Annotated in this window: 54 protein-coding genes, 2 tRNA genes and 1 pseudogene (2 of these 57 running past the window's edge); 21 read left to right on the top strand and 36 right to left on the bottom strand. The window is 61.3% G+C overall.

Going from position 1 to position 55,753, the window contains the following annotated elements; genetic code table 11:
• The 7 genes in view from AC3WOY_RS14500 to AC3WOY_RS14470 are tightly spaced (at most 56 nt apart) and all read left to right on the top strand, a layout consistent with a single transcriptional unit that may run on beyond the window.
• A protein-coding gene (locus AC3WOY_RS14500) for a DegT/DnrJ/EryC1/StrS family aminotransferase (protein WP_492424935.1) crosses the window boundary here: on the top strand, positions 1-103 show its end. The gene continues 1,109 nt to the left of window position 1, outside the view; 103 of the gene's 1,212 nt are visible here — the last part of the coding sequence; its start codon lies beyond the left edge, outside the window; the stop codon is at positions 101-103.
• Positions 100-1,128: a GNAT family N-acetyltransferase gene (locus AC3WOY_RS14495; protein ID WP_492424933.1), complete on the top strand. Its 1,029-nt coding sequence runs from the start codon at positions 100-102 to the stop codon at positions 1,126-1,128. The genes AC3WOY_RS14500 and AC3WOY_RS14495 overlap by 4 nt, the downstream gene beginning before the upstream one ends.
• Positions 1,129-1,184: 56 nt before the next feature.
• Complete coding sequence (locus tag AC3WOY_RS14490; protein ID WP_492424931.1) at positions 1,185-1,436, top strand: acyl carrier protein; 252 nt, start codon at positions 1,185-1,187, stop codon at positions 1,434-1,436.
• Positions 1,437-1,460: 24 nt separating this feature from the next.
• Positions 1,461-2,288, top strand: coding sequence for a hydrolase 2, exosortase A system-associated (locus tag AC3WOY_RS14485; RefSeq protein WP_492424929.1), 828 nt, complete (start codon positions 1,461-1,463; stop codon positions 2,286-2,288).
• Positions 2,285-3,160, top strand: a complete 876-nt coding sequence (locus tag AC3WOY_RS14480) for a hydrolase 1, exosortase A system-associated (protein WP_492424927.1) — start codon at positions 2,285-2,287, stop codon at positions 3,158-3,160. The genes AC3WOY_RS14485 and AC3WOY_RS14480 overlap by 4 nt, the downstream gene beginning before the upstream one ends.
• Positions 3,154-4,443, top strand: a complete 1,290-nt coding sequence (locus AC3WOY_RS14475) for a glycosyltransferase (RefSeq protein WP_492424925.1) — start codon at positions 3,154-3,156, stop codon at positions 4,441-4,443. Before AC3WOY_RS14480 ends, AC3WOY_RS14475 begins: the two co-directional genes overlap by 7 nt.
• 11 nt (positions 4,444-4,454) lie before the next feature.
• A complete protein-coding gene (locus tag AC3WOY_RS14470; protein ID WP_492429315.1) occupies positions 4,455-5,081 on the top strand; it encodes a tetratricopeptide repeat protein in 627 nt (208 codons plus the stop codon).
• Positions 5,082-5,108: 27 nt separating this feature from the next.
• On the opposite strand, the gene AC3WOY_RS14465 is transcribed toward AC3WOY_RS14470, so the two are convergent.
• The 10 genes and pseudogenes from AC3WOY_RS14465 to AC3WOY_RS14420 form a co-directional block, all read right to left on the bottom strand.
• Complete coding sequence (locus tag AC3WOY_RS14465) at positions 5,109-6,563, bottom strand: right-handed parallel beta-helix repeat-containing protein (RefSeq protein ID WP_492424923.1); 1,455 nt, start codon at positions 6,561-6,563, stop codon at positions 5,109-5,111.
• 42 nt (positions 6,564-6,605) lie between these two features.
• Positions 6,606-7,637 carry an SDR family oxidoreductase gene (locus AC3WOY_RS14460; RefSeq protein ID WP_492424921.1) on the bottom strand — a complete coding sequence of 344 codons (1,032 nt, stop codon included), beginning with the start codon at positions 7,635-7,637 and terminating at the stop codon, positions 6,606-6,608.
• A gap of 28 nt (positions 7,638-7,665) precedes the next feature.
• Positions 7,666-8,946 (bottom strand): nucleotide sugar dehydrogenase, encoded by a 1,281-nt coding sequence (locus AC3WOY_RS14455; protein WP_492424918.1) that lies wholly within the window; start codon positions 8,944-8,946, stop codon positions 7,666-7,668.
• Positions 8,947-9,308: 362 nt separating this feature from the next.
• Complete coding sequence (locus AC3WOY_RS14450; RefSeq protein ID WP_492424916.1) at positions 9,309-10,052, bottom strand: PEP-CTERM sorting domain-containing protein; 744 nt, start codon at positions 10,050-10,052, stop codon at positions 9,309-9,311.
• A gap of 191 nt (positions 10,053-10,243) precedes the next feature.
• The gene (locus tag AC3WOY_RS14445) at positions 10,244-11,839 is read right to left on the bottom strand and encodes an FAD-binding oxidoreductase (protein ID WP_492424914.1); all 1,596 of its coding nucleotides are present in this window, start codon (positions 11,837-11,839) and stop codon (positions 10,244-10,246) included.
• A gap of 67 nt (positions 11,840-11,906) precedes the next feature.
• Positions 11,907-12,596 carry an N-acyl amino acid synthase FeeM domain-containing protein gene (locus AC3WOY_RS14440; protein WP_492424912.1) on the bottom strand — a complete coding sequence of 230 codons (690 nt, stop codon included), beginning with the start codon at positions 12,594-12,596 and terminating at the stop codon, positions 11,907-11,909.
• A gap of 165 nt (positions 12,597-12,761) precedes the next feature.
• Positions 12,762-15,536 carry an XrtA/PEP-CTERM system TPR-repeat protein PrsT gene (gene prsT, locus AC3WOY_RS14435; RefSeq protein ID WP_492424910.1) on the bottom strand — a complete coding sequence of 925 codons (2,775 nt, stop codon included), beginning with the start codon at positions 15,534-15,536 and terminating at the stop codon, positions 12,762-12,764.
• A gap of 298 nt (positions 15,537-15,834) precedes the next feature.
• Entirely contained in the window at positions 15,835-16,236 is a 402-nt protein-coding gene (locus AC3WOY_RS14430) for a hypothetical protein (RefSeq protein ID WP_492424908.1), read from the bottom strand.
• A 272-nt stretch (positions 16,237-16,508) separates the two neighbouring features.
• Positions 16,509-17,198, bottom strand: coding sequence for a lytic transglycosylase domain-containing protein (locus AC3WOY_RS14425; RefSeq protein ID WP_492429313.1), 690 nt, complete (start codon positions 17,196-17,198; stop codon positions 16,509-16,511).
• A 3-nt stretch (positions 17,199-17,201) separates the two neighbouring features.
• Positions 17,202-17,279 (bottom strand): annotated as a pseudogene (locus tag AC3WOY_RS14420) (hypothetical protein); the annotation flags it as partial.
• Positions 17,280-17,716: 437 nt separating this feature from the next.
• Here AC3WOY_RS14420 and AC3WOY_RS14415 point away from each other — a divergent pair.
• Genes AC3WOY_RS14415 through prsR form a run of 3 tightly spaced genes read left to right on the top strand, consistent with a single transcriptional unit; the run spans position 17,717 to position 22,586 of the window.
• Positions 17,717-19,120, top strand: a complete 1,404-nt coding sequence (locus tag AC3WOY_RS14415) for a TIGR03013 family XrtA/PEP-CTERM system glycosyltransferase (protein WP_492424906.1) — start codon at positions 17,717-17,719, stop codon at positions 19,118-19,120.
• Positions 19,121-19,136: 16 nt separating this feature from the next.
• On the top strand, positions 19,137-21,218 hold the full coding sequence (gene prsK / locus AC3WOY_RS14410) for an XrtA/PEP-CTERM system histidine kinase PrsK (protein ID WP_492424904.1): 2,082 nt from the start codon (positions 19,137-19,139) through the stop codon (positions 21,216-21,218).
• A gap of 15 nt (positions 21,219-21,233) precedes the next feature.
• Entirely contained in the window at positions 21,234-22,586 is a 1,353-nt protein-coding gene (gene prsR, locus AC3WOY_RS14405) for a PEP-CTERM-box response regulator transcription factor (protein ID WP_492424902.1), read from the top strand.
• On the opposite strand, the gene AC3WOY_RS14400 is transcribed toward prsR, so the two are convergent.
• Complete coding sequence (locus tag AC3WOY_RS14400; protein ID WP_492424900.1) at positions 22,579-23,382, bottom strand: YdcF family protein; 804 nt, start codon at positions 23,380-23,382, stop codon at positions 22,579-22,581. The two genes, prsR and AC3WOY_RS14400, sit on opposite strands and share 8 nt — an antisense overlap.
• A gap of 202 nt (positions 23,383-23,584) precedes the next feature.
• Between AC3WOY_RS14400 and AC3WOY_RS14395 the strand changes: the two genes are divergently transcribed.
• Entirely contained in the window at positions 23,585-23,842 is a 258-nt protein-coding gene (locus AC3WOY_RS14395) for a hypothetical protein (RefSeq protein WP_492424898.1), read from the top strand.
• A 41-nt stretch (positions 23,843-23,883) separates the two neighbouring features.
• Here AC3WOY_RS14395 and AC3WOY_RS14390 read toward each other — a convergent pair whose 3' ends face one another.
• The 3 genes from AC3WOY_RS14390 to AC3WOY_RS14380 all read right to left on the bottom strand — a co-directional run bounded on the left by AC3WOY_RS14390 (position 23,884) and on the right by AC3WOY_RS14380 (position 29,955).
• Positions 23,884-25,809 carry a CHASE2 domain-containing protein gene (locus AC3WOY_RS14390; RefSeq protein ID WP_492424896.1) on the bottom strand — a complete coding sequence of 642 codons (1,926 nt, stop codon included), beginning with the start codon at positions 25,807-25,809 and terminating at the stop codon, positions 23,884-23,886.
• A gap of 4 nt (positions 25,810-25,813) precedes the next feature.
• A complete protein-coding gene (locus tag AC3WOY_RS14385) occupies positions 25,814-29,608 on the bottom strand; it encodes a tetratricopeptide repeat protein (RefSeq protein WP_492424894.1) in 3,795 nt (1,264 codons plus the stop codon).
• A 270-nt stretch (positions 29,609-29,878) separates the two neighbouring features.
• Positions 29,879-29,955 (bottom strand) — tRNA-Arg (locus AC3WOY_RS14380).
• Positions 29,956-30,292: 337 nt separating this feature from the next.
• Here AC3WOY_RS14380 and AC3WOY_RS14375 point away from each other — a divergent pair.
• Positions 30,293-31,144, top strand: a complete 852-nt coding sequence (locus AC3WOY_RS14375) for a c-type cytochrome (RefSeq protein WP_492424892.1) — start codon at positions 30,293-30,295, stop codon at positions 31,142-31,144.
• Between the two features lie 57 nt (positions 31,145-31,201).
• Here the strand turns inward: AC3WOY_RS14375 and AC3WOY_RS14370 are convergent, their stop codons facing one another.
• The 5 genes from AC3WOY_RS14370 to AC3WOY_RS14350 form a co-directional block, all read right to left on the bottom strand.
• Positions 31,202-31,933: a YiaD family glycine zipper/OmpA-like lipoprotein gene (locus tag AC3WOY_RS14370; protein WP_492424890.1), complete on the bottom strand. Its 732-nt coding sequence runs from the start codon at positions 31,931-31,933 to the stop codon at positions 31,202-31,204.
• A gap of 74 nt (positions 31,934-32,007) precedes the next feature.
• Positions 32,008-32,382 (bottom strand): hypothetical protein, encoded by a 375-nt coding sequence (locus AC3WOY_RS14365; RefSeq protein ID WP_492424888.1) that lies wholly within the window; start codon positions 32,380-32,382, stop codon positions 32,008-32,010.
• Between the two features lie 8 nt (positions 32,383-32,390).
• Positions 32,391-32,792, bottom strand: coding sequence for a phage holin family protein (locus tag AC3WOY_RS14360; protein ID WP_492424886.1), 402 nt, complete (start codon positions 32,790-32,792; stop codon positions 32,391-32,393).
• Entirely contained in the window at positions 32,792-33,094 is a 303-nt protein-coding gene (locus AC3WOY_RS14355) for an ElaB/YgaM/YqjD family protein (RefSeq protein ID WP_492424884.1), read from the bottom strand. Before AC3WOY_RS14355 ends, AC3WOY_RS14360 begins: the two co-directional genes overlap by 1 nt.
• Before the next feature lie 214 nt (positions 33,095-33,308).
• Entirely contained in the window at positions 33,309-33,851 is a 543-nt protein-coding gene (locus tag AC3WOY_RS14350; RefSeq protein WP_492424882.1) for a hypothetical protein, read from the bottom strand.
• Positions 33,852-33,988: 137 nt separating this feature from the next.
• On the opposite strand from AC3WOY_RS14350, the gene AC3WOY_RS14345 reads away from it, so the two are divergent.
• Positions 33,989-34,345: a hypothetical protein gene (locus tag AC3WOY_RS14345; protein ID WP_492424880.1), complete on the top strand. Its 357-nt coding sequence runs from the start codon at positions 33,989-33,991 to the stop codon at positions 34,343-34,345.
• A gap of 65 nt (positions 34,346-34,410) precedes the next feature.
• Here AC3WOY_RS14345 and AC3WOY_RS14340 read toward each other — a convergent pair whose 3' ends face one another.
• Positions 34,411-35,043 carry a hypothetical protein gene (locus AC3WOY_RS14340; protein WP_492424878.1) on the bottom strand — a complete coding sequence of 211 codons (633 nt, stop codon included), beginning with the start codon at positions 35,041-35,043 and terminating at the stop codon, positions 34,411-34,413.
• A 254-nt stretch (positions 35,044-35,297) separates the two neighbouring features.
• The gene (locus AC3WOY_RS14335; protein WP_492424876.1) at positions 35,298-35,792 is read right to left on the bottom strand and encodes an energy transducer TonB; all 495 of its coding nucleotides are present in this window, start codon (positions 35,790-35,792) and stop codon (positions 35,298-35,300) included.
• A gap of 132 nt (positions 35,793-35,924) precedes the next feature.
• On the opposite strand from AC3WOY_RS14335, the gene AC3WOY_RS14330 reads away from it, so the two are divergent.
• On the top strand, positions 35,925-36,500 hold the full coding sequence (locus AC3WOY_RS14330; protein WP_492424874.1) for an SRPBCC family protein: 576 nt from the start codon (positions 35,925-35,927) through the stop codon (positions 36,498-36,500).
• Here the strand turns inward: AC3WOY_RS14330 and pip are convergent.
• Positions 36,497-37,456 (bottom strand): prolyl aminopeptidase, encoded by a 960-nt coding sequence (pip, locus tag AC3WOY_RS14325; protein ID WP_492424872.1) that lies wholly within the window; start codon positions 37,454-37,456, stop codon positions 36,497-36,499. The two genes, AC3WOY_RS14330 and pip, sit on opposite strands and share 4 nt — an antisense overlap.
• Positions 37,457-37,574: 118 nt before the next feature.
• Between pip and AC3WOY_RS14320 the strand changes: the two genes are divergently transcribed.
• Positions 37,575-37,651, top strand: a tRNA-Asp gene (locus AC3WOY_RS14320).
• A 71-nt stretch (positions 37,652-37,722) separates the two neighbouring features.
• On the opposite strand, the gene AC3WOY_RS14315 is transcribed toward AC3WOY_RS14320, so the two are convergent.
• The 3 genes from AC3WOY_RS14315 to AC3WOY_RS14305 all read right to left on the bottom strand — a co-directional run bounded on the left by AC3WOY_RS14315 (position 37,723) and on the right by AC3WOY_RS14305 (position 40,374).
• A complete protein-coding gene (locus AC3WOY_RS14315) occupies positions 37,723-38,634 on the bottom strand; it encodes a recombination-associated protein RdgC (RefSeq protein WP_492424870.1) in 912 nt (303 codons plus the stop codon).
• Between the two features lie 67 nt (positions 38,635-38,701).
• Positions 38,702-39,724, bottom strand: coding sequence for a DNA polymerase IV (gene dinB / locus AC3WOY_RS14310; RefSeq protein WP_492429311.1), 1,023 nt, complete (start codon positions 39,722-39,724; stop codon positions 38,702-38,704).
• Positions 39,725-39,903: 179 nt separating this feature from the next.
• Positions 39,904-40,374 (bottom strand): hypothetical protein, encoded by a 471-nt coding sequence (locus AC3WOY_RS14305; protein WP_492424868.1) that lies wholly within the window; start codon positions 40,372-40,374, stop codon positions 39,904-39,906.
• Between the two features lie 315 nt (positions 40,375-40,689).
• Here AC3WOY_RS14305 and AC3WOY_RS14300 point away from each other — a divergent pair, with 315 nt between their 5' ends.
• Together AC3WOY_RS14300 and AC3WOY_RS14295 are read left to right on the top strand one after the other, a co-directional pair.
• Entirely contained in the window at positions 40,690-41,097 is a 408-nt protein-coding gene (locus tag AC3WOY_RS14300; protein WP_492424866.1) for a hypothetical protein, read from the top strand.
• A gap of 13 nt (positions 41,098-41,110) precedes the next feature.
• Positions 41,111-42,007: an NAD(P)/FAD-dependent oxidoreductase gene (locus AC3WOY_RS14295; RefSeq protein WP_492424864.1), complete on the top strand. Its 897-nt coding sequence runs from the start codon at positions 41,111-41,113 to the stop codon at positions 42,005-42,007.
• A 4-nt stretch (positions 42,008-42,011) separates the two neighbouring features.
• Here AC3WOY_RS14295 and AC3WOY_RS14290 read toward each other — a convergent pair whose 3' ends face one another.
• On the bottom strand, positions 42,012-42,434 hold the full coding sequence (locus AC3WOY_RS14290; RefSeq protein WP_492424862.1) for a hypothetical protein: 423 nt from the start codon (positions 42,432-42,434) through the stop codon (positions 42,012-42,014).
• Between the two features lie 197 nt (positions 42,435-42,631).
• Between AC3WOY_RS14290 and AC3WOY_RS14285 the strand changes: the two genes are divergently transcribed.
• On the top strand, positions 42,632-42,838 hold the full coding sequence (locus AC3WOY_RS14285) for a hypothetical protein (RefSeq protein ID WP_492424860.1): 207 nt from the start codon (positions 42,632-42,634) through the stop codon (positions 42,836-42,838).
• Here the strand turns inward: AC3WOY_RS14285 and AC3WOY_RS14280 are convergent.
• The 4 genes from AC3WOY_RS14280 to AC3WOY_RS14265 are packed head-to-tail and all read right to left on the bottom strand — an operon-like array spanning position 42,835 to position 44,491.
• Positions 42,835-43,146, bottom strand: a complete 312-nt coding sequence (locus AC3WOY_RS14280) for a DUF2288 domain-containing protein (protein WP_492424858.1) — start codon at positions 43,144-43,146, stop codon at positions 42,835-42,837. The genes AC3WOY_RS14285 and AC3WOY_RS14280 overlap by 4 nt on opposite strands.
• Before the next feature lie 7 nt (positions 43,147-43,153).
• The gene (locus tag AC3WOY_RS14275) at positions 43,154-43,363 is read right to left on the bottom strand and encodes a SlyX family protein (protein WP_492424856.1); all 210 of its coding nucleotides are present in this window, start codon (positions 43,361-43,363) and stop codon (positions 43,154-43,156) included.
• A gap of 10 nt (positions 43,364-43,373) precedes the next feature.
• Entirely contained in the window at positions 43,374-44,057 is a 684-nt protein-coding gene (locus AC3WOY_RS14270; protein ID WP_492424854.1) for an SDR family oxidoreductase, read from the bottom strand.
• Positions 44,058-44,116: 59 nt separating this feature from the next.
• Complete coding sequence (locus tag AC3WOY_RS14265) at positions 44,117-44,491, bottom strand: hypothetical protein (RefSeq protein ID WP_492424852.1); 375 nt, start codon at positions 44,489-44,491, stop codon at positions 44,117-44,119.
• Positions 44,492-44,690: 199 nt separating this feature from the next.
• Between AC3WOY_RS14265 and AC3WOY_RS14260 the strand changes: the two genes are divergently transcribed.
• Positions 44,691-44,948: a hypothetical protein gene (locus AC3WOY_RS14260; RefSeq protein WP_492424850.1), complete on the top strand. Its 258-nt coding sequence runs from the start codon at positions 44,691-44,693 to the stop codon at positions 44,946-44,948.
• On the opposite strand, the gene AC3WOY_RS14255 is transcribed toward AC3WOY_RS14260, so the two are convergent.
• From AC3WOY_RS14255 to AC3WOY_RS14230, 6 genes are all read right to left on the bottom strand, one after another.
• Complete coding sequence (locus tag AC3WOY_RS14255) at positions 44,945-46,357, bottom strand: malonyl-CoA decarboxylase (protein WP_492424848.1); 1,413 nt, start codon at positions 46,355-46,357, stop codon at positions 44,945-44,947. The genes AC3WOY_RS14260 and AC3WOY_RS14255 overlap by 4 nt on opposite strands.
• 219 nt (positions 46,358-46,576) lie before the next feature.
• Complete coding sequence (gene ltrA / locus AC3WOY_RS14250; protein ID WP_492429309.1) at positions 46,577-47,938, bottom strand: group II intron reverse transcriptase/maturase; 1,362 nt, start codon at positions 47,936-47,938, stop codon at positions 46,577-46,579.
• Between the two features lie 431 nt (positions 47,939-48,369).
• The gene (locus tag AC3WOY_RS14245) at positions 48,370-49,380 is read right to left on the bottom strand and encodes a porin (protein ID WP_492424846.1); all 1,011 of its coding nucleotides are present in this window, start codon (positions 49,378-49,380) and stop codon (positions 48,370-48,372) included.
• 393 nt (positions 49,381-49,773) lie between these two features.
• On the bottom strand, positions 49,774-51,831 hold the full coding sequence (locus tag AC3WOY_RS14240; RefSeq protein ID WP_492424844.1) for a UvrD-helicase domain-containing protein: 2,058 nt from the start codon (positions 51,829-51,831) through the stop codon (positions 49,774-49,776).
• A gap of 84 nt (positions 51,832-51,915) precedes the next feature.
• The gene (locus AC3WOY_RS14235; protein ID WP_492424842.1) at positions 51,916-52,929 is read right to left on the bottom strand and encodes an AraC family transcriptional regulator; all 1,014 of its coding nucleotides are present in this window, start codon (positions 52,927-52,929) and stop codon (positions 51,916-51,918) included.
• 111 nt (positions 52,930-53,040) lie between these two features.
• A complete protein-coding gene (locus AC3WOY_RS14230) occupies positions 53,041-54,720 on the bottom strand; it encodes a long-chain-fatty-acid--CoA ligase (protein ID WP_492424840.1) in 1,680 nt (559 codons plus the stop codon).
• A 241-nt stretch (positions 54,721-54,961) separates the two neighbouring features.
• Between AC3WOY_RS14230 and AC3WOY_RS14225 the strand changes: the two genes are divergently transcribed.
• Both AC3WOY_RS14225 and AC3WOY_RS14220 read left to right on the top strand, forming a co-directional pair.
• On the top strand, positions 54,962-55,600 hold the full coding sequence (locus AC3WOY_RS14225; protein ID WP_492424838.1) for a TetR/AcrR family transcriptional regulator: 639 nt from the start codon (positions 54,962-54,964) through the stop codon (positions 55,598-55,600).
• Positions 55,597-55,753: the 5' portion of an HlyD family secretion protein gene (locus AC3WOY_RS14220; protein ID WP_492424836.1), read on the top strand. The gene runs 797 nt beyond the window's last position; 157 of the gene's 954 nt are visible here — the first part of the coding sequence; it begins with the start codon at positions 55,597-55,599; its stop codon lies beyond the right edge, outside the window. The genes AC3WOY_RS14225 and AC3WOY_RS14220 overlap by 4 nt, the downstream gene beginning before the upstream one ends.

Raw genomic sequence — 55,753 nt, 5'->3', positions numbered from 1 at the left:
GGTTTTCCAGTTTCCTTGCCATCAGGAACTGACGACATCGGAGCTTGACTGGATGATCGAAGAAATCAGAAGTGCATTCTTGCAAATGGATGGAATCGAATGAGCTGGCATATCTATCCCATCACCAGGTTCGCTGATTATCGCGAACGCTGGCAGGCGCTGCATACAGGCCGCGCGACCCCACCCCTGCACGACTTGGCCTTTATCACGCCGTTGCTCAGGATTTTCGGCAGCGGCAATGAGTCACTGGCATGCTACGTCGTGGATGACAAGGTCCAGGCCATGGCGATCCTGCACTCCAAGGGCATGGGCCGGTGGGAAACCTTCCAGCCTTCCCAGTCGCCTCTCGGTCTCTGGATACAAGGACAGGGCACGATCGAAGCCCCGCTCATTTCGGAATTGCGCCGCACCCTCCCCGGATTTCCGCTGGCGCTCGCCATCACGCAGCAAGACCCGGATCTGGTCTCCCGCCCTACCGACGAAGGCGGGATCAAGACGCTCGACTACATCCAGACAGCGCGTGTCCTTGTCCAGGGAAGCTTTGACGACTACTGGCAAGCGCGAAGCAAGAAACTGCGCCAGAACCTGAAACGGCAAAGGAGCAATCTGTCCAAGGCAGGGGTGACGACACGCCTGGAAAAAATCACGGCGCCCGAAGACGTCGCCGCTGCAATTGCCGACTTTGGCCGGCTGGAGAGCCTGGGCTGGAAGGGCAAGAGCGGGACGGCGGTCCACGCCGACAACCAGCAAGGCGCGTTCTACCGCGAAGTGCTTGAGGGCTTCTGCCAAAAGGGCGCGGGACACATATATCGATACTGGTACAATGACAACATTGCGGCCATGAACCTGTGCATCGAGGGAAACGGCACCCTGGTTTCGCTGAAGATTGCATATGACGAGAGCATCGCAAACCATACCTCGCCTGCCCTGCTGATGCGGCAGGAAGTGTTCGAGCGAATCTTCAACGAGGGCAAGCTCAAGAAAATCGAATTCTACGGCAAGGGACAGACCATCTGGACCGACCATGTCCGGACGCTCTACCATGTGAACAGCTATCGCTGGCCATCTGCATGGAACTGGTACCGCAGCCTGATCAAGCCCGCAGCCCTGCAGACCTATCCCGAATAATGCACTTACAAGGAAGCGTAGCGCTGGAAAAGGTTCGAAGAAACTAGGGAGTAACAATGCAACACATCGACGATGTAAGAATGGTTCTGGCCGATGTCCTCGCCTTGGGAGACCGCGCCGGAGACCTGAACGAGAACTCCGCGCTGCTAGGCAGCATTCCGGAACTCGATTCCATGGCCGTCATCAACGTCCTCACTGCGCTCGAAGAGCATTTCGGCATCACGGTGGAGGACGATGAAATCAGCGCCGCAACATTCGAGACGCTGGGAAGCCTCGTTCAGTTCGTCGAGCGCAAGCTCGCCGAGTAATCGACGCAAAATACACGCGCAAAAATGGCAGAGCCGTTTTTCCTTAAAGCCGGGGCAGGCGAGCGTTTTTGTCTTTACCACGCCCCAAAGCATGGGAGCACGACGCGCGGCGCGTTCGTATACATCCACCCGTTTGCCGAAGAAATGAACAAATCCCGCCGCATGGCTGCCATGCAGGCGCGCGCCTTTGCCGACGCCGGCTTCGCGGTATTGCAGGTTGACCTGTTCGGATGCGGCGACAGCAGTGGCGATTTCGCCGACGCACGGTGGGAGATATGGAGGGACGATGTGCTGTGTGCGGCGGAATGGCTCGAACGCCGGAGCGGCACAACTGTCGGACTGTGGGGATTACGGCTTGGCGCCCTGCTCGCCCTGGATGTCGCTGCCGGCTCCGATCGTCCGTTTGATGCACTGCTGCTGTGGCAGCCTGTGGTCAACGGCGAAGCCTTCATGACGCAATTCCTCCGCATGCGGCTGGCAGGCGAAATGCTCGGCAACGGTACGGAAAAGTCCGGAGGAACGCAGGAACTGCGTGCAAAAATGGCTGCGGGCGAAAGTCTGGAGATTGGCGGTTATGAACTCGCTCCAGCACTGGCTTCAAGCATCGACAACCTGAATGCATCGAAGCTGGCCGTCACGACCGCCCCCGTCCACTGGTTCGAACTGGTTGCAGACAGTGACCGTCCCATGCCGCCCGCCGCCGCGCGGGTTGCAACCTCATGGGAAGAACGCGGTGTCCAGTTGCATCGCCATGTCGTCCCCGGCACGTCTTTCTGGGCCTCCCAGGAAATCACCGAATGCCCTGCGCTTCTCCAGGCGACGACCAGCGTCTTCGATGAGGTGCCCGCTTGAACATCGAACAGCGCGCCCTCAGCTTTACATGCGAAGGCAGAAGCCTCTACGGCATCCTCACCATGCCGGAAAAACCTGCAACGCGGGGTGTGCTCGTCATCGTCGGCGGCCCGCAATATCGGGCGGGAAGCCATCGTCAATTCACGCTCCTCGCCAACGACCTGGCCAGCCATGGCACACCCGTAATGCGCTTCGACTATCGCGGAATGGGTGACAGTGAGGGGGACGCGAAGACGTTCGAAGAGGTACAGGACGATATCCGCCATGCGCTGGACCGCTTCTTTTCCGACGTCCCCGCAATGAAAGAAGTTGTGCTCTGGGGATTGTGCGACGCCGCGTCTGCTTCCCTGTTCTATGCGCACGGCGACCCTCGCGTGCGTGGCCTCGTACTCCTGAATCCCTGGGTGAGAACGACGGAAGGCATGGCCAAGGCATACTTGCGTCATTACTATCTTGCTCGCCTGCTCGACCGGGATTTATGGAAAAAGGTGCTTGCGGGGCAGTTCGATGTTGGCGCTGCGATTCGCTCCCTGCTTGGCATGGTCGGAAAGGCGATGGCCGGAAAACCGGCACCTGCGCCGGCCGGAAACCATGCCACTGAACAGCCCAAGCCGGCCTTGGCGCCGCTTCCCGATCGCATGTATGACGGCCTTGCCCGCTTCAAGGGAAAAGTTCTGCTTATCATCAGCGGCAATGACCTGACCGCAAAGGAATTCCTGGATCTCGTGAGTGGTTCGCGCAAGTGGAAGAAGGCGCTCGGATCTTCGCAGGTCCAGCGCCATGACTTGGCGGAAGCAAATCACACATTTTCGCGGCGCGACTGGCGGGACCAGGTCGCCACTTGGACGAGAGACTGGATCAGAACATGGTAAAGCGCGTTCTCATGATTGCATACCACTACCCGCCCCTGCGCGGAAGCAGTGGCATCCAGCGCACGCTGAAATTTTCGCGTTACCTCCCCGAACATGACTGGCATCCGGTGGTGTTATCGGCCCACCCTCGCGCCTATGCCAGTACAAGCGACGATCAGGTGAGAGAAATTCCCGCCGACGTTCCAGTCCACCGCGCATTTGCGCTCGACGCATCACGGCATCTTGCGCTGAAAGGCCGGTATCTCGGAATCCTGGCCTTGCCTGACCGTTGGATTTCCTGGTTGCTTGGAGCCGTGCCGGCCGGGCTGCATCTGATTCGGAAGTACCAGCCTGAAGTCATTTGGTCGACCTACCCGATCGCAACCGCGCATCTCATTGGGCTGGCCCTGCATCGCCTCACGGGCATCCCCTGGGTGGCAGATATGCGGGACCCTATGACCGATACGAGTTACCCCACCAATCCGCTCACCCGGAAGGTGTATCGCTGGATCGAGAAACAGACGGTGACGCATTGCACGAAGGTAGTCTGCACCACGCCGGGGACGCTCAAGATGTATCAGGATCGTTTCCCCGACATTCCAGGCTCGCGTTTCTGCGTCATCGAGAATGGGTACGATGAAGAGAATTTCCAGTCGGCGGAGGCGATCACGCCTGCGCCCTCCGGCGCAGAACGTCCGTTTGTACTGATCCACAGTGGTGTGATCTATCCCCATGAGCGCAATCCTGGCCCTTTTTTCGAAGCCTTGTCGGAACTCCTCCGCAGCGGGGAGATTTCGCCCGCCTCGTTTCGTGTAGTCCTTCGCGCAACCGGGCACGACGAATATCTCGGCAAGCTAATTGCCCAGCACAGGATCGAATCCATCGTTACCCTTGCTCCGCCAGTCCCCTACCGTGAGGCCTTATCGGAAATGCTGGGGGCAGACGGGCTGCTCATCTTGCAAGCGGCGAGCTGCAATCACCAGATACCTGCGAAGCTGTATGAGTACATGCGTGCGCGGCGGCCGGTCATGGCGTTGACGGATCCCGACGGGGACACTGCCGGCAAACTGAAAAGTGCCGGTGTACACACAATCGCCCGGCTCGATTCCAAAAATGACATCATGCGCGGCATATCACGCTTCCTCCAACTGGCCACGAGCGAACAGGCACAAATCCCGTCGGAGGAAGCGGCACGAAACAATTCCCGACGTGCGCGGAGCAACGAACTCGCAGCTGTGCTGAATGGAGTCGCGCAAACCGAAGCATACCTGTCATCACAAACCAGACCTCTCCCAAAGGATTAGTCGTGAAACTCATGCTGAAGGCATCCTTTTGCGGAATTCTTTTCGCCGTCTCCGGCTCTTGTGCCGCCAGTTATTGCGGAGAGCTGTCAAATGCCTATGGGCCGTTTGATTATAGGGATAGGGCGACCCTCGCAGCGAATCTGAAGATTGTGGAAGATGCCCATTTCACACCGGAAGTAGAAAAGCTGATTGCCGGCCACCGGGGCACGCTCGGTGGAGATCTTGATTACACGCTCCGAGCATTCCCAAACCATCCCAGGGCCCTGACGAGCATGGCCCGTCTTGCATTGCGCAGCAAGTCAAACAAATTATCGGGTATGAAGTACTCGTTCGAGTGCTATTTCAACCGTGCCGTGCGGTTCAGGCCTGATGATCCGGCAGTCCATGCAATTTATGGCGGCTATTTGTCGAAGGTCGGTCGCATCGACGAAGCCATTGAACAACTGAATGAAGCTGTCAGGTTGCAACCGGACAATGCCACCAGTCTTTACAATCTTGCGCTCGCGTACTTTGACAAGAAAGATTATGAGCAGGCCAGGTTATACGCGAAGAAGGCATACGATTTGGAGTTCCCGTTGCCTGGCCTGAAAAACAAGCTCATCCAGTTGGGCAAGTGGGATGACGCGTCAGCCAAATAGACGATAAGGCACCGCCATGAAGGATCGTTATCGGAACAGGCAAGACGAAAAGCGCTCGAATGCCCCGTAAGTCGCCTCGATTGGCCGCGTCTCTCCGCATAAATCAAGCGGAGCACGACTGGTCGCCTTGCGGCGTGGCGGCTCCCCCTGCCAGTCAAAGTATTGGCCATTCCTCGATGTATACAGGTCTCGGATGGGATGCATGCCGAAATAGGTACTCGTAAGGGAAGTCTCGGCATTATCGAGCTTGCGCACAATGCCTTCGTCCCGGCTCCGGATATTTCCATCCACGAGGTTCCCCTCGATATCGGCGCTGCTTTCCGGAAAACGGACAACGATGCCGCCGGTATCGACCAGGGTATTGTGGAATATCCTGCTGCCCGCACTACGGTTCACATAGATGCCATCGTCGGAACAGGATGCAATGAGGTTCGATTCGATCACCCCGCGCTCCTGCTCCAGGATGCACCTGTGGTCCCGGCAATAGTTGCGCCCGGTACCGCCGCCCCCCAGTGATAATCCCACACGGTAACCCGGTGCGCCCTTCAGCAGGTTTTCACAAATGACGATGTTCTGCTCGAAACGGTTGTCGGCCCCTGCCCCCTTTGCGAAGGCACCGAAACTGATCCTGTTGGCCTGCCCCTTGATGAAATCGGTAATCAGATTCCGGCGTATCATCCACCGGCTTGCGGCGACGAGATCGATCGGCGTAACGGGATTGCCGGTTTGCCGGACACTCGAGTTCGTCAAGGTATTACCCTCGATGATGCCGTCGTCCGGCATCTTGTCGTCAACACCATTGATCTTGAAATGCGAGTTGAAATCGATGATGGTATTGTTGCGGGCGATGAAGTGATGGGCGTCTCCGACGACATGAAACGCATGCTCGCAGCTTCCATGCGATTTGCACACGCCGCGAATCACGAGATTCTCGAAGGTCCAGTATGGCGCGGCGACGAGAAAACCTTCGGAATTGTCCAGCTCCAGGTTGACCGTTCCCGGCTGTGCAGCCCGCACAATAATGCGCGCATTCTGCGTTCCCGGCCTGTTTACGATCACCGGTTGGCCGCGAAAACGGTAACTCCCCGGCGAAAATGTAATGACATCCCCGGCGCGCGCCTGGGCAATGGCAGCCATCGCCGCTTCCGTGGAGTCGACCCGGACGACATTATCGCCAGGAGCTTCAATGAATGGACGGTGATTCGGACCTGGCTGGGCGCCGATGCGCAAGGACGGACGAATGTCTTCCAGTTGGCGGCCGCGGTCCAGCGATGTCAGGGAGCTGGCAACCCATTCGCCTGTCTTTACGATGAAGGGATTATGCTGCGACACCCTTCGTTCGATATAAGGCGCCAGGGCGCGAGGTGGAACGCCGATCGATTCAATCAGATAAGCCCCAATTGCGCCACCCGTCAATAACGCCAGCCCCAGGACGGTAATCCATTTTTTCTTCCTGGAGAGGCGATTGCGCTTTCGAGGCATCGTAGTGTGACTTTATCGCGTGTATCGACTGATCCGGTTCTGTCAGGGCGCCAACCGGCGTACGTACCAATCCATCGCCTGGCGAAGCCCGATATCGATCGGATGCGTCGGCGCAAAGCCGAGCAGTTTCTTCGCCTTCGAAATATCGGCCTGCGAATGCCGGACATCTCCCTTGCGGAAGTCCCGGTAAACCGGCTTGTGATCGCGCAGATACGCGAATTTGTCAGACAGTACGTTACGCAATGTCTGGTAAAGCTCATTCAACGTGGTCCGGTCGCCGAGGGCGACGTTGTAGACCTGATTGACGGCTGCACTGTCCTTTGTCAGCGCGGCCAGGATATTGGCCTGCACGACGTTTTCCACGTAACAGAAATCCCTGCTGGTTTCGCCATCACCGTTGATCGCGAGCTCACCATTCTTGATGAGCGCGGCGATCCAGTGCGGGATGACAGCTGCGTACGCTCCATCCGGGTCCTGTCTGGGGCCGAACACGTTGAAGTAGCGCAACCCGATCGACTCCATGCCGTAGGTTCTTCCGAACACATCCGCATAGAGCTCATTCACATACTTGGTGACGGCATACGGCGAAAGAGGCTTGCCGATCTCGTCCTCGACTTTCGGCAGCTTGGGATGGTCGCCATACGTCGAGCTGGATGCCGCATAGACAAAGCGCTTTACGCCGGCGTCGCGTGCAGCAACAAGCATGTTCACAAAGCCGCTGATATTGCTGCCGTTCGTGAGGATAGGATCTTCGATCGAGCGGGATACCGAGCCGAGCGCCGCCTCGTGCAGGACAAAGTCAGCGCCCTCGCATGCCTTGGCGCATTCATCGAAGGACTGGATATCGGCCTTGATAAAGTGAAAATTCTTCCACCGGTCCGATCCGACAATCTGCTCGACCTGATCCAGGTTGTGGAGGTAACCCGTCGAGAGATTATCCAGCCCGGTCACCTTCTGCCCCAGCATCAGGAGCGATTCAACGAGGTTGGAACCGATAAAACCGGCGGCTCCCGTGACCAGCCATGAATACTGGCGTTGACGCAGATGTTCTTGTGCTTCCTGATATTTGGTCATGTCGCCGCCGCTGCTCGTATCGTATGCCTTAGAGACGCCACACGGTAATACCTGCGTCGCTCAATGCGGATGCATTGAACTTGGACTTCACATCAATGAAGCAGCCCTTGCGAACCACTTTCGCCATGTAATCGGAAAGTGGTCGTGCAAGGAGTTCCTTGTGCGAGACGGTGGCAATGATGGCATCCGCGCGCGGCAGGTTTTCCCAGCTTTCAAGTTCGATGCCGTACTCGTGGCGTGCTTCTGCCGGATCAGCGACCGGGTCGTGCACATGCACCGTGACACCGTAGGACTGCAGCTCGTTGATGACGTCGGCCACCTTGGAGTTGCGCAGGTCAGGACAGTTTTCCTTGAAGGTCAGTCCGAGGACATTGACACGCGCGCCACTGACATTGACGCCGGCGCGAATCATCTCCTTGACCGTTTTCTCGGCAACGAACTTGGCCATGTTGTCGTTGATGCGGCGGCCGGCAAGGATGACTTCGGGATGGTAGCCGATCATTTCTGCCTTGTGCGTCAGGTAGTAGGGATCGACGCCGATGCAGTGTCCGCCGACCAGGCCCGGCCTGAAAGGCAGGAAGTTCCATTTCGTTCCCGCGGCTTCGAGGACTTCGACTGTGTCGATACCGATTTTGTCGAAGATGATCGCCAACTCGTTCATCAATGCGATGTTCAGGTCGCGCTGGGTATTTTCGATGACTTTGGCCGCCTCGGCGACCTTGATGCTGGAAGCGCGATGCACACCTGCACGCACCACCGTTTCATACAGTTTCGCCACACGCTCGAGCGTTTCTGCATCGTCACCGGATACGACCTTCAGGATTGACGTGAGCGTGTGCTCCTTGTCGCCGGGGTTGATGCGCTCCGGCGAATAGCCGACGTGGAAATCGGTTTTCCAAGTCATTCCGGAATGCTTCTCGAGGAGGGGGACGCAGACCTCTTCCGTTGCGCCGGGATAGACGGTCGATTCGAACACGACGACGGCTCCGCGCTTCATGTGCTTGCCGACGACTTCGCTTGCACCGGCAAGTGCACCGAAATCAGGCTGGTGCGCGAGGTCTACCGGTGTAGGCACTGCCACGATAACGTAGTCCGCTTCAGCCAGATCGGCAGGGTCGCTCGTCACCTTCAGGTGCTGCGCAGCGCGCAGTTCGTCCGAAGACAATTCACCGGTCGGGTCAATGAATTCTTTGTAGCTCTTTACTTTTCTAACGGACAGATCAAAACCGATAGTCGCTTGTTTTTTCCCAAATTCGACTGCAAGCGGAAGTCCGACATAACCGAGCCCAACAACGGCAACGACGCTCATAGGGATCTCACCTTCGTATGTGAAAGTTGTCTGAATATAACAGATAGATTTACAAAAAGCATTAGGGTGTTTCGTATGCCAATAGCCTTGCCAACGCCGCCGGATTACGAATTAGAGAACGGTGGCACGCTCACCTCTCGCGCAAGGGACGGGCAGGTACAAACCGCTTCAGGGAACCGTAATCGCACGATCAAAGGAGTGGTGGACATCTGGATCTCGTGACCTGGTCACGCTATTGGAACGATTGCCGCACTGCGGCCGGATTAGGCAAACGTGCCGCTGGAACAAAAATGCCGTTCAGCTTTCACTGAACGGCAGATTGAATCTCTTCGCATCGGAATGCGAAGAGTTGAGGCAGGTGATTAGCTGGACTTGCGATAGCGCGCGGACGCAATTGCCAGCAGCCCCAGACTCAGCAGCAACAGGGATCCCGGCTCCGGAATGCTGTTACCCTGGAAGTTACCCGTGCCGGTCGAGAACAGCGGCGAACCCGTCGGGAACGAGGTGAAGCTGTTGGTGAAGGAGAGGTCCGAACCGTCTTCCTTGGTGTTCGTATCCAGGTTGCCCATGGCCAGACCACCAACCACATCCCACAGACCTTTGCCAAGCAGGAAGGACGGGAAGAAGTTGAAGCCGGTCAGCGTCACACCATTCACTGCGTGACCTACCATGTCGAGCCACAATGCGCCATCGGTTGCATTCGCCAGGTTCAGCGCCAGCGGATCAGCCGGGTTGGCGTTCGGGGTATGGTCGACGAAGACTTTCACAAAACCACCGGTGTAGAAAATCTGCGTGCCGCCGCCTGCCGGACCGGGCACAGCTCCGGCACCCACTGGCATATAACCGCCATACTGCACTGTCAGTTCGCAGCCTGGGCAGAAAGCACCGACACCCGTGCCATTAATCGTGGTAACCACGCCAAAACCTGACAGCTCGCCGCTAACCGGATTGATGAACTGGGAAAGCGTTGCCGTCGTGCCACTGAAGTCCAGCGGCGCATCCGGATCCCAGACGACGCCACCCACATTGATCGTGCCAGCCTGAGCCGATGTAGCAGCAGCTGCCGCTATTGCGACTGTCGCCAGCAATTTCTTGAATAGTTTCATTGAAAATCTCCTTGAGAATCGGTTTCCTGACCTTAATCCTTCCTTGCTGCAATGACTAAAGCACGTGTCGTGCCAAGGATTGTCAAAAAACATAACCGATTGTTTCTTAATGATTTTCTTTCGTTTCAAACATGTCTTTAGTCGATTGCTTCTTGTCAATGTAAAAAATATCGACAGTTGAAATTTTGAAATTATTGGTAGCGCCCCGGTGATAGCAGGTTTTCAGGGTCAACCGCTTGCCGCAGGCGCGCATGAAACTTGAGGGAGTCGCTCTGGAGACCTGCGAGGGTCGGCATGGTGCTGACTCCGACACGATATGGAAAAAATCCCGACATCCTTCCCTCCTGCAACAGGTTGTCATAGCACGCCGTGGCGCGGGCTACGGCCTGCTCGTCCTCGCGCCGGAAAATGATTGGCACCGTACTGTCGAAGAGCTTGTCGCTGATGGAGGTGAAGGTGATCAATGGCTCGATGCCATGCGCTACCGTAACGCGCCTGACCATGTCGGCGTAAGCGCGCACTGCACCTGGACGCATGGGCACGAGCGGCGCGTACCAGATGAGTCCGCAGCCGTCGCGGGATGGATCGAGGGCCGCCCCTTGCGGCGGGTTCGGATTGCGCCAGTACGCCAGGGGGAGCGCAGTTTCGTTTGGGCGTCCATTAACCAGTTCCAGCGCCTTGGCGAGTGTGTTCGATGTGCTTCCAAGGCGCTGCCCTAATGCGCCAGGAAGCCATCCCGCCAGCCTGGACAGTGTCATCGCGCCGCCCGGACTGATGAAAACCAGCCTGCTGGCAATTCCTGCCAGGGCGGCCTTCATTTCCTTTTGGGCGGCTGCAACAACGCGGCGGGTTCCGTAGATTGTACCGAAGCCGGTCCATGGCAACACCTGGTACTGGCGCCCAAGTTCCTGGATGACTGCATCCGGAATGAGGCCGTCCGCGCCGATCCTGTCCGTCGGATAGGGAGCAGACATGGCGAGAACGCGATGGCGGTTCATCAGGTTGATGCCGCCAATCGTGCCCGGTAGCCGGCTGATAGCCGTTCGAATTGCCTCGACCGCAGGCTCGAGCAGGCCGTCTTCCTTCAGGCTGAAGAAACACACTTTGACGCATTCGGGGCGGCGCGCGAGGGCAATCGTCATACGTGTGACGATACCGAAGCCGCTTTGGGTAAACAGACCTGCGGAGTAGGTACCGAGGCCCCATTTGAACAGGCGGGCCAGGTCCTCGCCACCGGCCTCCCTAAGGGCAGTGCGGTAGAGGGTGCCGTCGGCAAGAACCGCCTCGATGTCCGTAACGGCGGAAAAATGGTCCGTGTACGGCGTAATCCCGTAGCCGCGTTCAAGCGCATTTCCGAGAAGACTGCATTGCGGTCCGCCGCCGGTGACGGGCACAAGGAAATGGTGGTTTCCCTTGTCGAGGAATTCCGCCAGCATCGCTTGAGTAACCCCGGGTTCGACGGTGACGACGCCCAATTCGGCATCGAAATGCACGATCTTCCGCATGCCGGACAAGTCGAGGATGACGCAGTCGTCCCGCACGGGAAGGGATGTACCGTAACCCCAGTTGCGTCCCGTGCTGATCGGATAGACGGCCACCTTGTTCCGGGAAGCAATGCGCATCACCTCCGGAATAACGCCCGCGTCCTGGATGCGAAGCGCAGCCGGGATCCTTCTCTTGATTCCGCTCGCATCCTTGTCGTATGCAACCTGCGCATCGTTGCCTTGCAACACGTTCGAAGCGCCGAGAATTGCGTTCCATTCGTCGAGTGCGGCCGTCAGGTTCATGATGTGCGAGCTCCTATGAGAGATAGGGTGAAATCCCGCGCGGCGCCGGTGCGGAAATCGACGCAGCTCAGTTCAGGTTGATCAGTCTCTGTGTAATGCCTGCCTCCTCGCGGGGCGAGAAAAAATAGGGATACAGGGAACGTGAGGCGCCGGCCTGATCGCTGGTGCCGCCATGTTGCAGGATCCGTGCTTCGACGTAGTCGAGGTCGAGCCAGAGCAGGAAAGCAGGCGCATTGACGCGCGGGTTGGTCTTCAGTTCGCCAAGGCGAGCGAATCCGAGAACGCGCTCGTAGTAAGCGCGATGACGCGGATTCACTTCGATAAAGACGTCGGTGCAATCGTGCAGGCGGCGCGCATAGATGAAACAGATGTGGAACAGGGATGCGAGCGCGAATTTGGAGTCGACCTTGGCATCGATGGCGAGCTTGGTCAGTTCGCATAGTTTGCGTCCCGGGCCACGATAGCGGTCGAGCTGGTCCTGGAAGATCTCGTCGGCCAGCAGGCCGATCGGCGAATCGATGGCGAGCGTCACGGTACCGATCAGCTCTTCCTTCATGTATGCGGTCAGGGTAATCCGGTTGGGACTGGGCTGTACCACATGCGCACCGGCATAGCCGCGCCAGGAGTACATCTTGTCGATCAGCATGCTGGCGGAATTTCTCCCTGCGTCGGTATCGGCAAGCCGGATCTTGAAGTCCTTGACGCTTAACACGACCGCATCGGACGGCTCTGGCGGCGCCAGAGTGGATTCGATCATGTCCCGTTTAGTTTCCATTGCAAAAATCGGAAAAAGGTTGCGCGCAAACGCGCTTCCGACTCCCTGATCAGCACTGAGCATTTAATAGGTCCCCGTTTTGGTCTGGAGTGAATGCTCCCCGCCTCGGATGTCGCGGTGGGGAGACGTTTCTTTTTGTTGTCGCCCCTAGTTGAGCTGTTTGAGGAGCGAACGCGCCTCGTCTGCCTGCTCGAAGGATTTTCCGCTCGCCAGCAGTTGTTCAAGCTCCTTGCGTGCCTTGGCCTTGTCACCGAGTTTGAACAGCCCCTGGGCCAGGTGGAACCGGATGCCGGGTGCTTCCGGTGCCAGTGTGACGGCCTTCTGCAGCAGTTGGATACCGCGCGTCAGGTTGCCCTGCTCGACGAGAATCCCGCCGAGGGTATCGAGGACTGCGGCGTTTTCGGGGGCGACGTTAAAAGCTTTTTCCGCATATTCGACGGCGCGCGCATTCTTTTGCTGCTGGTAGACCAGGGCAATGTTGTTCAGTGCGACGAGATTGCTGGAATCCGATTTGAGGACCGATTGGTATTGTTCGATCGAATCGGCGAGCTGCTGGTCCGCAGCGTAGGCGGAAGCAAGGTAAAGCCGCGTTGTGATGTCAGCCGGATGTTCCTTGACCCATTGGCCGACGCGCACGATACCTTCCTTGCCCTTGCCGGCCTGCTGCATGGCCTGGTGCATCTTGATCACGATGGAGCCTGACTTGCTGACTGCAAAGCCTTGTTCATAGGCCTTGAGCGCTGGCTCTGCCTTTCTCTGCACCATGAAGATATCACCTTCAAGCATGTAGCCGGTCGCGCTCTTGGGCGAGCTTTTCTGAATCTGTTTCGCAACCTTCAGCGCCTGCTCGTAGTTGGCTCGCCGGATTTCGATGTTGGCAAGCGCAAGCTGGGCTTCGAGGTAGTCCGGCTTGATGTTCAGCGCAGCCTTCAGTGCGTCAGCCGCTGCGTTCTGGTTCTGCATCGCCATCAGGACGGAGGCGATCCGGAACTGGATGATCGGCGAGTTCGGATTCAGCACGGCGAGCTTTTTGTAGCTCTGCAGGGATGCAGCCAGATCGCTGTTGGCGAACTGGGCCTGGGCGAGCAAATCGAGCGCTTCGACACTGCCCGGATTTGCCGTCTGCAGTTTCTGCGCAAGTGCAAACGCCTTCTGCTTCTCACCCATGCGAAGATAGTGCATGGCCAGCATCATGGCCTGCTTCAGGTCATCAGGGTTGTCATTGCTTGCGCGTTCGAACCAGGCGGTCGCTTCTTCCTTGCGTCCCTGGGACATCGCCAGTTCCGCCAGCTTGACCATCGCCTGCGCGTTTTTCTTGTCGACCTCGAGGAAGGCTTCCAGGCGTTTCTTGGCGGCGTCAGGCTTGTTTTCCTGGATATCGAGGCGGGCGAGGCTGACGACCGCAGGGAAGAAATCGGGTTGCAGGGAGAGCGCCTTCTGGAAACTGGCGCGGGCTGAGGCCGCATCCTTCTTGCCCAGATAGGCGACGCCTTTCAGGTTTTGCAGGAGGGGATTGGTCGCTTCGTCCTTTTCAAGCTTGGTGACCGTGGCGATCGCCTTGTCGTATTCCTTTTTGCGAATATGGGTCATGACCAGCAGCGCGGCCGCCTGCTTCGGTTGGGGATCCATGTTGGTGGCCATTTCCAGCTCGGCGATGCCGCGCGCGTCTTCTCCCTGCGCGAGGCGGCTCATGCCGAGCGCGGTGCGAATAACGGCCGTATCGGGCGCCAGCGCACTTGCCTTTTCAAGGTATTCGGTCGCCTTGGTAAAGTCCCTGGCGTGCATATAGGCCTCGCCGGCGAGTGTCAGCAACTGCGGGTCCTTTTCCGCGTCCTTGAGCATCGGCGTCAGCAATTTCAGGGCGCGGGCGGTCTCGCCATTCTTCAGCAGCGTGGCGACGAGAAGCTTCGATGCATACGGATTGCCGGGCGCGCGTTCGAGGTAGCGCTTGAGATGTTGTTCTGCCTGCTGTGTCGCCCCCAGCGCGTACTGGGTTGCTCCGGCCAGCAATACCGACGGCATGTGGTCGGGCGAAACACGCAGGACCTGCAGGATGGATTCCAGCGCAGCCGCATGCTTGCCCTGACTGAAATCGAGCAATGCCTGGGTGTAGATGATGTGGAGAGACTGTCCGTCCTGCTTGCGGGCAACGTCCAGTTCTGCCTTTGCGGCATCGAACTTGCCTGCGTTGATATGGATATGCGCACGCGAGAGGTAGGGCACGACATTGGCAGGCCGGAGTTCCGTCGCTTTGGCATAGGCCGAGAGCGCGTCCTCGGGCTTGCGGCGCAGACGCATCAGGTCGCCCTTGAACAACCACGCATCGACGCTTGCCGGATTCTTTGCAACCGCCTGCTCTGCCAGCGATGCGGCACCATCGATATTGCCTTCCGCCAGTGCCAGCTTGGCGAGCCCGATGTGCGCGTCTGCGTTATCCGGGTTTTCCTTCAGCGCGCTATTGAGCGCTTCCTTCGCTTCGCTCCGCTTCCCGAGGCCAAAGTATGCTTCGCCGCGCACGGCGAGGATTTGCGCATCCGGTTTTTCTCCCACAGCCTGCTTGACGTCGTCCAGCACCTTCTGGAACTGGCCCTGCATCAGCAGGATCTTGCCCAGAGTCGGCAACACGTCTGCAGGAGTGGCGCCGAGTTCGAGCGCCTTCCGCAACTCTTTCTCTGCGGAAAGAGGATCGCTCACCTGGAAATAAATCATGCCGAGCAGGCGCCGCGCCTCGCGGTCTTCCGGGCTTTTCTGGACCGCGTTCTTGAGCTGGATGATTGCCGCCTTGAATTCGCCCTTTTGCTGATAAGCCTTCGCTTCGGAAACGAGTGCCTGGGTATCCTGATTCTTGCCGCAAGCGGTGAGTATGCCGGCACAAGTCATGGCCAGTGCGAGTGTCGCGATGACCCTGGTTTCGATTTTCATGCTTGTTCTCAACTCTTGTTTGTAGGGAATACGCCAAAACAGCAACTCAACAACATGCCGCCCCGATCTCGTTCAGATAATCGGACGTGTATTCATGCAATGCGTCTGTATTGCAATTTTTCCTAGAGATTAACAAAACTTCACAAACTCATGTGTGAATTGTGGTGGCTGCGGAAACGAAAAAACGGGAAAGCGTTGAGGCTTGATTGAACCGGACATGAAGGAGGAGGGGAAGATGTTGCCTGTCTGAAAGAAACAGACATGGAGAGATGCAGAAAAGAAATAATTACGCGTGCAGTTAATGCAGGATGAAATACCAGGCGACATATAGCAGGCCTGCGGCCATGAAAAGATAGAGCGTCCTCTCGTTGGCGCTGGCCTGGAGTTGCTCATCTCTTTGTTCGGGAAAGTCCGGGTTCGACAGGAAGACCATGTCGTAACTCGTGCGCACCGTTTTTCGCCGGTCGCCCATGATGTCGCGCAGATCCTGAATGCTCATGCGCGTGATGTCATGCATCCTGATCAGGATGGATGGCGCTACCGGATAGCCTCGGTAGCGGATGTGGCTAATAACGAGCGGCGGAACCTCCAGGACTTGAGATAGCGCAACATCACTGTCCAGTTGCAACATATCCTTGAGAGCATCCATTAAACGGTTCGGGTCATATCGTTTCTGGCTGTCCGGCGTGCTGGTCGTCATCAAGATTTTCCCTTCACGTATGGAAGCGCAAGCGCGACTGCGTCTCCTGCCTTGCAAACGGCTAGGTCTATCTGCAAACACAATTTCTGCCAGCCTCGAACGCGGACAAGCAGAATCCGGCAGTGCGACCGCCGCGACAATATTGCTCTCTGTTACAATTTTCACAAAAAGCATAAAGGGTGCCAATTCGGGAAAATTGAACAAAATGAAGCACTTATCGATTTGAACTCGCGTCGGGTGTAAATTATTTCGACGGTGTTACAAGACTGGCGCTACTTGTGCGCCAAGGGGATACGCATCATCAACGGCGATGCATCGACGATGTGCGACTGGAAGGGATGGAGCGCTTTTCGGTAAAGCCGTGTGATCTTGCGTACATAGTCCCGTGTTTCGGCGAACGGCGGAATGCCTCCATGCGATTCGACCGCACGCTCGCCCGCGTTATATGCGGCCGCGACGAGCGTGACGTTGCCCTGGAAGTAGGCAAGCAGCCACCGCAAATAGGCGAGTCCACCCTTGACGTTGTCCTCGGGATCAAAGGCATTCCGCACCCGGAACCGCTGTGCCGTCTGCGGCATGAGTTGCATCAGGCCTTGCGCGTTCTTCGGCGACACCGCTTTCGGCTGGAAAGCCGATTCGACGGAAATCACGGCAAGCGCCAGGCGCGGATCAACGCCATAGTTCGGCGCCAGCCGATTGACCATCTCGAAAATCGGGCCGCGCGGATAGGGAAGCTCAGAAACGTCTTCTTCGTTCGTCGCGACGGGTTCGGGCTGCAGGCAGGCAGGAGGCGGCGCAACGGAAGGAGGTGCAGGCATGTACCGGAGCACCTGCGAAGCATGGTCATGTCCGCGCGTTGTCGCCTGCTCGAATAAATAGCGAGCCATGCCGTCATCTCTTTCGACGCCGCGCGCATTCGCATACATCCACCCCATTTCGTAGAACGCTTGCGCATGGCCCATTTTTGCCGCTCGGCAATACAAAGCGATTGCGTGAGGCAAATCACGTACAACCCCCTCTCCGTGCTGATAACGATTCCCCATCGCAATGAGTTCGTCTGCGCTGTCTTGCGTACTGTTCACGACGGAAGTTTGCGCGTGCGCATCCGTGACGCCGAATGCTAGCGCAAGCATGAACAGCGCAATCGATGCAGGATACGGACTCATCGGTGTTATCTGTAGGAAAGCAGATCTGTCTCTTTTATGAAACGCGATTTTTTTTATGCGTGGAAGTGAAAGTCAGCGCGATATCCCATATATGTGGGACGGGTTGTCACACTTCTCTACTTTGCTTCCTGAAATCACTTTCATAAACTCAATACGAACATTAATCATATTGTGCAACTGTGTACAAAAATCAATAAGATGCTGAACTAAAAGTCGTTATATTTTGTTACATTTATGTCTCCTGTCAAAATTGCACGGTGGTACCGTCGCATCCCCGCTCAAAAGTAAATGCAAAAAATTCGGGAGAGCACCAGATGTTAAGGATTTCCAACCACTTCGTCTCCGCGGCAGCAGTCACTCTGCTTCTCGTCGAATTGCTTGTACTCATCGGCTCTGCCTATCTCGGGGTATCGCTCCGCTTTCTCGATCTCGATCTTGAAGAGGCCTTCAAGCGTGACAGCATGTTGACGTCGGCGATTGCATTCGCAGGTGTCATGGTGTGCAGCATGAGCGCATTCGGCATGTACCAGATCGTTTTCCGTGAGAGCTTCCGCGTGACCTTCCTGCGCCTGATGCCGGCTTGCGTGCTCGGTTTCGTGTTGATGACGCTGGTGTTCTATGTGCTGCCGGACCTTTACATGGGCCGCGGCATCCTCGGTTTCATGTTCGTCGTCGCCGTGCCTGCCATCCTCATCACGCGCATGGCATTCTTCAAGTCGGCGCAGACCAGTCTCCTTGAATCGCGCCTTCTGTTTCTGGGCGCCGGCGCGCTCGCGCAGGAGTGCACCGTCCTGGCACAGGACGGCCGCCTCAATCACAAGTACAAGATTGTCGGCTATGTTCCGACGAAGGATCAGGAGTGCTGCGTGCCCACGTCCGCGCTGCTACCCATGAACTTCGGCGATCCGCTGTATGACCTGGCAAAGAAACTGAACGCGAATGAAATCATCGTGGCTGTCCAGAACCGGCGCGGTGGCGCGCTGCCTATCCGCGACCTGCTTACGTGCAAGCTCAACGGCATCAAGGTGACGGATTCCGCTGCATTCTTTGAACGCGAGGCGTGCCAGATTCGTGTCGATTCGCTGCAGCCGAGCTGGCTGGTCTTCGGCAACGGCTTCGACCAGGGCTTCTTCCGTACGCTCGGCAAGAAAACCTTCGACATGGGGGTCAGCATTGCGGTCCTGATTGTCGCCATGCCTCTCCTCCTCGTGACGGCGCTGCTGATCTACCTTGAAGACCGCGGACCGATCTTCTATCGCCAGGAGCGCGTGGGCAAGGACGGCAAGCATTTCATGGTCCTCAAGTTCCGCAGCATGGGCGTCGATGCGGAACGTGGAGGCACACCACAGTGGGCTGCCAAGTCGGACCCGCGCACGACTCGCATAGGCCGCGTCATCCGCCTGCTGCGCATCGACGAGTTTCCACAAATCCTGAATGTGCTGAAGGGTGAAATGAGCTTCGTCGGCCCGCGCCCGGAGCGGCCCTACTTCGTGAAGCAGCTATGCGAGGAAATCCCCTACTACAACGTGCGTCACAGCATCAAGCCCGGCATCACGGGCATGGCGCAGGTCCGCTACCACTACGGCGCGTCGGTGGCCGATGCGGTGCAGAAGCTGCAGTACGACCTGTACTACGTCAAGAACAACAGCTTGTTCCTCGATCTCCTGATCCTGATCGATACGCTGCAGGTAGTCATTCTCGGCAAGGGTAGCCGATGATTTTTGGACGGCTTTGATGTGGTCCCTGATTGCAGGTGTCAGCTACTCGGTAGCCACGGCTGCCTACCTGCTCCTGTTCGCCCTGCTGCTCGTTAAATGGCGCGGGAGCAGGCATGGAGCATTGCTGGTCCTCGCCTGCGGGGTCACCGTGGTGTGGTCCGCCTCCATCGTCCTGGTCACGATGCGCGACATGCCGATCTCGATGCAGATCGGCCTTCTCGAAATCCTTCGCAATGCCAGCTGGAGCGCCTTCCTGCTCGGCGTCCTCAGTCCGTCCTACCGTACGCACATCATTGCGGGCTATCGCGTCAGCAAGCAGGTGCTGCTTTTCACCGGCATCTATGTCCTGCTGTTGATCGCCTATCTCCTCGCCTACGTGGCCGACGGCATTGTCAGCGAGATCGCCGGCACACTCAGCGGCAGCATCGGCTTCATCATGATGGCGGTGATGGGCATGCTGCTGATCGAGCAGCTGTTCAGGAGCACATCCGAGAAATCGCGCTGGGCCATCAAGTTCGCCTGTCTTGGCATCGGCGGCCTGTTCGCCTATGACTTCTATCTCTATGTCGATGCGCTGCTGTTCCGCCAGGTCAATGCCGAGATCTGGGCGGCGCGCGGCGGCGCCATTGCCTTCGCGGTGCCGCTGATCGCGGTGTCCGCGGCCCGCAATCCCGATTGGTCGGTCGGTATCTCCGTGTCGCGCCGCATCCTGTTCCATTCGGTGACGCTGATCGGGTCGGCGCTCTACCTGCTGGCTGTCGCGGCGGCCGGCTATTACCTGCGGTTCTTCGGCGGAGAATGGGGAACGGTGTTGCAGGTGACCTTCCTGTTCGGCGCGTTCTTCCTGCTCATCGCAGTGTTGTTTTCCGGCACGTTCCGGTCCTGGCTGAAGGTATTCATCAGCAAGCATTTCTACAACTATGGCTACGACTACCGTGAGGAGTGGTTGAAGTTCACGCGCATGCTGTCCGTGGAAGGACCGCAATTGGGCGAGCGGGCGATCGAGGCGATTGCACAGCTGGTGGAGAGTCCCAAGGGTGTGCTGTACATGCGCAACGAATCCGATGAATGTGTCGTCGCCGCCGAATGGAACACTTCCTTTCCCGATGCGCCGGAACCGGCGGACGGATCACTGTGCACTTTCCTTCGGACGCGGCAATGGATCATCGATATCCAGGAATACGATACGCAGCCCGAGAAATATGAAGGGCTGGTCCTGCCGGGCTGGCTGCGCAAGTTCCCGCAGGCCTGGCTGATCGTTCCCTTGCTGCAGAATACGACGCTGCTCGGATTTGTCGTACTGTCGCGGCCGAGGAGCAAGATCACGCTGAACTGGGAAGTGCTGGACTTGCTCAAGATCGTCGGTATCCAGACTGCGGGCTATCTCGCGAAGCAGCAATCCGCGGACGCGCTGGCCGTGGCGCGCCAGTTCGAAACCTTCAACCGCATGTCGACCTTCGTCGTGCATGACCTGAAGAACCTGGTGGCCCAGCTCGCGCTACTGGTGGCCAATGCGGAGAGACACAAGGGCAGCGCGGAATTCCAGCGCGACATGCTGGAAACCATCGAACATGCCGTGCAAAAAATGCGGGGGCTCCTGCAAAAGTTCAACCGGGAATCGACGACGGAAAAATCCGGTCCGGTGACCCTCGAACGGATCCTGCATCAGGCCATCGCATCGAAAAGCGCGGCCGAACCGAAACCGCAGCTCGATGTGCAGCGCGCGGGGTTGTCTGTTTCCGCCAACGCGGCACGACTTGAACGTGTCATCGGACATCTGATACAAAATGCCATTGAAGCCACTGCGCGCGATGGACAGGTTACCGTTCGCCTGACCGAACAGGAAGGCAATGCCGTGATCGAGGTCATCGATACCGGCAGCGGGATGAGCGAGCAGTTCATCCGTGCAAGGCTTTTCAGGCCTTTCGAGTCGACCAAGGCTGCAGGCATGGGGATCGGCGTATTCGAAACCAGGGAGTACGTCCACCAGATCGGCGGGCAACTGGACGTTGACAGTGAGCCGTCGAAGGGCACAACCTTCCGGGTAAGGTTGCCGCTGTTCGTCGACGAACAGGATTGCATGTCGAACGCCGCGTAGAAGCAAAGGAGCACCGTGAGCCAGGATAAGAAGAAATTGCTGATTGTCGAAGACGATGCCGGGCTGCAGAAGCAGTTGCGCTGGAGCTTGGACGCCTATGAAGTGCTGACGGCAAGCGATCGCGAGAGCGCGCTGGCGCATTTGCGCCGCCATGAGCCCGCGGTGATTACCATGGACCTCGGCCTGCCGCCCGATCCGGATGGCGCCAGCGAAGGCCTGGCGCTGCTGCAGCAGATTCTCTCGCTGGCGCCGGAGACCAAGGTCATCGTCCTGACCGGCAACCAGGACCACGCCCATGCGGTGCAGGCGATTGCCATGGGTGCCTACGATTTCCACCAGAAGCCGGTCGATCCGTCGGTCCTCAACCTGATCGTCGAACGCGCCTTCTACCTGCATGGACTGCAGCAGGAAAACCGCTGGCTGCAGATGAACCGCGTGGAATCTCCGCTGGGCGGGATCATCACGCGCGATCCCGGCATGCTGAAGGTCTGCCGCAACGTGGAAAAAGTTGCGCCGACCTCCGCTACGGTGATGTTGCTGGGCAACAGCGGTACCGGCAAGGAAGTGCTGGCGCGTGCGCTGCATCAGCTCAGCTCCCGCAGCAGCAAGCGTTTCATGGCGATCAATTGCGCGGCGATTCCGGAGAACCTGCTCGAAAGCGAGTTGTTCGGATATGAAAAAGGCGCCTTTACCGGCGCGGCCAAACAGACGCTGGGCAAGATCGAGCTGGCTTCCGGCGGCACATTCTTCCTGGATGAAGTCGGCGACCTTCCAATGGCCTTGCAGGCCAAGCTGTTGCGCTTCCTCCAGGAACGCGTGGTCGAGCGTATCGGCGGACGGGCGGAAATTCCCGTCGACGTGCGGGTCGTCTGCGCGACGCACCAGAACCTGAAGGAAATGGTGAGCGCGGGACGGTTCCGCGAAGATTTGTACTACCGCCTGAGCGAAATCGTGATCATGATCCCGTCGCTGCGCGAACGGATCGGCGATGCGGCGCTGCTGGCACACCATTTCAAGAACAAGTTCTGCTCTCAGGAAGGGCGGTCCTCGCTGAATTTCAGCGAGGATGCGCTGTCCCGCATCGAGAACTACGCATGGCCGGGCAATGTGCGTGAAATGGAGAACTGCATCAAGCGCGCCGTCATCATGGCCGACGGTCCGCAGATCACCGCGGAAGACCTGGGGCTGGCCGCATCATCCGAACCGGACGAACCGCTGAACCTGCGCCAGGTGCGCGACGAGGCTGGACACAAGGCCCTGATCAAGGCACTCGCCCGGGTCGACGGCAATGCCGTCAAGGCTGCCGAATTGCTGGGGATCAGCCGGCCGACCCTCTATGACCTGATGAACAAGTACGGCATCAAGTAGGCGGCGCCCCGCCGCTGGCTTGAGGCGTGCCGGCGGAATTGCGGGCCGCGTACCAGGCCAGCCCGATCCATTCGTACAAGGCGTAGTACGACCGGCGCAGGTTCTCCGCGCTGGGCAGCAGCATCATCAAGGACATCGTCCCGCCGCCGAAGAATACCGTCGGCGCGGCAACCACCTCCATGCCATGGCGCTCGAATTCCATGACGGAGCGCGGCATGTGCATCGCGTCCGTCACGAGGAGGATGCGGCGGATGTTCTCCTTTGCCAGGATGCGTGCGGAAAATGCGGCGTTTTGCGCGGTGTTTGCCGACGCCGTTTCCATCCAGCGCACCGGGACCGCGAACTCTTCCCGCAATGCGCGCTCCATTGCCAGCGCCTTGGGCTTGTAGCGCCCGTCTGCCGTTCCATTGCCTCCCGACACCAGTATCGGCAATCCCGTTTCCCGGTGCAGCCGCGCGGCATAGCGCAGCCGCGCCAGTGCAATGTAGTCGGGCTGTTCGTTCCCGCCGTATTCCGGGGCGTCTTCGATACGACCGGCACCGAGCACGACGATCGCCTGTGCACCGGCATCCTTCGCGCCGTCGAGCGGACGCGTGAGGTTTTCCAGCGGCGTCACCAGCGCGGCCGAGCCGAATCCCGAGCACAGCAGGTAAAACACTGCGACCGTACCGCCGGCAAGCACCCGCGCGAACCACGGCCGGCGTTTCCACAGAACCAGCCCAAGCGCCATCAGGATAAACAGGCTGGCGGGGGGCAGGATCAGTTCACGTAACAAAGCCTGAAAATAGGTTGGCATTCAGTCATCTTTTGTTGTCGGATAGTCACGGATTGACTCAGGAATGGCTGGGCCATCTTGAGCAGGATCAACAAATTTTCAATAAAATGCATTGCTGTATAGCAATATTTGCATTTCCTTGATGCACGTTAGTTGGGAACTTTGTCACCCTACATACAATCGAACCATTGCCTAATACGTATTTCTCATGGGAGGGTGTTATATGGATATTAACGCCGCTTATATCAACGCGGAACCACAGGTGGTCAGTGGGCGGATCGGCATTGTCATGGGCCTGTTCGTCTTTGCCTGCACCTATATCGCGCTGCTGCTCCAGTTTGGCTGGATTGCCGGCATCGCGATTGGCTGGTTGCCTTCCGCGCTGGCCGGATGGGTGACTGCACTCGGATGCGATATGGCGATGTCGCACCTGATGCGCGGTTCACTTGTGCCGCAATCGGCGTCGTCCACCAAGGGCTGAGTTCTTCCGACCGGCTGTGTCCCGACGGATACAGCCGCGTATTACTTTGCATCCAGGGTAAAAGCCCCGTCCCAATCCTTCTCCGGCGGGTGCGTCCGCCCGGCCTTGATGCGTTCGAGGTACAGGGACGCCAGCGAATCCGTCGGATTCGCCTCCAGCATCTTCCTCCACAAGCGTTCAGATTCATCCCAGGCGCGCGTCCGCCAGGCGGCAATCGCGGCATCGTTCCCGGCCGGCGCCGTTTCCAGGGTGTAGACTTCGACCGCTTCGCTTTTGCCTTTCAGCCTGACCCGGTCCAGGTGCCGTAGCGGCAAACGTCCGCGCAAGGCATCTGCCGTTGCGCCGCTGATCAGGATGCCCGTGCCATAGACCTTGTTCGCGCCTTCCAGGCGGGCCGCGAGGTTGACGCTGTCGCCGATGGCGGTGTAATCGAACCGTTCGGTCGAGCCCATGTTGCCGACCACGGCCATGCCGGTATGCACGCCGATGCGCATGGACAGTTCGGCCATGCCCTTCTTGCGCAGCGCGTCGTTGACCGCCTGCATCGCCTGCTGCATCTTCAGCGCCGCCTCGCAGGCATGCAGGGCATGGTCGGGGTCGTCGAGCGGCGCGTTCCAGAACGCCATCACGGCATCGCCGATGAACTTGTCGAGCGTGCCGTTCTGCCCGATCACGATGGCGCCCATTTCGGTCAGGTAGAAATTCATGATCTCGGCCACCTCTTCCGGCTCCAGCTTTTCGGAAATCGAGGTGAAACCGGCGAGGTCGGAGAACAGCAGCGTGACCTCGCGCCGCTCGCCGCCCAGGCGCAGGCGCTCGGGCTGGGCCAGCATCTGCTCGATGACCGCCGGCGAAACGTAATGGCCGAAGGCTCGCCGCACTTCCGCACGCTTGCGCCGCTCTTCGAGAAAGGCGCCCGCGCCGCTGCCCAGCCAGGTGGCGAAGATGCCGGCCAGCGGCGCAAACAGGGGCCACCAGAGGTTGGAAAAGGCAAACAACGCCCACGAGGCGCCCGCCGTGCTCCCTGCCAGCAGCACGAGCAGCAGGCCGGCGCGCATCGGGCTCCAGCGGCGGAAGGCGGCGAGGGAGGCCAGCGCGAGCAGGGCCAGCAATGCCAGCTTGGTTTCCGGGCCGAGTTCTGCCACCACGCGCTTGTGCATGGCGGCGTCGATCACGTTGGCGTTGATTTCCACGCCGGGCATGAGGCGCCGGTTTTGCCAGGCATAGGGCGTGCAATACATATCGATGCCGAGCTGGGAAGCGTTGTCGAGGAACATGCCGACCAGCACGATGCGGTCCTTGAAAAAGCCGCGCGGCAGGAATTCCTTCGGGTTCAGCGCCTGGTAATAGGATGTGTAGGAAAAGCTTTTCGCCGGACCGGCGTAGCGGATCATCGGCCGCTGCGGCAGCTGCGCGGGGTCGACGCGGATGCCGGCGGTGTCCAGCACGGCGCGGCCGAAGGCGTTGTCAAACGAGGGGAAGCGCCGGATGCAGGCGCCCGACAGCGGCACCTTGGCGACGCCGGTGGCAGCGCCGGCGTCCAGCAGCGAACGCAGCGGCAGGATCTCGCGCTGCTGGTCGATGTAGCCGTCGCTGCGCTGCTCCCACTCCGCCGCCAGTACCACATTGCCGGCGCGGCGGATGGCTTCGGCGAGCGCGGTGTCGGCCTGGGGCGTGGATGGTTCGAGGAAAAGGACATCCAGGGCAATGACTTTGGCGCCCTCTTCCTTCAGGCGGTCTATCAGTGCCGCGTGCATGCTGCGCGGCCAGGGCCACTGGCGCTGGAATTCGGCAAAGCTGGGCTCGTCGATGCCGACGATGGTGATCGGACTGCCTGCCGTGCCGGGCGAGGACAGGATGGTCAGCCAGTCGAAATTGTTTTCCTCGATGCGCTCCCACCACGGCGTGAGCGCCAGCACGCCAAGCACCATCCATGCGAAGAGTCCGATCCCTAGGCGGAGGAACACGGCATCAGCTCCGGTATTCGAATGCCAGCAGCACGGTGCGGCCGCTGCCTGCATGATCGCGCGCCACCCGAACCTTGCGGTCGAACAGGTTGTTGACGGTGAAGGTCAGCGACCAGTGCTTCGGCGCCGGCGTCCAGTTGAGCGTGGCATTGGTCAGCCAGTAGCCGGGCAGTTGCACCGTGTTGGCGAGGTCGGCCTGGGCTGCGCCGGTATAGACCTGCGACAGGTTCATGCGCACGTGCGAAGGATGGACCCAGGCGGCATTCAGCGCAAAGGTCCTGCCGGGCAGCAGGGGCAGCTTCTTCCCCTCGTTGGCCGCGTCGCGGTTGCGCGAACGCGTCTGGCGCAGCGCGGCCGACAATCCCCAACGTTCGCCGATCCACAGGTTGACGCCGGCGGCAGCGCGGTAGATATCGGCGCGGGCGGCCGACAGGTCGTCGAACAGGTCCGGCGACGACATCGCGAAGCCATCGATCTCCTGCCGGTCCAGCCGCAGGAAGGTGAAGGTGCGCTCGTTCCACTCGCTGTCCCACTGCAGTTGCGTGGCCGCGCTGGTGCCGCTGACATAGGCGTCCGGGACGCTGAGGCCGACGGTGGCCATCGGCGCCAGCGGACCGGTGAGCGGCAGGCGCGACTGCTTCTGGTACGCCAGGCGCAGCCATTGGCGGTCCATCGGCGTCCAGGCAAGGCCGGCCTGCGGATGCAGGCGGTTGGCGCTGCGAATGCCGTTGTCGGCGTGCTCCACCTTGAGGCCGGATTCCAGCAGCAGGTTCTTGTTCGCCTGCCAGCGCAGGTTGCCGTAGGCGAGGCCACCGCCGATCGTCGTGGAGGTGCTCTCCGCCTGCTGTGTGGATGCCCCGAAGGGGAAGAATACCGCGGTGGTCACCGGGTCGAGAGGCGTGCCTTCATGGGTCGGCGGAACGAGCGCCGTGTCCTGGAAGAGGAGCATCGCTTCGGCCTGCGTCTGTGCCCTGGACGTCACCGTGCTGGCGCGCTGGCGCGCCCACGCCCATTCCGCGCCGACTGCGGCTTGCGCTTCGCCCACGTCGAACATGCGCTTGACCTGCAACTGTTTCACGGTGGACAGCGTGTGACGCCGCATGATCGGGTTGGCATCGACCGTGGCAGGGAGCGTGTCGGACAGCGGCGCCACTCCGGGCAGCTCCACGCCCACCGTATAGAGCGGCAGGCTCGGGTCGAAGGTCGCGTCGTACAGGCCCTGGCGGTAAAACGCACGCGCCTGTTCAAGACCGAACTCGCTGACGAGGGACAGATCCAGTGGCGAGAGGTTGGCACCGGCTGCATCGGGATTGGCGTAACGGCTGCGGTCGCGCGCGGCATAGGCCATGAGCAGCAGTTCGTCCCGGAAACCCAGCCGCTTGTGCAGGCCCAGGTGGCCGTTGAAATTGGTGCTGGCGGTCCGATCATCCGGATCCGGCAGGGAGATCCCGCCGGGCATGCCGGCCTTGCTGCGCGTCGCATTCAGGCGCAGCGCGACGCCCGTGTCCGGATCGACGATGCCGCCGAGCCCCACGTTCAGGCTTTCCTCCTTCACGTCGCCGTTGACACGCGCGCCGGGATCGTAGGAACGCGAGCCCGTCAACAGGTAGGAAAGGGATTGCAGCGGACCGACGTCGCGCAGGAAGCCCATGGACGTCAGCGACTGGTTGTTGGCGACGTTCCCGCGCTGCGCGGTGAGACCGGCGCCGACGATGAAGTCATGGCGCGGACGGCGCGGGCCGAATTCGGCGTAGCGCGGCGCATAGCTGAATGCGGTCGGATCGAGCAGCAAGCCTTGCAGCAGGCTGCCCAGGCGCGCGTTCTCCGATTCGTATTCGGCCTGCACCGAGAAATGGCTGTTGGCCCAGTACGGGTTGTAGGCGCGCTGCGACAGGGTGTCGGCCCAGTGGTTCAGGCCGAGGTTGTTGTAGGCGGCGGACAGGCCGGAATTGCCCGTCTGGCTGTTCTGGATGCCGTTGACCGTCACTTCCCCGTGGCGGAGATAGGTGTCGAACGCCTTGCGGGCATAGCGAATGGCATCGCCCGCCTGGCTCTGGTCCTGCGCTGTCAGGCTCTTGAGCAGGTAGGGAACGGGATCATTGATGTCGTAGCGGATTGCGGTATCGACCGTCTTGTCGGCGGCATCGAAGCGTTCGTCGCGCAGGTAGGCGATGACCAGCAGGGTCTGCGCTTCGGACAGGCCGGGATTGAGCAGCACGGCGCGCAGCAGCCACTCCAGCGCCTCGTCATTCCTGCCGCGCCCGAGCGCGATCATGCCCATGCCTTCATAGCCGGTGGCGAGCGCGGGATGCAGGTCGATCACGCGGCGCAGCAGCGGCTCGGCTTCGTCGAAACGTTCCTGCGTGATGTACAGCAGCGCGAGGTTGGCATGGAATTCCGGCCCGGACGGCTGGATCGCCATCGCACGGCGGAAGGCGCGCTCCGCCTTGTGGTGGTCACCGAGGTCCATCGCGGCCAAGCCGAGGTCGTTCCACAACTGCGGTTCGTTGGGTGCGATCTCCAGCGCCTTTTCGGCGCGGTCGCTGGCGCGCTGCAGGTCGGGCCGCATGCTGAGGTGGTACAGCGCATCGAGGTGCATCACTGTTGCATGCAGCGGATCGATCTTTTCCGCGGCATCGAGGCTGCTGCGCGCTTTGTCCGTGTCGCCGAGCAGCATGTGCAGGTAGGCGAGCAGGATGTGGAAGCGCGCGTCCTGCGGAAAACGCTGCAGGCCGGCTTCGGCCACGGGGATCGCGTCTTCCTGCCTGCCGTGGAAAGACAGGCGCCAGGTGCGCGCCAGCGCGACGTCGGGGAAATCGCCGAACTCCTGTTCGATCCGGTCGAGTGCCGCGCTGGCTGCCGCGAACTCGCGCTGGCGAACCAGCACACCGTACTCGGCCATCTGTTTCGCCAGCCGTTCGCGCCGCCCTTGCGGTTCGGCCTGGCGCAGGAAGGCGGCGGCTTCGTCGGGGCGCTCGTCGTACAGCGCCAGCAGCGCATCGAACAGCGCCGTGCGCGCAGGCGGCTCTCCGGCGGCGCGCGCCTCGTCCAGCAGTCGGCGCAGCTCGTCGATCTCCATCAGGTCATAGGCGCGCGCAACGCGCTGCAGCGGCGTTTCCGCACCGGCCTTGCGATTGCGCAGCGCGGTCGCGCTTTCTCCGGTCAGCGAGACGATGTCCAGCCAGCTGGCCGACACCTGCCACTGCGCCTGGTCCTTGGGCTGGATGATGTATCGCTTGAGCGGCGGTTTGCCCTTCTCCGCGAAGGCGGTTTCGCCGCGCTCGACCAGCACTTCGCCGAATTCGTTGAAGAAACGCACCTGGCCGGAGAGCACGGTCAGCGTAGCCGCGCCATGCTCGTCGGCAGTGAGCGACCAGTCGGTACCGCGCACGGAGACGGTGGCGGACGGCGTTTCGATGCTCAGGCCTGCGGGAACGGTTTTCGCCCGCATCCATACGCCGCCGCGCTCGAGGCCGAGGCGGGTTTCGCCGTCACTGCGGCGGCCGATGTTGCGAACCTGGAGGCTGGTGTTGGAATGGACGCGGATCTGGGTCTCGTCGCGGAACAGGATGCCCATCGCGCCGTAGGGGCCGGTGCGCAGGTTGTCGCCCTCGGCCAGCCATTGCTTGACTTCGAGACGGCGCCAGCCCGGCTGCTCGACGGGATTGAGCTGTTCGTCGCCCTTGTTGGTGACGACCTGCCCCACAGTGTCGAGCCTGCGTGTAAGAACGTCGGCCTGCGCCGACAGCGCGACGGAGCAGGCAAGCGCCGCCGCACAGCCGATTCTGGACAATGTCATCTCCCTGCGGGTCCGTCTTGGCGCGGGCCCTGCGTGTAACGCGCTACATGAATACACCATCCAACCAGCCATTGACCTGTGCCGAGTTAAATGGCGTTGCGCCGCCAGGATGCAACGATGATCTCCTCGGCGCGACTGATATGAGTGTAAACCGGAACAGCACTGCCTGCGGGCAAGATCCGAGGAATGACTCTCGAAATGAGGTCGAGTAGGACGGCGCCGCCCGATAGCAAAACGCGGCACGGGCAACTTGTTGATTCTTGGGGAATTTGGCGCGCCTGACACGATTCGAACGTGCGACCACTGCCTTCGGAGGGCAATACTCTATCCAGCTGAGCTACAGGCGCGTTGGTGGAACTGCTTGCACTGCAAGAGATGTCATTTTACATCTACTGGCCTTCGTGACATCTGCTTTCGAAAGCCGGCACTCCATCCGCTGAGCGGCAGTTGCGCAGAGCCCCAGCCCCAGGCAGCGGCGAAGAGGCATGAAGGATACCGGTTTTCCGTGTGAACGTCCATGCGAAACCGCCGGCCCGCCCTGCGCAGGCGGCCTGTTTCCGTGCCAATCCCCGCACTTTCCGACTATAATTAAGGGTTTTGCGAGGTATTGCGCCGCATCATTGCACGTCCCAGGCACAAGTCACCTCCGCCCACCGATTTTCAAAAAAATGCTTTGAGGGAAAAATGAGCGACGCACACAACCAACACGAAACCGCGATCAAGACGCCGAAGCAGTTGATTGCCGCAGTGGCTGCCGGCTTCCTGGTACCGATCATCTGTATCGTCCTGCTGGTGCAGTACGTAGCCAATGCCGACAAGGTCGGTGCCGGCTCGGACGGCATGAGCTCGGAAGCGGTCGCGACCCGCCTGCGTCCGGTGGCCGACGAAGGCTACACCCTGAAGGACGCGAACGCGCCGAAGCAGCTGCAGGCCGGCGACGCCGTGTACAAGGCTGTCTGCGCCGCCTGCCACGACACCGGCGCTGCCGGTGCACCGAAGACCGGCGACAACGGCGCATGGGCCGCGCGCATCGGCAAGGGCCAGGCAAGCCTGGTGGGCAACGCGCTCAAGGGTCTCAACGCGATGCCGGCCAAGGGCGGCAATCCGGACCTGGATGACGTCGAAGTCGAACGCGCAGTGGTCTTCATGGCCAACAAATCGGGCGGCAGCCTGAAGGAACCGGCAGCGAAGGCTGCTGCTGCAGCCCCGGCGGCCGCTCCGGCAGCCGCTCCGGCTGCACCTGCGCAAGCCGCTGCCCCTGCACCTGCCCCTGCGGCAGCAGGCAAGGCCGACGGCAAGAAAATCTACGATGCCGCTTGCGCCGCATGCCATGGCGCCGGTGTTGCAGGCGCGCCGAAGGTCGGCGACAAGGCGGCATGGGCCCCGCGCATCAAGCAGGGCAACGACACGCTGTACAGCCACGCGATCAAGGGCTTCCAGGGCAAGGCGGGGATGATGCCGCCCAAGGGAGGTTCTTCCGCCTCGGACGATGAAGTCAAGGCAGCGGTCGATTACATGGTGTCCTCTTCCAAGTAATCCGCCTGCACCCAATCAAAAAGCCGACCGCAAGGTCGGCTTTTTTATGCCCGGCCGTTATTGGCCGGAGCTGCGATAGACCGGCTGGCTGGTAACAGGTTGCGGCTGCTGCACCGGCTGCGGCGCCTGCGCGGTGGCCTGCTGTTCCGCCACGAAGATCTCTACGCGGCGGTTGCGTGAGCGGTTGGCTTCGGTGTTGTTGGCGGCAACCGGCTCGTGCGAGCCGCGGCCGTCGATGCTGATGCGGTTGGCCGCGACACCGCGCGATACGAGGTACTCGCGGGTTTCCGCGGCGCGGTTGACGGACAGCGGATTGTTGATCGCATCGCCGCCGGTGCTGTCGGTGTGCCCGATGATGTTCACCGTCGCATAGGGATTCTGGACAAGGCCCTGCGCGAACTTGTCGAGCACCGGGCGGAAGTTCGGCTTGATGTCCGCGCGGTTGGTGTCGAAGGAGATGTCGCTCGGGATGTCGAGCTTCAGCCGGTTGTCGGCAGTCTGCGAGACCTGCACGCCGGTGCCCTGCGTGACCTGCTCCATCTGGCGCTTCTGCTGCTCCATCCGGCTCGACCAGATGTTGCCGGCGACCGCGCCGACCGCGCCGCCGATAGCCGCGCCCGTCGCTGCCCGGCGTCCGCCGCCCGGACCGGTCGCAGCGCCGAGGACTGCGCCAATGCCGGCGCCCACGCCGGCGCCGGTCGCGGTGCCGCGCTGGACTTCATTCATGTTCGCGCAACCGCCGAGCGCGACGATTGCGGCAAGCGTGCCTGCGGTGAGTCGTTTGCGCATGATGCTGTTCCTCTACCAGTGGAAACGGTAGTTGGACACAGCGGGGATAGACGAGTTCGTGCGGTTACAAAACGTTAATCTTGCGTTGCATCATCCGCTGCTTGCGGCTTCGCCTTTTTCCTTCTCGCAACAAGCGCGACGATACCCGCGGCCGCACCGGCAACGGCCGTGCCGCGTACGACGGCCTTGAGCAGGGACTTGCGCTTGGAGAGGGCAGAAATGCCGCCCATGACAATGGGCAGGACAGTTTGCAGGTTCATGCCCGGCAAGCCGGCGATGTTGCCGCCGCGGAAAGCGGCGATCAAAGCAGCGGCGGCTTGGTGCAGTACGCTGCGCGCGAGGGTGTCAGGACGCAGGCTGTCTTCGGCGGCCTGTTTCGCAAGCAGGATCTCCGCGCGATAGACGGCGCCCTGTGCGATGAGTTGTCTCTTGCGGTCTTGGCGGTTCATCCCGGCTCCTACATCAGCGCGTCGCGATCCTTGCGCAGCTCGGCCATGGTGGCGGGCATGGCGAGCTTGTCCTGCGCAAGGAAACCCCGCGCATGGCGCAGGATGCCAATGGCCAGCAGCGTGTAGACGATGGCGACGACCAGCAGGATCTTCCATCCCATCGAGTCCCATGCGAGGACCACGATCAAGGCAGTCCAGCAGCCGAGGGCAAACAGGACGGCGATCATGCCAAGCGCGCCGATGAACAGCAGGCGCGCGAGATTGTCGCGCACTTCGCCGAGCTCCAGCGCGGCCAGCTCTATCCGGCTGATGAGCAGGCCGACCGCATTCCTGGCGATGCCCGCCAGTCCGGCGACGATCCCCGGCCTTTCGCGGCCGGCGCCTTCGTCGCCTGCGTGCTGTTGTTCCATCAGCGACGCGAGATCAGCATGCCGATGACGAGGCCGATGCCGGCGGCGATGCCGACGGCCTTCCACGGATGCTCATGCACGAACTCGTCGGTGGTGTGCGCTGCGGCCTTGCCCTTTTCGACGGCGATGGCTTGCACTTCGTGCGCCTTTTCCATCGCGGTGTCGAGCAGCGCCAGGCCTCTGGCACGCAGTTCGTCCGCCTTCTCGCCGCTGGCGAGGCTGGCCTCGCGCAGCAGGTCCTGTGCATCCTTGACCAGGGTCTTCATGTCGTTGCGTACTGTTTTGATGTTATTTGCCAGCATGGTGTGCTCCCTTGAAGAATAGGCCGAAACGTGTGTCGGCGACGCTGCTTTCCCGCTCTATGAGGGCGAAGATGTTGTCTATTTATCTCAGGTAATGTGCGAAAAGTAAAGTCTCGCCATCAAGCGGCGCGGAGGCCGGCGCCTGCGTCCGGTTCTTCTTGACTCAGATCAGGCACGCATTCGATGGGAACCAGCGTGCGGTACGCCTTTTCCGTCAGGCCTTGTCGCGCAGCTCCGCAATGCCTTCGATGCTGCCGATGCTGATCGTGATCGGCTTGTTGACGAGCGCAGGCTGGGTGGGGCGCCAGGCGAAGAGCCATTCTTTTTCGGCAGCGCGTTGGCGCGGCTTCGAGAAGACATCGCCCAGGGGGCTGGGCACGCCGTAGGATATCGCCGCGTCGATGCCGGCCCAGCTCGGCAGCAGCCGCTGTGCCGCCCGATGGATGCGCTCGCCGAACTGTTCGGCATCGTGGATGACGAGGCAGCAGTCGGCGCCGGCAAGCAGTGCGGGATCCAGGGCGCTGGCGAGGCTCAGCGTGAGAAAGCCCGGCGCGGCGCGCTCGCCGAACGGCAGGATCGGGTTGGCGGCACCCTGGACGGCTGGCGGCTCGAGGCGGAATTCGCCGAACTGCAGCGCGCGTTCCAGTTCCGCGCGGGTGGCGCAACGGTAGAGTTTCGCCGGGCGTTTGAATGCGCTGGCGGGCATGCGGGATGTGGCTGAAGACATGGTGTGAATCGTGAGGAGGGATGTGTTCATTTAAACAGATTCGTGCGGCGGCGACAAACACCGGGGCCTGCAACGAAGGGTTACAGTTTCTTTCAGTCTATTTCGTTGTCCTCCAGTATCATGGGAGGATAGCCGGTATTCCGGAACAATTCGAGACAGGAGTCACCATGCGCACTTTCGTCAATATCGCCGTCCTGCTGCTGGCGTCCGTTTCTGCCGGCGCCCATGCCACCAATGTCAGCCTCAGCGTCGGGGGAGAAGTTGCTCCCGGCGTGTACGGCCGCGTGGACATCGGCAACGCTCCCCCGCCTGTGCTCTACGCGCAGCCGATGATCATTACACGCCCCGCGCGCCCGGTCGCGGTACAGCCGGTCTATATGCACGTGCCGCCCGGACATGCAAAGAACTGGAGCAAGCACTGCCACAAGTACAACGCCTGCGCGCAGCCGGTCTACTTCGTGAAGTCCGCCGAGTACGACCATCCGGGCGGCGGCAAGGGCAAGGGGAAGCACAAGCACGACTGAGTCCGTCTTCCGGACAACAAAAAAGCGGCCTGCGGGCCGCTTTTTCATTGGTGCTGCGCGACAGCTTACTTGCTGGTGCCGGTATCGGTGCTGCCCGTGCTGCCCGAGGCGCTGCCGCCGCCGCTGGTGGCGCCGCTTGCGCCGCCTGCCGCGCTTGGCGAGGACGAACCGGAAGACTTGGCCTTCTTGGCTTTCTTGGTCTTCTTCTTGGCCTTGGGCTTGGTGTCAGCCGTGGCGTCGGTCGCGCCTGCCGCGGACGAGCCGGAGGTTGCGCCGGTAGAACCGCTGCCCGTGGACGAGCTGTCGGTCGCGCTTGGCGAGCTGGACGAACCGGAGGTCGCGCCGGTGGTGGACGGTGACGAGCCCGATGCGCTGCTGCCGGTGCTGCCCGACGCGCCGGAAGACGTGTCCCCGGCGCCGGAGGCGCTCGAGCCCGTGCTGCCGCTCGCGCCCGAGGTACCGGATGCGGACGAACCCGGCTGCGGGGTATTGGACGGCACCGAGCTTGACGTGCCGCTGCCACCTGCCATGCCGGCGTCACTGCCGGTACCTGCGCCTGTTGCGCCTGTCGCGCTCTGCGACTTCACGGTGGACGATGGACTTGTTGCGCTGCTGCTGCCCGACTGCGCCAGGGCAATGGAGGACACGGATGCCACCACGACCAGCGACAGCGAGCGAAGAGTGGTTTTTAACGTCATGAGTTGCTCCTTTTAGAATTGGGATAAAGGCATCACGGATGCAGCAGCTTGGATGCAACGCTTTCATCCTTGTTCAGCGGTTCTCATTCCGCAGCGCGGCAAAAGACGTTAAAGATTTTTCAAGTAACTGAATTTAAAGACTTTTTGACAATGTAAGAATGTGTAACCCCAGAGCGGTCAGAACCGGCTCGAACCATGGAGTTTATTGAGCGGCCGCAACGGCCGAAAGAACAACCGTAAACCGCGCAGATTCCTTATTGGTCCATCTGCGGTTGCGCGATGGTGCGCAGCTGGAAGCGGCCGTCGTTGTTGAAGAGCCAGGTTTCCGACAACTCGAGCTGACCGCGCCGCAGCAGGTGGGAAGCGGGCTTGGGGAACGGAGCGGAATTGCGCAGCGTCGCAAGCGCGGTCGATTCCGTTTCGCTGTCGCGGTTGGAGCGCATGATTTCGCTGCGCACGAGGTTGCCCCGCGCGTCGACCGCATAGCGCAGCACCACCACCGAGCGCAGCAGGGCTTGCGGCCTGCCGGGGTACACCTTGCTCGCATTCACCTGCGAAATGCGCAAGGCAAGGTCGCGCTTGTAGCCGTCCATCGAACTGGCGCTCGATGCCTGCGCCTCCGGCACCTCGGTTTTCCTTTCCGCGCGCGACGGCTTGTCCTGCGTTGGGCTGACAGGCGTTTCCGAAGGGCGGGATGCGCATCCGGCAATGATGCCGGCGGCAAGCAGGATGGCGATGCGGGTTTTCATGGCGGCATTGCAGGCGGGCATGGACTGAATTCAACATAGTTCACACAGGCGGATGCCCGTAAGCAATCTTACGCGGCGTTACAATTTCGCGCCACGCCTTGCAAATCGGTTCATGCCTTCTAAGCTGCACTTATGCAGCAAGCGGTTTTCCTGCTTTTTCTCCTCGTCATTCCTGCCATGCATGCGCAAGAACGTCCCCACCATGATCCGATCCACGCCAATGCCCACCGTGTCGTTCGCAACGGGGAACCGCTCTTTGAAGTAAAGGCCATCGGCGTCGTCCGTGCGACGCCGCAGCAGGCATGGACGGTGCTGACCGATTACGACCGCCTGCCGGAATTCATTCCCGACCTGCTGGCCGTCAAGGTACTGTCGCGCAGCGGGAATACCGTGCGCATCGAACAGCGCAGCAGCGCCGGTTTCCTGTTCGTGTGGCACACCATCCGCATGGAGCTGCATATCGAGGAAAGCCCGTGGACGGGCATCCATGTCGCGCTGGTCGACGGCGACATGCACCGCTACGACACGCACTGGGATATCGAACCGCTGGGCCAAGGCAACGCGGCGCTGACGCGCATCACCTTCAGCGGCGTGATGGAACCGAAATTCCCCGTGCCGCCCCTGTTCGGCTCCGCGATTGTAGAGGCCAACCTGAAGCGCACTGTCGAAGCGGTTGTCGCGGAAATCGAGCGGCGCACCGCGCACTAGAAGCCGCGCGCCGTCTTGAATTTTTCCGTTGCGGCGACAAGTGCTGCGGCGATGCCCGGTTCGTAGCCAGAATGCCCCGCATCGTCGATCACGCGCATGACGGCCTCCGGCCATGCGGCATGCAACCGGAACGCCGAGAGCGGCGGGCAGACGACGTCATAGCGACCCTGCACGATAATCGCCGGCAGGTGGCGGATGCGACCGATATTGCGAACGAGCTGGTCGTCACTGAAGAATCCCTTGTTCAGGAAATAATGCGCCTCAAGGCGTCCGACGCCGATGCTGACCTTGTCGGAGCTGAAATCCGCGATGGCATCCGGGTCCGGACGCAGGAACAGGCAGCGTCCCTCGTACCTGCTCCAGCGCCGTGCCGCCGGCACATACACCGCAGGATCGGCCGAAAACAGCCGCTTCGCGTACGCCTGCAACAGGTCGCCGCGCTCCTGCGGCGGGATATCCGCGACAAACTCGTCGTGCACTTCCGGGAAGAACCAGCGGATGCCATCGAGGAACCAGCCGATCTCCGCCGGCGTGCAGAGGAAGATGCCACGCAACACGAAGCCGGTGCAGCGTTCCGGATGCGCCTGCCCGTACGCGAGCGCGAGCGTCGAGCCCCAGGAGCCGCCGAAGACGAGCCATGTGCGAATACCGAGCATGTCGCGCAGTCGTTCGATATCGTCGATCAGCAGTTGCGTCGTGTTGTTGCGATATTCGCCCAGGGGTGTCGATTTGCCGGCGCCGCGCTGGTCGAACAGCACGATGCGGTAATGCGCCGGGTCGAAGAAGCAGCGGTGCCGTGGCGACAGGCCGCCGCCGGGTCCGCCGTGCAGGAACAGCACGGGTTCGCCGTCCGGATTGCCGCATTCTTCCCAGTACAGCGTGTGGAGCTCGTCCACGGGGAGCATGCCGGTGCGGTAGGGCTCGATCGGGGGAAACAGAGGCAGGTCGTTGATCATGGTGGCATTCATTTTATCCAAGGCCTGTCACATTTTTCCGGCTGGTGTAGCCAGAATCAAAAATTTCCTGTAGACTTCGTGCCCTTCAGACGTGGTGACAAGCGTCGAGCAGTTTCCTGGAGCGGTAGTTCAGTCGGTTAGAATACCGGCCTGTCACGCCGGGGGTCGCGGGTTCGAGTCCCGTCCGCTCCGCCAAAACAAAAAAGACGAACCTTCGGGTTCGTCTTTTTTTTCGCCTGCCCGGTTTGCACCGGGCTGTCATTTCTTCAAGCGGCCTTCTTCTGCTGCTCTTCCCCACCCAGCGCTTCCACCAGCTCGCTGATCATCTTCGCCAGCTCGCCGGTCATCAGCGCGAAATCGGTGTCGAAACGCTCGTCCTCGTTCTGCGTGCTCGAATCGGCATTTTCCTTGAGCACGTCCAGCGGCGCGACGCGCTTGACCGCCAGCGTCTCGGTCAGCACGAAGGAGACGCGGTCGGCCCAGGTCATCGCCAGGCGGGTGCACTGCTTGCCGCCGGCAATGTGGCGGCGCACGTCATCCGGTTCCAGCGTATGGCGCACGTAGCGAACAGTGGCCTTGCCCTCGCCGGTCGAACGCAGTTCGGTGTCCTGGTCGACGGTGAAGCCGGCCGGCGCTTCGTCGGCGACGAGCCAGTCGGTCATTGCGGACAGCGGCGAGCGCTCGGTGCGCAGCAGGGCAAACGGCAGGCTGTCGAGTGACTTGAGCAGCATCTTGAAGACTTCATCGGCCTTGGCCGCGCCGGCGGCATCGATCACCAGCCAGCCGTTGACGGGATCGATCCACACGCGGGTGCTGCGCTGGATGCTGAATGCGCGCGGCAGCAATTCATCGGTGACCTGCTCCTTCAATTCCTTCATCTGCTTGCGGCCGGGCTTGAAGCCCTGCTGCTCTTCCAGCTCGACGGCGCGCGCCTTGGTGACCTGGTTGATCACGGTAGTAGGCAGCAGCTTCTTCTCGGTGCCGAGTTGCAGCAGCATCTGGCGGTTGACGGTGTGCACCAGCATGCCGTTGTCGCGGGGAGAGACCCAGCCCTGGGTCTGCATGTCGAGGCTGGAGCACGGCGCAAAAGTCTGGGGGGCGAGGGCCGCTTCCAGTTGTTCGGACGACAGGGTCCATGGAGCGGTGAGACGATAGATCTGGAGATTCTTGAACCACATGATGCGCGCCTGATAAAAACGGAGGCGCCATTTTACCTGTCGCCATCCTCACCGTCAGTTGCAAATTTCACGCATCGGGCACTGTTGCTTCTTCAACAAACAGGCCGAGCTGATGGAAGTCGTCTTCCTCTTCCAGCCGCACGCCGACGCCAAGCAGGCGCACCGCGCGATCGCCGCGCCGGTGCGCGGTTTCCAGCAGCTTGCGGCAGGCTGCTTCGTCGATCGTGGTGCTCACGCACTCCGCCGTGGTGCGCCGGAAATCGGCAAAGCGGATTTTCACGAACAGCTTGTGGATGTTGCGCTCGGCCTGCGCGCGCCGCACACGCTGGCGCAGGAGTTCGATCAACGGCTCCAGCTCGCGCCTGCAGGCATCGAGGTCGGGCAGGTCGGTGACATAGGTTTCCTCGACGCTGACCGATTTGCGTTCCCGGCTGGGACTGACCTGGCGCCGGTCGACGCCGCGGCACAGTCCGTAAAGGCTGCCGCCGAACTTGCCGAAGTGCTGCTGCAATTGCGGCAGTGTCCACTCCCGCAGGTCGCCGCAGGTAAACGCGCCGAGCTTCTTCAGCTTCATCGCGGTGACCTTGCCGACGCCGAACAGCTTGTCGACCGGCAGTGCAGCGACGAACGCCTCGACTTCATGCGGACGGACCACAAATTGGCCGTTCGGCTTGTTCCAGTCGCTGGCGATCTTGGCCAGGAACTTGTTGGGCGCGATGCCGGCGGAGGCGGTGATGCCGACGGTGTCGAAGATGCGCTGGCGGATTTCCTGCGCGATCAGCGTGGCGCTGTTCTGGAAATGCGGGGAATCGGTGACGTCGAGATAGGCTTCGTCGAGCGACAGCGGTTCGACGAGATCGGTGTAATCGCGGTAGATCGCGAGAATCTGCTTCGATGCAGCGCGGTACTTGTCCATCGCCGGCGGCATCACGATCAGGTCGGGGCAACGCTGCAGTGCCTGCGCCATCGCCATCGCGGAGCGGATGCCGAACTTGCGCGCTTCGTAATTGCAGGTGGCGACCACGCCGCGCTGGTCCGGCCGGCCTCCGACGGCAAGCGGTTTTCCGCGCAGCGAAGGATCGTCACGCATCTCGACGGCGGCGTAAAAACAGTCGCAGTCGCAATGGATGACTTTGCGGATGGGGACGGACACGTTGCGTTACGCCGCGGCGGCAGAGGGAAATTGCGCAGGCCTTCATTGTACTGGCGGAAGGCCGTTCCCGCAGCGTAACGGATGCAGACAGCGCCGCCGTGGCGACGCACAAGAAATCAGCGGCCGGAAGTGCCCATGCCGTCGACATTGCGCTGGACGCCAGGCTCATTGCGCGAAGCCTTGAGCGCGGCATTGGCTTCGCGCTTCTCTTCCTTGTATTCCTGCTTGGCCGCCTTTTTCTTGTCCTTGTAATCGGCCCTGGCCTGTTTGCGCGTTTCGCGCCGTTGCACGTAGGGGTCGACCGATGTACCGGCTCCAGGGGTACTGGTGACGGACGTTGAAGTGGTCGCGCCGGCAGGCGCCGGCGTGGCAGCAGGCGTGGTGGTCGTTACCGTTGCGCCGCTACCGGAGGCAGCAGTACCGCTGCCGGTCGCGCTGGCTCCCGACGTGCTGTCGACAGGCACCGGGGCGGCTACCCCGGCCGCAGGTCCGGTGGTAGGGGTGGAGGGCGCGGTCTGGGCCTGTGCGACACCGGTCAGCGCGACGAGTGCGGAACCGAAAAGAATCTTGTGCAGTGTTGCCATCATCAACTCCTGAAAGAAATGGGACTCGGAGGCGCGCGCACGATCATTGCCGCGCCGCGGAGAAAGCCCGTGATTCCCGGGATGCTGCGGCTTTCGTTACCCGACTGACAAGACGGGAGGGAGGGAAGTTCCGGGATTCGTACCGAGGAGCAAGATTGATACATTTGGAAACCATTCGTCTGCATGGCGCGCGATTATTTGCACTGTCCGGCCAAAAATTACACGCTGCATTTGCCTTTGGCCGACGATGCCCCGGCTGCTCCCAGCGGCACGGATATTGCACCCACGATCTTCCCCTGAATCATGAGGAGCAAGATCATGGCTACCAGCACCCTGGATCCCGACAATACTCCGGAACGCGACCGCCAGCTCGGCAAGGGACACGGCACGGGCTCGCTCGGCCCCAGCGATACGTCAGATACCGGCAGCGATGTGCAGGGCGGACTGCGCTGGGCGCAGGAAGCCGACATCGGCCTGGACAAGGGCACGCATGAAGATCCTGACAGCGGCCGGCGCGATATCGGCACAGGGTCGGATATCGACAGCGATACAGACGCCCTGGGCACGGGCGAGCGCGGCACTGCGGGCCGCGATTCCGATATCGAGATGGGCGCGGATATCGATGTCGATCATATCGACCATCTCGATGCAGACGAGGACATGGACGATGCGGGCCTGCCGCCGCCGCACTCACGTCGTCCGGGACGCCAGCAACAACAGCGATAGCCGGCAACGCGCCATGTCCGTGCCACTCGATTGCATCGTCGTCGGCGCCGGCGCGGCGGGGCTTACCGCAGCGACCTACCTGGCCCGGTTCCGGCGCCGCTTTGTCATCCTCGATGGCGGCACCAGCCGCCTTTTGCTGGTGCCGACGTCGCACAACTATCCCGGCTATGTCGGCGGCGTGCACGGCAAGGACCTGCTGGCGCGCCTGCGCGCCCAGGTGGCGGAATACGGCGTCGACGTGACCGCCGGCTCTGTGGACGCACTCGAGCGGCTGCCGGACGGGAGTTTCCTTGCACACGCCACGACAGGAAGATGGCATGCCCGAACCGCGATCCTTGCCACCGGCGTCGTCGATGTCGAACCGGATTTTCCTGAGGCGAAACAGGCGCTGGCCGCCGGCGTCCTGCGCTACTGCCCCATCTGCGACGGCTTCGAAGCGAGCGGGCGCAAGGTGGCGGTTATCGGGCGCGGCAAGAGCGGCCTCGGCGAGGCCCTGTTCGTGCGCCACTACACGCCGGACATCACGCTGTTGTCCGTGAGAGGTCCGGTCGAACTCGACAGCGAAGAACGATTACGCATCGACCGCGCCGGGTTGCGCATGGTGCACGAGCCGGTCGTCCGCCTGGCCTACGGCGACGACGGATTGCACATGCATTACGAGGGAGGCGCACAGGAACGCTTCGACGTGGTCTACGCCGCGCTCGGGACCATGGTCAATTCCGGCCTCGCCCGTTTGCTCGGCGCCCAAGCCACGGACGAAGGCTGCCTGATCGTCGACGGACACCAGCAAACCTTGGTCGACGGGCTTTATGCGGCGGGAGATATTGTTGCCGGGCTGAACCAGATCACAGTCGCGATGGGGCAGGCGGCGGTTGCCGCAACGGCCATACACAACCGCTTGCGGATGTAGGGGATTACAAGTCGCCTTCCGAGACAAGGAAGTCCGTGACCAGCACTTCCTGGATGCGCTGCGACTGCAGGGTAGCGTTGCCGACTTCACGCACCTTTTCCTGCAGCGCCAGCAATCCTCCGGGGGCGCGCGCGGCCACAGGATCCGCCTCGAGCAGGGCCTTCTGCATGACCTGCTCCAGCATGACCTTGTTCTTCGACGCCCAGGCGGCGTCGGCGGCGCTGGTACGGATGGCGAACGATGCGCGCATGGAGTGGCCGTCGCGGCTGATCGCGACGGGCGGCAGCTTCAGGTAGGTGATCTCGCGATCCTGTTTTTCCTTGTGCTGCATGTACAGCCAGGCGCCGCCGAAACCGACGGCGAGAACGGAGACCACGATCGCAACGACGTTCCGAAGGTTCTTTTCGCGGGCGGCTTTCTTCGCCATGGTGCTGTTTCGCCAAGGAGCGGGGAATATGGGACGCCGCCATTGTACTTCGGCTGCATGGCTGGCCTGCCCAAAAGTAAGTGCGATGTAAGCTTGCGGCAACAGAATGGTGATTTAGGCAATTTTATCCATTGCCTTCCATTCACCGTTCGGCGCCCGCGACGTCTCCACGCTGGGCCAGCGCCAAGGAGCTCGCCATGGGACCGCAGGAAATCATCGATCGCATCGACGAACAAAACCGGCGCCTGCTCTACGCGCGCAGCGACTTCCAGCAACTGACGCACGAGCAGGTATTGCAGCTGATGAATACGGCGGCGATGCGCGGCTTCCGCTTCGGCAGCGACAGCGCGCTGTCGCTGGTGCAGAGCAAGCTGCTGGTGAAGTATCTGAGCGAGACGGCTTAGTGCGTTTTTCCCTGCTGGACCAGGATCCAGGGTTTCACCACCACCGTCCATAACGACACGTCCGCCTCCAGCCAGGCGCTTGCCAGTTCGTCGCTGACCCGGCCGATGCGGTTTTCGGCCATCCACTGCGCGATCGCATCCTTGTCGTCGCTGGCCACGCGATAGGCGACTTCGACCAGGTCGAGGTCGCTGCTCACCGCGATCACCGCGCCGCCGGCAAAAAAGCGTTCCAGTTCCTTCCACGGCAGGCGGGAAGTTTCTCCGTTGATCTTGGCGCGGAGTTCGTCGCCCTTTTCTTCGTTCAACATGGTGTCATCAGTAATGCGGCGGCCTTTCGTTGGCCGGACCGCGTTCGGTCATGGTTTCGCGGACTTCCTTGAGCTGGCGCGCCAGCACGGCGCACAGCGTCTCGAGTTCGTCGATCTTTTTCTGCTGGTGGTAGACCATCTTGTTCAAGGTATCCACCAGGTCCTCGTGGGCGGCAATCTTGAGTTCGATATCGACCAGGCGGTCTTCGGTTGTCATTCTTCTTCCTCTATCTGGCGACCCAGCCGCCGCACACGGGGAAAACCTGTCCCACGAAACAGTTCGCCGCGTCGCTGCACAAATAGGCGGCGAACATCGCATCTTCCTTCTGCGACACCAGCCGTCCGAGCGGCACCTCGCGCTTCAGCCTTTCCTGGAAGGCCGGGTTGGCCTGCACTTCCGGCGGGAAGTAGGTCGGGTTCTCCACGAAATTCTGCGCGATCGCATTGACCTGCACATTGTACGGTGCGGCCTCGACGCCCACGGCCTGGATATACGACACCTGGGCACCGCGCGCGGCGCAGTAGGTCGAGGTGCGCTTGATGCCGCGCAGGGCGGAAGCGCTGCCGACCAGCAGGATCTTGCCGGAGCGGCGCTCCCTCATCTGCGGCAGCACGGCGCGCGCAAAGCGCGGCAGCGGATCGACCATGTGGGCGAATGCTTCGCGCCATTCCTCATCCGTCACTTCATGCGCGCGGGTGGTCGGTGCGGGTATCCCCATGTTCAGCAGCAGGACATCGACACGTCCTGCGGCGTCGATCATCTGTTGCGGCACGGCGGGGTCGTCGAGCGCGCGTTCGTCAGCGATCACTTCCGCGCCGAGCTCGCGCAGGATCTCGCACAACGCGGGCCCCATGAAGTCGGTTGATTGCGTGACGAGCACGCGCTTGCCGGAAAGATCGAGAGCGGACATGCGAATTCCCCCATGTACAGGCGAACGCGTATTGTACGCTTGCGGGATGCCGGCTGCCTTTACAGCGAATACTTCGGCTTGTTCCTCGCCTTGACCATGCATGCCCTAACGAAGTCGCGCTGGTGTTCGGCAGCCAGCCGCGGCTTCTGGAAGACATCCATCGCCGCGGCGATCAGGAATGCCGCGTCTTCCTCGTCCTGCACGAACCAGCGCAAGTGCGGCGGGAAGGCCTGGATGATCTCGATGTCGTCACGGATGCGGCTGAGGAAGTCCGCCTCGGCCATGCCGCTGTCGCGCGCGAGGGCGGCGTTCTTGATGAAGTCTCCGGCTTCGACGCATTCGCTTGCGTCCGGGGCGCGCGCCAGGCACAGGACCGGCAGGATGAGCGCCGCGAGCACCGCCGTCCTTGGCAGCACACGAAGGTTCTTTTGCATATGCCTCCTCCATCGGGTGGTATGGAGTTCGACGCGATGCGCGACGAGAAATTCAGGTGACTGCGGCGAACCGGGTCACTTTCATCTTAGTAACAAAACCGGGAAGTTTCAGGAAAACCTGCAATGCAGGCGAAGACGGGCTGCACTATGATGGACGCATACGCCGTTCATCGGTTTTCACTTCATCAACAGGTGCGCAATGAGATCTACGAAGGCCAGTAATGCGGTCACGCGGCTGAACGCGCGCGATCCGGACCACCGCTATTCGATGGGCATCACGGGCAGCGGGCACTTCTATTTGCTGCGTGCAGCGCCAGGATCGTCGCCGGAGAAAATCGGCGAGGAATACGAACTGGATGAATTCGTGGCGTTCGTGAACAAGACCGGGCCGCAGAAAAAGCAGCGCATCAGCAAGCATGACGCAGCCTTCGAAAAGCAGTTGGTCAACAAGGGTTAGCCCTGCAATAGCGTGCGGATGGCGCGCGAGGCAGCGACGTCTCCCTTCAGCATCAGCTTCTCGTGGTTGCTTTCCAGGTCCGGCTTGCGGTACAGGTAGTTGACCATCATCCCGCCGGACTGCTTCCATCCCTTGTCCGACCTGTCTGCCAGCCAGTTGATGCGCTCCACGCGCGCACCGTTGACCAGGTGGAAGCGCGCCACCGGATCGCGCGGCAGGTTGTCCGACTTGTTCTGCACCAGGTAGCGGGCGCAGGCTTCCAGCATCACCGGCTGGATGGCTGCGGCAAGCGTCGTGTCGGCTTGCCATGCACCGCTGGCGAGGCAGGCGACGACATCGGACTGCCATTTTTCACGCAGCGCAGCATCGCCGGGCACATGCGCCTCGCGCACCCGCGCCAGCAAATGTTCCTGCTTCTTCAGCCATCCCATGAAGCCCGGGACCGGCGACAGCGTCGAGAAGGTCTTCAGCTGAGGAAAATCGCGTGACAGATCATCCACCACACGCTTGATCAGGAAGTTGCCGAAGTTCAGCCCGCGCAGGCCGGGCTGGGTGTTCGAGATCGAATAGAAGATGGCGGTGTTGGCGTGTTCGGGCTGGAGCGGCGGCAAGGATTCGTCGAGCAGCACCTGGATGTTGTCCGACAGCCGGTCCGTCAGGGCGACCTCGACGAAGATCAACGGTTCGTCCGGCATGCGCGGATGGAACAGGCCATAGCAGCGGCGGTCGGAATCGAGCCGGTTGCGCAGGTCGTTCCAGGAGCGAATCTGGTGCACCGCTTCGTACTTGATCAGTTTTTCCAGCAGCGCGGCGGACGAGTTCCAGCTGATGCGCTGAAGCTGCAGGAAGTCGACATCGAACCAGGTACTGAGCAAGGCGTACAGCTCGCTCTCGATGACGCCGAGTTCAGGCGTGTCGTTCAGGTAGCGCAACATGTCGTCGCGCATTTCCACGAGGAAGCGAACGCCATGCGGAATGGCATTGAACTGCGTGAGGATCTTTGAACGCGGCGAGCGCAATGCCTCGCGCAGGGCGACTTCGGCACTGCCGCTGCGGTCGGTGCCCGTCGCCTTCGTCCAATTGTGCAGCGCCGCTTCCACGGCCTCCGGGCGAGGACCGAACTCCAGCGCGAGCAGGCGCAGGAATTCACGCCTGCCGTCGTCGTTGAGTCCGGCATAGATCTGGCCGATCTCCGCCGCGCGCTGCCGCGCCGAGACCACGCCACCGCGCTCGGCTGCGCATTCGGCGAAACGCTGGCGCAGGTTCTTCAGCTCGCCATTCGCCAGGTGCCGCCCGCCGTCCGGCACCTCCGGTTTGCCGAACAATCGTCCCAGCAAATTACGCGCGCCGGACAGGAGGGAGGATTCCCTGGCTTTCGGTTCTGCCTGAACTGGGGATTCGATCAGCATGGCGGCCTTTCCGGATGCGTCAAATGGTATGACGATTGTAAGTCGGCTTGGTTTCACCTGCAGGCCAGGCGCGCTGCCCATTGACTTGCGACAGGCCGGGTGTTGGTTTTTTGCATGGCGGCCCTCAAAAATCGGCATAGGGGCGGTCAGAAGTCTGACCGGTCCCCTGCCACACCACCCGGCGTGCGGGTCCGCACCGGGCGGTTCGGGTAGTTGAGGTTAAGTGAGGCGAGGCATGCCAAGACGGTCGAAGTAGGCAATCGTCAGCACGCTGTGCAAGGCTAACCGACTGTTGTGCCACCAGCGGCGACTATTCCTTGCCACCAACAGAGCAACAGCGGGTTTTGCCCCTATTTTCAACAGTTCCCGATAGGTCGTCGTGCCCCGCTTCCAGTGTTTGAGGTGGATCGCACGCATCCGGTGGCGCATCCACTCCTCCAGCTCGCGCAGGACGCGCGGGGTTTGCGTCAAGCCAAAGTATCCTTTCCATCCCAGCACATAAGAGCGTAGGCCGCCGATCACCTCGCCAATGCTGCGTCCACCAGATCGGCGGGTGAGTTGCCTGATCTTTTGCCGAAACGTCTCCAGTGCCTTCCTCGACACCGCCCGCTTGACCTCGCCTTTCCCGGTCATATAGAGCTCGTAACCCAGAAACTTGCGGCCAAACGCTTTGGCTACCGCACTTTTCGATTCATTGATCTTCAAGTGCAGCTTGTCGTATTGCCGCTTGAGCACTGCCATCACTCGCTCACCGGCCTTCTGGCTGCGCACGTACACGTTGCAGTCATCGGCGTAGCGGGCAAAGCGATGCCCTCTTCGTTCCAGCTCACGATCCACCTCGTCTAGAAGCACATTGGCCAAAAGCGGCGAGAGTGGTCCGCCTTGCGGCGTTCCCTCGCCTCGCTCGACCACCACTGCGCCATCCATGATGCCCGCGTTCAGGTACGCGCGCACCAGCCGGATCACTCCGGCATCATTGACGCGTTTCTTGAGGCGGTCGATCAGAATGTCGTGGTTGACCCGATCAAAGAACTTCGACAGATCAACGTCGACCACAGTGCGGTAGCCTTCCTGCACGTACCGCTGTGCTGCAAGCACGGCATCACGCGCACGCCGGCCGGGCCGAAACCCGTGGCTGTGTTCACTAAACGTGGGATCGATCAGCGGTTGCAGCACCTGCAACAGTGCCTGCTGAATCAACCGGTCGGTCACGGTGGGAATCCCCAACTCGCGTTCGCTTCCGTCCGGCTTCGGAATGCCGACGCGCCGCACCGGCATGGGCCGATACGTACCTTCCATCAGTTGCTGCCTGATAGTCGGCCAAGCTTGCTTCAGGTGCTGTCCAGTCCCAACAAGGTCCAGACCATCGACCCCTGCGGCTCCCTTGTTCGCCTTCACGCGTTTCCACGCGCGCTGCATGTTCTCCCTCGTGAGCGCTTGCGCAAGCAAGTCTCTCCCCGTGCCTTCCATTTCCTGTCGCGGGAGCCGTGTTTCATCGCTGATCGCTTTGGACGGGGCTTCACCCCGCTTTCCCGCGACCCGCCCCGCTGTTGCGGGCATCTGATGCCGTACACGATTCATCGACAAGTTGTTGGACACGCCTACTCGTTCGGCCCTTCGCCGGGAATGCGACTACTACGGCCTCTGCTGACTTCTCGCTCCGATTTTTTTTTCGTCGCCCTTTCAGGCGTAAAGCGAGATCTCCCCAGGTAAGAACGCACTCCTTCACTGCACAACCGCCGGATCTACGCCACTTTGCCTTGATCACAAGAGCTTCGCGGTTTCATGCCCGCTCGCCCTGCTTGGCGGCGCCTTCTATCCGATTCTTGTTCATCGGCTCGCAGTTTCGCTCCACGCTTCCTCTCCACGGTCGGTCCCCCTCCCGCAGTTGCGCTTCGCTTCGTTCGCTGTGATCAACTTGCGACGGGACTTCCACCCGCAAGAGTGCGCCCATGCTGGGCGCACACGAAAAAGGCGCCCCGCAGGGCGCCTTCGATTGTCCGATCAGGAGATCAGAAGCGGTGACGCACGCCGACGTTGAAGACGGACGGGTCGCGGCCTGCAGCGGATGCGCCGTTCAGCGAAGCGGCGGCATCATTGCGGGTGCGAGCGTACGAGGTGTACAGGTTGGTACGCTTGGACAGGTCGTAGGTGTAGCCCAGTGCGATCTGGTCGGCGTCGCGATTGGCGCCGATGTCGTCGCTGCGACGGATCCAGGAAGCCAGGATGCGGCCAGCGCCCAGCGGGGCGCTCACGCCCAGCAGGATGTCGTCGCGGTCAATGGTGGTCGCGCCGGCGGCGGACTCGCCCTTGTTGCGGGCATAGGCGGCGTGCAGCTTGGCGACGCTGAAGTCGAACGTGCCGCCCAGCAGGGTGGTGGTGGAATCGCCGGTGGCGACGCCGGCAGCCTGCAGGTTCTGGTCGTGGTGGGCGACGATCACCGACAGCGGGCCTGCTGCGTAGCCGGCCGACAGGCCGACGCTGCGGCCGATCGAGTTGCTGCCCGCGATTTCACCCAGGCTGTAGGCAACCTGGCCGCTGAAGCCGCCGAAGTTCGGGGTCGAGTAGTTGATGGTGTTGTCGGTGCGGTCGCCGTAGACGTTGAACACGTTGGCGGCATTGCCTGCCAGGCCGAGGCCGAACGGATCCACGCCTTCGACGGCGGAACGGATCGGGTTGTACTGACGGCCGAACTTCAGCGCGCCCATGCTGGAGCTGGACAGGCCGACGAATGCCTGGCGGCCGAACAGGCGGCCACCCTGGCCGAGCGTGCCGTCATCGATGTTGAAGCCGTTTTCCAGCGTGAAGATCGCCGACAGGCCGCCGCCCAGGTCCTCGGTGCCACGGAAGCCGATGCGGCTGCCGGACTGGATGCCGCTGTCGAGGCGGGTCGCGGTGGTCGCGCCATTGTCGAAACGCGTGATGCCGGCGTCGGCGACACCGTAAATGGTCACGTTGGTCTGTGCGGCGGCGGTACCGGCGAAAGCTGCCAGGACGGCGAAGGCGAGAAGCGATTTTTTCATTGTTGATATCCCTAGTGTTGAGCCAAGAAGTTGTTGTACGCACGGCGGGTAACTTCTGCCCGCCGACTGTTGTTTGCGCTGCATTGTGGCATCGGCGCCTGTGCATGCGAACGACTATGTCCTCATATGCACATGCGGCCGCCTCGCATATGGATATGCGGGGCCTGACAGACGAGCAACGGGGTGGATTGTGAAGAGCGCACATGACAGCTTGATGACATGCTGTCATATGTCGCATTTTTGCCAATGCCCCCATGGGGGAAGCAAAAAATGCCCGCGCACCTTTCGGCTGCGGGCCAATGTCAAACCTTGGGGATTAGACAGTAGGGCGCGAGTTTGCGCGAGCAGTGTGACACGGTGATGACATCGGACATCACTTGGGCGGCAAGGGTATCAGGCGGCCCTGGGCTTCGACAGCAGGGCCTTGAGGTTGGCGAGCCTGTCCTGCGGCGTGATCTTTTCTTCTTCCTTCGGCACGGCGTCGCCCTCGTCCAGCTTCATCTCCTTGATGAAGCGCGAGGGTTCGCAATTGACGCTCTCGCGTGCGCGCTTGCGGCGCTTGCACCAGGTGACGTGCAGGCTGCGCTGCGCGCGGGTGATGCCGACATACATCAGGCGGCGCTCTTCCTCGATGCGCGCGGCGAGCGTCTCGATCGGCGCATCGGGATCGCCCTTGTGCGGCAGGATGCCCTCCTCCACGCCGACCAGGAAGACGTGCGGATACTCCAGGCCCTTCGACGCGTGCAGGGTGGACATGCGCACCGCGTCCGGCTCTTCGTCCTTGCCTTCGAGCATGGTCATCAATGCGACCATCTGCGTGAGTTCAAGCAGGCTCTTTTCCTCGTCCGCGCCGTCCCTGCCGCCGGTGCCCTTCTCCTTCAGCCAGGTGACGAACTCCATCGTGTTCTGCCATTTGCTCTGCGCCTGGCGCTCGTCGAAGGTGTCGTACAGGTAGAACTCGTAATTGATCTCCTTCATCATCTCGTCGAGCAGCTCGGCGGCGCTTTCGCCGCGCTTGGAAGCGCGTGCCTCGAGGCCGTTGATGAAGTTGCAGAAATCTCGCAGCGGGCCAAGCTGGCGGTCGGTGAGCTTCGCTTCGATGCCCCCCTTGAACACCGCCTCGAACAGCGAACACTGCCACTGGCCGGCAAAGGAGCCGAGCGCTTCCAGCGTGGCTTGTCCCACGCCGCGCTTGGGTGTGGTCACCGCACGGATGAAGGCAGGATCATCGTCTGCATTTGCGACGAGGCGCAGGTAGGACACGATGTCCTTGATCTCGGCGCGGTCGAAGAAACTCTGCCCGCCGGAGATCGTGTACGGAATGCGTTCCTTGCGCAGTGCCTTCTCGATGATGCGTGCCTGGTGGTTGCCGCGGTAGAGGATGGCGTAGTCGGAAAACTTCGCGCGGCGTTCGAACTTGTGCGCAGAGATCATGATCGCGACCTGTTCGGCTTCATGCTCGTCGTCCTGCATCGCCATCACCTTCACCGGATCGCCAAGGCCGTGTTCAGACCAGAGCTGCTTCTCGAAAAGCTTGGGATTGTTGCCGATGACGGAGTTCGCCGCTTGCAGGATGCGCGTGCTGGAACGGTAGTTCTGCTCCAGCTTGATCACTTTCAGGTCGGGAAAATCGACCTGCAGCTGCTTCAGGTTTTCCAGCGTCGCACCGCGCCAGGCATAGATCGCCTGGTCGTCGTCGCCCACGGCGGTGAACATCGGCTTCTTGCCGAGGCCGGTGACGAGCAGTTTCACCAGTTCGTACTGGCAGGTATTGGTGTCCTGGTATTCGTCCACCAGCAGGTAGCGCAGCTTGCGCTGCCAGCGGTCGCGCACTTCTTCGTTGCTGCGGAACAGTTCGACCGGCAGGCGGATCAGGTCGTCGAAGTCGACCGCCTGGTAGGAATTCAATGTCGCGACATAGCTGCCGTAGATACGCGCCGCCTGCGCCTCGTCTTCGGTAATGGCCTGCTTCAGCGCGGTGTCGGGATCGACCAGCGCGTTCTTCCACAGCGACATCGCGTTCTGGATGCTGCGGATGATCTGCTTGTCGGTGGTGATCGCCAGGTCCTGCACCAGCGAGAAGCAGTCGTCGCTGTCCATGATGGAGAAGCGGTCCTTCAGGCCGAGTTCCTTTGCCTCCTTGCGCAGGATCTGCACGCCGAGCGAGTGGAAGGTGCTGACGGTGATCTGCTTGGCCAGCTTCGGTTCCTTCAGCAGCTTGGCGATGCGCTCCTGCATTTCCAGCGCCGCCTTGTTGGTGAAGGTCACCGCTGCGATGTTGCGCGCTTCGTAACCGCATTGCTCGATCAGGTGGCAGATCTTCGTCGTGATCACGCGCGTCTTGCCGGAACCGGCGCCGGCCAGCACCAGGCAGGGTCCGTCCAGGTAATGGACGGCCTCGCTCTGCGGGCGGTTCATGCCGTGTGCGGCGTGGTGGGGAGCGTGTGACATGCGGAACTGCGGTGGAGGAAAAGCGGCCCATTGTAGCAGCGCTGAAGCGTGCTTTCGGATTCGTTGCAGCTTCGCTACGACGGGTTAGCGTTCACTTTGCAGGCGACCGCGGTATTCGGTCGGCGTGACGTTGAACCAGCGCTTGCAGGCGCGGCTGAAGGTGCTGCGGTCGGTGAAGCCGAGGCGCGATGCCACCTGGGCAAGTCCAAGCTGCGGCTGGTTGAGGTAGCGCTGCGCGAGTTCGCGCCGGGCCTCGTCGACCATCTGGTGGAATGAGGTGCCCTCTTCCGCCAGGCGGCGCTGCAGGGTGCGCTCGCTCATGCACAGCTCGCGGGCGACGTCCGCGCGCGCGGGATCGCCCTCCGGGAGCCGGCGGAGAATGGATTCGCGTGCTCGGATGCTGGTGCGGTTCTTTTCCAGTTTGGCCAGCCGTTCGCCGGCATAGCGGTCGTGCAATTCTGCCAGCACAGGATTGGACGCCTGCAGGGGCAGCCGCAAGTCGGCATGGGAAAACAGGAGGCGGTTGGCCTGGGCATCGAAACGGACCGGGCACTGGAAGACGGCTGCATACGTCGTCGTGTCCGACGGCGCACCGTGAGTGAGTTCGACTGCGCGCGGGTGCATTTCCGTGCCGGTGATCCAGCGAAAGAAGGTTTGCAGTGTGGTGAACACGAAATCGATGCGGTGCCGCGGCACGGGCCGCTTGCCGCCCGCAAGCTCGATCCCGACCCAGCATCCCTCGGGCGCGTCTTGCATGGTGATCATGACGGCGTCGCTGACGACGCGCTGGTAACGCACGAGGAAATCCAGCCCGGTACGCAGGTCCTTGCAGGTCATCATCGCGTAGGCGACGACGTCGAAGGCGGCCGGCTGCAGCGGGCCGGGCATCGCCAGCCCGATGAAGGGGTCGCCCGAACGCGCGGCGGCCAGTTCCCACAGCAGGCTGATCTTTTCCGTGTCGTAGCGTGTGTCGGGATTGTCGATGGAGGCGAGGTCGAGCTGCGCCTCGGCGAACAGGGCGTGGACGTCGAGGCCGACGCTTTTCAGCCGCTCCGCGATCCCCCTGACCCAGGAGGCGGAAGTGGTCTGTTCGCTCATGCTTGCTGTCTCCTGTCGGCGTGATTGCCTGCAATCTTAATACAGGTCGCGGGAGACAGGGCTGGCATTCACTCCCTTCTTCCGCCTGCGGGAGAAGGGAGCAAAGACGCCTTACGCGGCCTTCTTCTCATCCCGCAGCTCGCGCCGCAGGATCTTGCCGACGTTCGTCTTCGGCAGCGCATCGCGGAATTCGATGTACTTCGGCTTCTTGTACGCGGTCAGCTGTTCCCTGCAATACTGCATCAGCTGGTCCTGCGTCAGGTTCGCGTCCTTGCGCACCACGAACAGCTTCACCGCTTCGCCGGAATTGCTGTCGGGGACGCCGACGCAAGCGCATTCCAGCACGCCGGGGTGAGCGGCCACCACGCCTTCGACTTCGTTCGGATAGACGTTGAAGCCGGAGACCAGGATCATGTCCTTCTTGCGGTCGACGATCTTCACATAACCGCGTGCATCCATCACGCCCACGTCGCCGGTCTTGAAGAAGCCGTCCGCGGTCATGACCTTGGCGGTTTCTTCCGGACGGTTCCAGTAGCCCGCCATCACCTGCGGCCCGCGGATACCGATCTCGCCGGCTTGGCCCAGCGGCACCGGCTTGCTCTCGTCGTCGAGGATGGCGATCTCGGTCGACGGCAGCGGCAGGCCGATCGACCCGTTGTATTCCGCATCGGCAAGATTGCAGGTTGCGACCGGCGAGGTTTCGGAGAGGCCGTAGCCTTCGTTGATCGGACAGCCGGTGGCCTTCAGCCACTTGTCGGCGACGACCTTCTGTACCGCCATGCCGCCGCCGTTGCAGACCTTCAGCGCGGAGAAATCGAGCTTGGCGAATTCAGGGTCGTTCAACAGGCCGTTGTACAGCGTGTTCACTGCCGGGAAGAGGTTGAACTTGACTTTCGCCAGTTCCTTGACGAAGCCGGGAATGTCGCGCGGATTCGGGATCAGCAAATTCACGCCGCCGTTGCGCAAGCCGAACAGGCAGCAGGCCGTCAGCGCGAAGATGTGGTACAGCGGAATGGCGCAAACGATGGTCAGCGCCTCGACCCGCGGTTCCTTCTTCAGCGTGGGCTGCGACCAGGCCTCGTTCTGCAGCACGTTGGCGACGACATTGCGGTGCAGGAGGATCGCGCCCTTGGACAGGCCGGTGGTGCCGCCGGTGTATTGCAGGAAGGCGATGTCGTTCGATCCGATCTTCGCCTTCTTCATCTTGAGCTTCGCGCCTTCCGTCAGGGCCTGGCGGAAAGGCACGGCGCCGGGCAAGGCGTAGGCGGGCACCATCTTCTTGATCTTGCGCACGGCGAAGTTGACGATGGTGCCCTTGATCGGCCCGAGCAGGTCGCCCATGGTGGCGAGCACGATATGCTTGACTCCGGTCTTCGGCAGCACCTGCTGCAGCGTGGTGGCGAAGTTTTCGAGGATGACGATGGCCTTGGCGCCGGAGTCGTTGAGCTGGTGCTCCAGTTCGCGCGGCGTGTACAGGGGGTTGACGTTGACCACCACGTAACCCGCGCGCAGGACGGCGGCGAGGGCCACCGGGTATTGCAGGATGTTGGGCATCATCAGCGCCACGCGATCGCCCTTCTGCAATCCGCGCGCCTGGAACCAGGCGGCGAGCTTCTGCGACAGCGCATCGACTTCCGCGTAAGTCAGCGCCTTGTCCATGCAGATATAGGCATTGCGCGACGCGTACTTGCGGAAGGATTCCTCGAACAGGTGGGCCAGCGAATCGTACTGTGCGGGATTGATCTCGGCGGGCACGCCGGCGGGATAGGACTGGAGCCAGAACTTGTCCATGGTTGTCTCTCTCTCTTTTTTCTTGAATGGAATGCCATGGTCGAAATGACAATGGCGTTAGTGTGCCGAGCCATGCTAGGGAGACGGGGTTTCGGGTGCAAGTAGGTGCGGCCATCTTGTCCCGGGCGATCACGCATTTGGCCGCCGCGATCACGCCGCATCCGGAACCAATGGCAGAAGACGTTTCACGGCGGCATTTCAAGGCTGTTTGCGTCATTACTATACAAGCGTACAATAACTTATGCCCCGCCCTTCCCAGAACATCGACCAGCGCCTGCTGCAAGCCGGCATGGAACTGCTGCCGCAGACCGGCTGCCGCGGCCTTTCGGCGCGCAAGCTGACGGAGCACGCGGGGGTGAACCTCGGGATGTTCCACTACCACTTCCGCAGCAAGGACAACTTCATCCGCACGCTGCTGCAGCAGACCTACGAGCAGATGTTCCAGGATCTGGTGCTGCAATCGCATGAGGGCGTGTCACCGGTCGACAACCTGCGCAAAGCCATTCGCGTCATCGCAGGATTCGGACGCACGCACCGCCAACTGCTGCTGCGCATCGGCGCCGACGCTTTGGCAAACGAACAGGTCGCGGCTGAATTCCTGCAGGCCAACCTGCCCCGCCATCTCGCGGTCGTCGCCGGCCTGGTCGTCGAGGCGCAGCGCAGCGGCGACCTCGTGAAGGCTCCCCTGCCGCAGGTCATCGCCTTCATTGCCGGCGCGGTGATGTCCCCGGTCCTGCTCGGTACGGCACTGATGGAAAACAGCCAGTGGCCTGCGGCCGGGGCCGTGCTGGAACAGGAAGTGCTGTCGAAAAAAGCGGTCGAACAGCGCATCGAATTCGTGTTGCGCGGATTGTCCGCGCGCAACGGAGAAACGCCATGAAGACCCTGCCCGTATGGATTGCCCTGCTGGCCCTCGCCGGCTGCAGCGACAAGCCGGCCGATTATTTCCCGGGGTATGCCGAGGCCGAGTACGTGCGGCTGGCGACGCCCATCGCCGGCACACTCAGCAAGCTGCATGTGCAGCGCGGCGACA

It is taken from the genome of Noviherbaspirillum sp. FW303-A3 (assembly GCF_058788695.1).
Note: the sequence above shows the minus strand (reverse complement) of the source record. Positions and strands in the feature narration are given on the sequence as shown.

Coding starts and splice junctions, on each gene's coding strand:
- AC3WOY_RS14495 (WP_492424933.1), top strand. CDS start 100: ATGAGCTGGCATATCTATCCCATCACCAGGTTCGCTGATTATCGCGAA.
- AC3WOY_RS14490 (WP_492424931.1), top strand. CDS start 1,185: ATGCAACACATCGACGATGTAAGAATGGTTCTGGCCGATGTCCTCGCC.
- AC3WOY_RS14485 (WP_492424929.1), top strand. CDS start 1,461: ATGGCAGAGCCGTTTTTCCTTAAAGCCGGGGCAGGCGAGCGTTTTTGT.
- AC3WOY_RS14475 (WP_492424925.1), top strand. CDS start 3,154: ATGGTAAAGCGCGTTCTCATGATTGCATACCACTACCCGCCCCTGCGC.
- AC3WOY_RS14470 (WP_492429315.1), top strand. CDS start 4,455: ATGCTGAAGGCATCCTTTTGCGGAATTCTTTTCGCCGTCTCCGGCTCT.
- AC3WOY_RS14465 (WP_492424923.1), bottom strand. CDS start 6,563: ATGCCTCGAAAGCGCAATCGCCTCTCCAGGAAGAAAAAATGGATTACC.
- AC3WOY_RS14460 (WP_492424921.1), bottom strand. CDS start 7,637: ATGACCAAATATCAGGAAGCACAAGAACATCTGCGTCAACGCCAGTAT.
- AC3WOY_RS14455 (WP_492424918.1), bottom strand. CDS start 8,946: ATGAGCGTCGTTGCCGTTGTTGGGCTCGGTTATGTCGGACTTCCGCTT.
- AC3WOY_RS14450 (WP_492424916.1), bottom strand. CDS start 10,052: ATGAAACTATTCAAGAAATTGCTGGCGACAGTCGCAATAGCGGCAGCT.
- AC3WOY_RS14445 (WP_492424914.1), bottom strand. CDS start 11,839: ATGAACCTGACGGCCGCACTCGACGAATGGAACGCAATTCTCGGCGCT.
- AC3WOY_RS14440 (WP_492424912.1), bottom strand. CDS start 12,596: ATGATCGAATCCACTCTGGCGCCGCCAGAGCCGTCCGATGCGGTCGTG.
- prsT (WP_492424910.1), bottom strand. CDS start 15,536: ATGAAAATCGAAACCAGGGTCATCGCGACACTCGCACTGGCCATGACT.
- AC3WOY_RS14430 (WP_492424908.1), bottom strand. CDS start 16,236: ATGACGACCAGCACGCCGGACAGCCAGAAACGATATGACCCGAACCGT.
- AC3WOY_RS14425 (WP_492429313.1), bottom strand. CDS start 17,198: ATGGGCCATGCGCAAGCGTTCTACGAAATGGGGTGGATGTATGCGAAT.
- AC3WOY_RS14415 (WP_492424906.1), top strand. CDS start 17,717: ATGTTAAGGATTTCCAACCACTTCGTCTCCGCGGCAGCAGTCACTCTG.
- prsK (WP_492424904.1), top strand. CDS start 19,137: ATGTGGTCCCTGATTGCAGGTGTCAGCTACTCGGTAGCCACGGCTGCC.
- AC3WOY_RS14400 (WP_492424900.1), bottom strand. CDS start 23,382: ATGCCAACCTATTTTCAGGCTTTGTTACGTGAACTGATCCTGCCCCCC.
- AC3WOY_RS14395 (WP_492424898.1), top strand. CDS start 23,585: ATGGATATTAACGCCGCTTATATCAACGCGGAACCACAGGTGGTCAGT.
- AC3WOY_RS14385 (WP_492424894.1), bottom strand. CDS start 29,608: ATGACATTGTCCAGAATCGGCTGTGCGGCGGCGCTTGCCTGCTCCGTC.
- AC3WOY_RS14375 (WP_492424892.1), top strand. CDS start 30,293: ATGAGCGACGCACACAACCAACACGAAACCGCGATCAAGACGCCGAAG.
- AC3WOY_RS14370 (WP_492424890.1), bottom strand. CDS start 31,933: ATGCGCAAACGACTCACCGCAGGCACGCTTGCCGCAATCGTCGCGCTC.
- AC3WOY_RS14365 (WP_492424888.1), bottom strand. CDS start 32,382: ATGAACCGCCAAGACCGCAAGAGACAACTCATCGCACAGGGCGCCGTC.
- AC3WOY_RS14360 (WP_492424886.1), bottom strand. CDS start 32,792: ATGGAACAACAGCACGCAGGCGACGAAGGCGCCGGCCGCGAAAGGCCG.
- AC3WOY_RS14355 (WP_492424884.1), bottom strand. CDS start 33,094: ATGCTGGCAAATAACATCAAAACAGTACGCAACGACATGAAGACCCTG.
- AC3WOY_RS14350 (WP_492424882.1), bottom strand. CDS start 33,851: ATGAACACATCCCTCCTCACGATTCACACCATGTCTTCAGCCACATCC.
- AC3WOY_RS14345 (WP_492424880.1), top strand. CDS start 33,989: ATGCGCACTTTCGTCAATATCGCCGTCCTGCTGCTGGCGTCCGTTTCT.
- AC3WOY_RS14340 (WP_492424878.1), bottom strand. CDS start 35,043: ATGACGTTAAAAACCACTCTTCGCTCGCTGTCGCTGGTCGTGGTGGCA.
- AC3WOY_RS14335 (WP_492424876.1), bottom strand. CDS start 35,792: ATGAAAACCCGCATCGCCATCCTGCTTGCCGCCGGCATCATTGCCGGA.
- AC3WOY_RS14330 (WP_492424874.1), top strand. CDS start 35,925: ATGCAGCAAGCGGTTTTCCTGCTTTTTCTCCTCGTCATTCCTGCCATG.
- pip (WP_492424872.1), bottom strand. CDS start 37,456: ATGATCAACGACCTGCCTCTGTTTCCCCCGATCGAGCCCTACCGCACC.
- AC3WOY_RS14315 (WP_492424870.1), bottom strand. CDS start 38,634: ATGTGGTTCAAGAATCTCCAGATCTATCGTCTCACCGCTCCATGGACC.
- dinB (WP_492429311.1), bottom strand. CDS start 39,724: ATGCGTGACGATCCTTCGCTGCGCGGAAAACCGCTTGCCGTCGGAGGC.
- AC3WOY_RS14305 (WP_492424868.1), bottom strand. CDS start 40,374: ATGATGGCAACACTGCACAAGATTCTTTTCGGTTCCGCACTCGTCGCG.
- AC3WOY_RS14300 (WP_492424866.1), top strand. CDS start 40,690: ATGGCTACCAGCACCCTGGATCCCGACAATACTCCGGAACGCGACCGC.
- AC3WOY_RS14295 (WP_492424864.1), top strand. CDS start 41,111: ATGTCCGTGCCACTCGATTGCATCGTCGTCGGCGCCGGCGCGGCGGGG.
- AC3WOY_RS14290 (WP_492424862.1), bottom strand. CDS start 42,434: ATGGCGAAGAAAGCCGCCCGCGAAAAGAACCTTCGGAACGTCGTTGCG.
- AC3WOY_RS14285 (WP_492424860.1), top strand. CDS start 42,632: ATGGGACCGCAGGAAATCATCGATCGCATCGACGAACAAAACCGGCGC.
- AC3WOY_RS14280 (WP_492424858.1), bottom strand. CDS start 43,146: ATGTTGAACGAAGAAAAGGGCGACGAACTCCGCGCCAAGATCAACGGA.
- AC3WOY_RS14275 (WP_492424856.1), bottom strand. CDS start 43,363: ATGACAACCGAAGACCGCCTGGTCGATATCGAACTCAAGATTGCCGCC.
- AC3WOY_RS14270 (WP_492424854.1), bottom strand. CDS start 44,057: ATGTCCGCTCTCGATCTTTCCGGCAAGCGCGTGCTCGTCACGCAATCA.
- AC3WOY_RS14265 (WP_492424852.1), bottom strand. CDS start 44,491: ATGCAAAAGAACCTTCGTGTGCTGCCAAGGACGGCGGTGCTCGCGGCG.
- AC3WOY_RS14260 (WP_492424850.1), top strand. CDS start 44,691: ATGAGATCTACGAAGGCCAGTAATGCGGTCACGCGGCTGAACGCGCGC.
- AC3WOY_RS14255 (WP_492424848.1), bottom strand. CDS start 46,357: ATGCTGATCGAATCCCCAGTTCAGGCAGAACCGAAAGCCAGGGAATCC.
- ltrA (WP_492429309.1), bottom strand. CDS start 47,938: ATGAATCGTGTACGGCATCAGATGCCCGCAACAGCGGGGCGGGTCGCG.
- AC3WOY_RS14245 (WP_492424846.1), bottom strand. CDS start 49,380: ATGAAAAAATCGCTTCTCGCCTTCGCCGTCCTGGCAGCTTTCGCCGGT.
- AC3WOY_RS14240 (WP_492424844.1), bottom strand. CDS start 51,831: ATGTCACACGCTCCCCACCACGCCGCACACGGCATGAACCGCCCGCAG.
- AC3WOY_RS14235 (WP_492424842.1), bottom strand. CDS start 52,929: ATGAGCGAACAGACCACTTCCGCCTCCTGGGTCAGGGGGATCGCGGAG.
- AC3WOY_RS14230 (WP_492424840.1), bottom strand. CDS start 54,720: ATGGACAAGTTCTGGCTCCAGTCCTATCCCGCCGGCGTGCCCGCCGAG.
- AC3WOY_RS14225 (WP_492424838.1), top strand. CDS start 54,962: ATGCCCCGCCCTTCCCAGAACATCGACCAGCGCCTGCTGCAAGCCGGC.